This is a genomic window from Streptococcus sp. 27098_8_73, assembly GCF_041432495.1.
Taxonomy (GTDB): Bacteria; Bacillota; Bacilli; order Lactobacillales; family Streptococcaceae; genus Streptococcus.
Genome location: NZ_JAPVZT010000005.1, coordinates 57672 through 115342, shown reverse-complemented (window position 1 = coordinate 115342; position 57671 = coordinate 57672). Strand labels below are relative to the sequence as shown.

The 57671-nt window shown below is 43.6% G+C and carries 53 protein-coding genes, 2 tRNA genes and 1 pseudogene (1 of these 56 only partly in view); 51 read left to right on the top strand and 5 right to left on the bottom strand.

Annotated elements, in window-relative coordinates; genetic code table 11:
- The 7 genes from O3651_RS05035 to O3651_RS05005 form a co-directional block, all read left to right on the top strand.
- Window positions 1–509, top strand: partial view of a GNAT family N-acetyltransferase gene (locus O3651_RS05035; RefSeq protein ID WP_371609764.1) — the 3' portion only. It extends 4 nt beyond the left edge of the window; only the last 509 of its 513 coding nucleotides appear in the window; its start codon lies beyond the left edge, outside the window; it ends in the stop codon at window positions 507–509.
- A 34-nt stretch (window positions 510–543) separates the two neighbouring features.
- Entirely contained in the window at window positions 544–3057 is a 2514-nt protein-coding gene (gene pheT, locus O3651_RS05030; protein WP_371609763.1) for a phenylalanine--tRNA ligase subunit beta, read from the top strand.
- 113 nt (window positions 3058–3170) lie between these two features.
- Window positions 3171–3893, top strand: a complete 723-nt coding sequence (locus O3651_RS05025; RefSeq protein WP_125446443.1) for a hypothetical protein — start codon at window positions 3171–3173, stop codon at window positions 3891–3893.
- Window positions 3894–3919: 26 nt separating this feature from the next.
- Window positions 3920–4336 (top strand): YbgA family protein, encoded by a 417-nt coding sequence (locus O3651_RS05020; protein WP_371609762.1) that lies wholly within the window; start codon window positions 3920–3922, stop codon window positions 4334–4336.
- A gap of 161 nt (window positions 4337–4497) precedes the next feature.
- Entirely contained in the window at window positions 4498–4929 is a 432-nt protein-coding gene (locus O3651_RS05015; protein WP_371609761.1) for an SP_0198 family lipoprotein, read from the top strand.
- A 271-nt stretch (window positions 4930–5200) separates the two neighbouring features.
- Window positions 5201–6262: an ABC transporter permease gene (locus O3651_RS05010; protein ID WP_371609760.1), complete on the top strand. Its 1062-nt coding sequence runs from the start codon at window positions 5201–5203 to the stop codon at window positions 6260–6262.
- Window positions 6263–6928 (top strand): ABC transporter ATP-binding protein, encoded by a 666-nt coding sequence (locus O3651_RS05005; protein ID WP_371609759.1) that lies wholly within the window; start codon window positions 6263–6265, stop codon window positions 6926–6928.
- A gap of 107 nt (window positions 6929–7035) precedes the next feature.
- On the opposite strand, the gene O3651_RS05000 is transcribed toward O3651_RS05005, so the two are convergent.
- The 3 genes from O3651_RS05000 to O3651_RS04990 all read right to left on the bottom strand — a co-directional run bounded on the left by O3651_RS05000 (window position 7036) and on the right by O3651_RS04990 (window position 9416).
- The gene (locus tag O3651_RS05000; RefSeq protein ID WP_371609758.1) at window positions 7036–7221 is read right to left on the bottom strand and encodes a hypothetical protein; all 186 of its coding nucleotides are present in this window, start codon (window positions 7219–7221) and stop codon (window positions 7036–7038) included.
- A 1-nt stretch (window position 7222) separates the two neighbouring features.
- On the bottom strand, window positions 7223–8596 hold the full coding sequence (gene mnmE, locus O3651_RS04995) for a tRNA uridine-5-carboxymethylaminomethyl(34) synthesis GTPase MnmE (protein ID WP_371609757.1): 1374 nt from the start codon (window positions 8594–8596) through the stop codon (window positions 7223–7225).
- A 205-nt stretch (window positions 8597–8801) separates the two neighbouring features.
- The gene (locus O3651_RS04990; RefSeq protein WP_371609756.1) at window positions 8802–9416 is read right to left on the bottom strand and encodes a CD20-like domain-containing protein; all 615 of its coding nucleotides are present in this window, start codon (window positions 9414–9416) and stop codon (window positions 8802–8804) included.
- A 229-nt stretch (window positions 9417–9645) separates the two neighbouring features.
- On the opposite strand from O3651_RS04990, the gene rpiA reads away from it, so the two are divergent.
- The 7 genes from rpiA (at window position 9646) to O3651_RS04955 (ending at window position 16365) form a co-directional block, all read left to right on the top strand.
- On the top strand, window positions 9646–10323 hold the full coding sequence (gene rpiA, locus O3651_RS04985) for a ribose-5-phosphate isomerase RpiA (protein WP_371609755.1): 678 nt from the start codon (window positions 9646–9648) through the stop codon (window positions 10321–10323).
- 13 nt (window positions 10324–10336) lie between these two features.
- On the top strand, window positions 10337–11548 hold the full coding sequence (locus O3651_RS04980) for a phosphopentomutase (RefSeq protein ID WP_371609754.1): 1212 nt from the start codon (window positions 10337–10339) through the stop codon (window positions 11546–11548).
- 25 nt (window positions 11549–11573) lie between these two features.
- Window positions 11574–12386 (top strand): purine-nucleoside phosphorylase, encoded by an 813-nt coding sequence (locus O3651_RS04975; protein WP_371609753.1) that lies wholly within the window; start codon window positions 11574–11576, stop codon window positions 12384–12386.
- Between the two features lie 2 nt (window positions 12387–12388).
- Window positions 12389–13672 carry a chloride channel protein gene (locus O3651_RS04970; protein ID WP_371609752.1) on the top strand — a complete coding sequence of 428 codons (1284 nt, stop codon included), beginning with the start codon at window positions 12389–12391 and terminating at the stop codon, window positions 13670–13672.
- Window positions 13673–14154: 482 nt separating this feature from the next.
- Complete coding sequence (gene deoD, locus O3651_RS04965; protein ID WP_015604594.1) at window positions 14155–14862, top strand: purine-nucleoside phosphorylase; 708 nt, start codon at window positions 14155–14157, stop codon at window positions 14860–14862.
- A gap of 2 nt (window positions 14863–14864) precedes the next feature.
- Window positions 14865–15641 carry a hypothetical protein gene (locus O3651_RS04960; RefSeq protein ID WP_371609751.1) on the top strand — a complete coding sequence of 259 codons (777 nt, stop codon included), beginning with the start codon at window positions 14865–14867 and terminating at the stop codon, window positions 15639–15641.
- Window positions 15634–16365, top strand: a complete 732-nt coding sequence (locus tag O3651_RS04955; protein ID WP_371609750.1) for an NAD-dependent protein deacylase — start codon at window positions 15634–15636, stop codon at window positions 16363–16365. The genes O3651_RS04960 and O3651_RS04955 overlap by 8 nt, the downstream gene beginning before the upstream one ends.
- A gap of 48 nt (window positions 16366–16413) precedes the next feature.
- Here O3651_RS04955 and O3651_RS04950 read toward each other — a convergent pair whose 3' ends face one another.
- Window positions 16414–17322, bottom strand: a complete 909-nt coding sequence (locus O3651_RS04950; RefSeq protein ID WP_005589634.1) for a LysR family transcriptional regulator — start codon at window positions 17320–17322, stop codon at window positions 16414–16416.
- Window positions 17323–17432: 110 nt separating this feature from the next.
- Here O3651_RS04950 and O3651_RS04945 point away from each other — a divergent pair, with 110 nt between their 5' ends.
- The 13 genes from O3651_RS04945 (at window position 17433) to nt5e (ending at window position 31152) form a co-directional block, all read left to right on the top strand.
- On the top strand, window positions 17433–18248 hold the full coding sequence (locus O3651_RS04945; RefSeq protein ID WP_371609749.1) for a hypothetical protein: 816 nt from the start codon (window positions 17433–17435) through the stop codon (window positions 18246–18248).
- A 145-nt stretch (window positions 18249–18393) separates the two neighbouring features.
- Entirely contained in the window at window positions 18394–19239 is an 846-nt protein-coding gene (locus tag O3651_RS04940; RefSeq protein ID WP_371609748.1) for a hypothetical protein, read from the top strand.
- Between the two features lie 27 nt (window positions 19240–19266).
- On the top strand, window positions 19267–20232 hold the full coding sequence (locus tag O3651_RS04935) for a hypothetical protein (protein ID WP_371609747.1): 966 nt from the start codon (window positions 19267–19269) through the stop codon (window positions 20230–20232).
- A 214-nt stretch (window positions 20233–20446) separates the two neighbouring features.
- Entirely contained in the window at window positions 20447–21253 is an 807-nt protein-coding gene (locus O3651_RS04930) for a dihydroorotate dehydrogenase electron transfer subunit (RefSeq protein WP_371609746.1), read from the top strand.
- Between the two features lie 12 nt (window positions 21254–21265).
- Complete coding sequence (locus tag O3651_RS04925; protein ID WP_371609745.1) at window positions 21266–22204, top strand: dihydroorotate dehydrogenase; 939 nt, start codon at window positions 21266–21268, stop codon at window positions 22202–22204.
- A gap of 203 nt (window positions 22205–22407) precedes the next feature.
- Complete coding sequence (gene pyrF, locus O3651_RS04920) at window positions 22408–23100, top strand: orotidine-5'-phosphate decarboxylase (protein ID WP_371609744.1); 693 nt, start codon at window positions 22408–22410, stop codon at window positions 23098–23100.
- A 47-nt stretch (window positions 23101–23147) separates the two neighbouring features.
- Complete coding sequence (gene pyrE / locus O3651_RS04915) at window positions 23148–23777, top strand: orotate phosphoribosyltransferase (RefSeq protein WP_371609743.1); 630 nt, start codon at window positions 23148–23150, stop codon at window positions 23775–23777.
- A 112-nt stretch (window positions 23778–23889) separates the two neighbouring features.
- Window positions 23890–25428 (top strand): glycosyltransferase family 39 protein, encoded by a 1539-nt coding sequence (locus O3651_RS04910; RefSeq protein WP_371609742.1) that lies wholly within the window; start codon window positions 23890–23892, stop codon window positions 25426–25428.
- Entirely contained in the window at window positions 25425–26177 is a 753-nt protein-coding gene (locus O3651_RS04905) for a DUF4336 domain-containing protein (RefSeq protein WP_371609741.1), read from the top strand. The genes O3651_RS04910 and O3651_RS04905 overlap by 4 nt, the downstream gene beginning before the upstream one ends.
- A 35-nt stretch (window positions 26178–26212) precedes the next feature.
- Window positions 26213–26866 (top strand): uracil-DNA glycosylase, encoded by a 654-nt coding sequence (locus O3651_RS04900; protein ID WP_371609740.1) that lies wholly within the window; start codon window positions 26213–26215, stop codon window positions 26864–26866.
- Between the two features lie 8 nt (window positions 26867–26874).
- Window positions 26875–27339: an 8-oxo-dGTP diphosphatase gene (locus O3651_RS04895; RefSeq protein WP_002904550.1), complete on the top strand. Its 465-nt coding sequence runs from the start codon at window positions 26875–26877 to the stop codon at window positions 27337–27339.
- Window positions 27340–27351: 12 nt separating this feature from the next.
- Entirely contained in the window at window positions 27352–28620 is a 1269-nt protein-coding gene (locus O3651_RS04890) for a dihydroorotase (RefSeq protein WP_371609739.1), read from the top strand.
- A gap of 291 nt (window positions 28621–28911) precedes the next feature.
- Window positions 28912–31152 (top strand): cell surface ecto-5'-nucleotidase Nt5e, encoded by a 2241-nt coding sequence (nt5e, locus tag O3651_RS04885; RefSeq protein ID WP_371609738.1) that lies wholly within the window; start codon window positions 28912–28914, stop codon window positions 31150–31152.
- Window positions 31153–31333: 181 nt separating this feature from the next.
- On the opposite strand, the gene plsY is transcribed toward nt5e, so the two are convergent.
- The gene (plsY, locus tag O3651_RS04880) at window positions 31334–31978 is read right to left on the bottom strand and encodes a glycerol-3-phosphate 1-O-acyltransferase PlsY (protein WP_371609737.1); all 645 of its coding nucleotides are present in this window, start codon (window positions 31976–31978) and stop codon (window positions 31334–31336) included.
- Between the two features lie 222 nt (window positions 31979–32200).
- Between plsY and parE the strand changes: the two genes are divergently transcribed.
- From parE to tpiA, 24 genes and pseudogenes are all read left to right on the top strand, one after another.
- Window positions 32201–34144 (top strand): DNA topoisomerase IV subunit B, encoded by a 1944-nt coding sequence (gene parE / locus O3651_RS04875; RefSeq protein WP_371609736.1) that lies wholly within the window; start codon window positions 32201–32203, stop codon window positions 34142–34144.
- 137 nt (window positions 34145–34281) lie between these two features.
- Window positions 34282–35448: a hypothetical protein gene (locus O3651_RS04870; protein ID WP_125388094.1), complete on the top strand. Its 1167-nt coding sequence runs from the start codon at window positions 34282–34284 to the stop codon at window positions 35446–35448.
- A gap of 247 nt (window positions 35449–35695) precedes the next feature.
- Window positions 35696–36436 (top strand): annotated as a pseudogene (locus O3651_RS04865) (DUF6261 family protein).
- A gap of 234 nt (window positions 36437–36670) precedes the next feature.
- Entirely contained in the window at window positions 36671–37207 is a 537-nt protein-coding gene (locus O3651_RS04860; protein ID WP_125388096.1) for a GNAT family N-acetyltransferase, read from the top strand.
- A 16-nt stretch (window positions 37208–37223) separates the two neighbouring features.
- The gene (locus O3651_RS04855) at window positions 37224–38057 is read left to right on the top strand and encodes an aminoglycoside 6-adenylyltransferase (RefSeq protein ID WP_125388097.1); all 834 of its coding nucleotides are present in this window, start codon (window positions 37224–37226) and stop codon (window positions 38055–38057) included.
- Window positions 38038–38772, top strand: a complete 735-nt coding sequence (locus O3651_RS04850) for a CPBP family intramembrane glutamic endopeptidase (protein ID WP_125388098.1) — start codon at window positions 38038–38040, stop codon at window positions 38770–38772. Before O3651_RS04855 ends, O3651_RS04850 begins: the two co-directional genes overlap by 20 nt.
- Window positions 38773–38824: 52 nt before the next feature.
- Window positions 38825–41275 carry a DNA topoisomerase IV subunit A gene (gene parC, locus O3651_RS04845; protein WP_371609735.1) on the top strand — a complete coding sequence of 817 codons (2451 nt, stop codon included), beginning with the start codon at window positions 38825–38827 and terminating at the stop codon, window positions 41273–41275.
- A 63-nt stretch (window positions 41276–41338) separates the two neighbouring features.
- Window positions 41339–42442, top strand: coding sequence for a branched-chain amino acid aminotransferase (locus O3651_RS04840; RefSeq protein ID WP_371609734.1), 1104 nt, complete (start codon window positions 41339–41341; stop codon window positions 42440–42442).
- Between the two features lie 92 nt (window positions 42443–42534).
- The gene (locus tag O3651_RS04835; RefSeq protein WP_015604623.1) at window positions 42535–42765 is read left to right on the top strand and encodes a DUF2969 domain-containing protein; all 231 of its coding nucleotides are present in this window, start codon (window positions 42535–42537) and stop codon (window positions 42763–42765) included.
- 50 nt (window positions 42766–42815) lie between these two features.
- Window positions 42816–42896 (top strand) — tRNA-Tyr (locus O3651_RS04830).
- 9 nt (window positions 42897–42905) lie between these two features.
- Window positions 42906–42977, top strand: a tRNA-Gln gene (locus tag O3651_RS04825).
- A gap of 162 nt (window positions 42978–43139) precedes the next feature.
- Entirely contained in the window at window positions 43140–44342 is a 1203-nt protein-coding gene (rpsA, locus tag O3651_RS04820) for a 30S ribosomal protein S1 (protein WP_015604624.1), read from the top strand.
- Window positions 44343–44493: 151 nt separating this feature from the next.
- Window positions 44494–45231 carry a matrixin family metalloprotease gene (locus tag O3651_RS04815; protein ID WP_371609733.1) on the top strand — a complete coding sequence of 246 codons (738 nt, stop codon included), beginning with the start codon at window positions 44494–44496 and terminating at the stop codon, window positions 45229–45231.
- Window positions 45232–45235: 4 nt separating this feature from the next.
- On the top strand, window positions 45236–45601 hold the full coding sequence (locus tag O3651_RS04810; RefSeq protein ID WP_187421655.1) for a hypothetical protein: 366 nt from the start codon (window positions 45236–45238) through the stop codon (window positions 45599–45601).
- A 426-nt stretch (window positions 45602–46027) separates the two neighbouring features.
- Window positions 46028–46861, top strand: coding sequence for a PRD domain-containing protein (locus tag O3651_RS04805; protein WP_371609732.1), 834 nt, complete (start codon window positions 46028–46030; stop codon window positions 46859–46861).
- A 24-nt stretch (window positions 46862–46885) separates the two neighbouring features.
- The gene (gene lacF, locus O3651_RS04800; protein WP_125371058.1) at window positions 46886–47203 is read left to right on the top strand and encodes a PTS lactose transporter subunit IIA; all 318 of its coding nucleotides are present in this window, start codon (window positions 46886–46888) and stop codon (window positions 47201–47203) included.
- Entirely contained in the window at window positions 47203–48909 is a 1707-nt protein-coding gene (locus O3651_RS04795; RefSeq protein WP_371609731.1) for a lactose-specific PTS transporter subunit EIIC, read from the top strand. Before lacF ends, O3651_RS04795 begins: the two co-directional genes overlap by 1 nt.
- 231 nt (window positions 48910–49140) lie before the next feature.
- Window positions 49141–50547, top strand: a complete 1407-nt coding sequence (gene lacG, locus O3651_RS04790) for a 6-phospho-beta-galactosidase (protein ID WP_371609730.1) — start codon at window positions 49141–49143, stop codon at window positions 50545–50547.
- A gap of 223 nt (window positions 50548–50770) precedes the next feature.
- Window positions 50771–52666 (top strand): ABC-F family ATP-binding cassette domain-containing protein, encoded by a 1896-nt coding sequence (locus tag O3651_RS04785; protein WP_371609729.1) that lies wholly within the window; start codon window positions 50771–50773, stop codon window positions 52664–52666.
- Between the two features lie 516 nt (window positions 52667–53182).
- Window positions 53183–54046 carry a MutR family transcriptional regulator gene (locus O3651_RS04780; RefSeq protein ID WP_371609728.1) on the top strand — a complete coding sequence of 288 codons (864 nt, stop codon included), beginning with the start codon at window positions 53183–53185 and terminating at the stop codon, window positions 54044–54046.
- A gap of 78 nt (window positions 54047–54124) precedes the next feature.
- A complete protein-coding gene (locus O3651_RS04775) occupies window positions 54125–55306 on the top strand; it encodes an MFS transporter (protein WP_371609727.1) in 1182 nt (393 codons plus the stop codon).
- A 255-nt stretch (window positions 55307–55561) separates the two neighbouring features.
- The gene (locus O3651_RS04770) at window positions 55562–55966 is read left to right on the top strand and encodes a PaaI family thioesterase (RefSeq protein ID WP_005589681.1); all 405 of its coding nucleotides are present in this window, start codon (window positions 55562–55564) and stop codon (window positions 55964–55966) included.
- The gene (locus O3651_RS04765) at window positions 55947–56708 is read left to right on the top strand and encodes an HAD family hydrolase (RefSeq protein ID WP_371609726.1); all 762 of its coding nucleotides are present in this window, start codon (window positions 55947–55949) and stop codon (window positions 56706–56708) included. The genes O3651_RS04770 and O3651_RS04765 overlap by 20 nt, the downstream gene beginning before the upstream one ends.
- A gap of 159 nt (window positions 56709–56867) precedes the next feature.
- A complete protein-coding gene (gene tpiA, locus O3651_RS04760; protein WP_005589685.1) occupies window positions 56868–57626 on the top strand; it encodes a triose-phosphate isomerase in 759 nt (252 codons plus the stop codon).
- The last annotated feature ends 45 nt before the right edge of the window (window positions 57627–57671 follow it).

Genomic DNA, 57671 nt, shown 5'->3' with positions numbered 1-57671 from the left:
TAGTTAGAGTTCAGCCAGAAGATCTGGATATTTTGCGGGACTTGGAAGTGCAGACCTACCAAGAAACTTTTGGTCCTTTCATCAAACAGGCAGATTTAGAGCATTATTTTGCCCACGAGCTGGCGCATGAAAGGCTGGAGCAGGAGCTGGCCAATCCTGAGTCTGAGCATTATTTTGTGCTGGACAAGGAGCAAAAGATCGCTGGTTTTCTCAAGTGTAACTGGGGTCAGGCTCAGACAGAGCAGGAATTGGAAGATTCCTTTGAAATTCAACGGATTTATGTACTTGCCTCCCATCAGGGCTTCGGCTTGGGCAAGGAAATGTTTGAATTTGCCTTAGAAGAAGCCCAAAAACGTGGCTTTAGCTGGGCTTGGCTAGGTGTTTGGGAAAGAAATTTTAAGGCGCAGAATTTTTACTTTAAATATGGCTTTGAAAGATTTAGCCAGCATGAATATATTACTGGTGACACAGTCGATATTGACTGGCTTTTAAGGAAGAAATTAAACTAAAAAGACGATAACAGCGCTGTTTATTGGGCTTTTAGTGAAAACAGAAATTTATAGAGAGGAATCAAATACGACCGAAAAGACGAATGGACTGGCTTTGTCTATGAAGTCAGAGTTAGGTCTGGTCGGTCGTAAAATCATACATATGTTAGTTAGTTATAAATGGTTAAAAGAACTGGTTGATTTGGATGTGACGAGTGCCGAGCTGGCTGAGAAAATGTCCACAACTGGTATTGAAGTAGAAGGAGTCAGCTCACCAGCTGAAGGTCTTTCGAAAATTGTTGTCGGAGAGGTTCTGAGCTGTGAGGATGTACCTGAAACTCACCTGCACCTCTGTCAGGTCAATGTCGGAGAAGAGGAGCCTCGTCAGATTGTCTGTGGTGCACCGAATGTTCGTGCGGGTATCAAGGTTATGGTGGCTTTGCCAGGTGCTCGTATTGCGGATAATTATAAGATTAAAAAAGGGAAAATCCGTGGCTTGGAGTCACTGGGCATGATCTGCTCTCTCGGTGAGCTGGGCATTTCGGATTCGGTCGTGCCAAAGGAATTTGCGGATGGTATCCAAATTTTGCCAGATAGTGCTGTACCAGGAGATGAGGTTTTCCCTTATCTAGACTTGGATGATGAAATTATCGAGCTTTCCATCACGCCAAACCGGGCTGATGCTCTGTCTATGCGTGGGGTGGCGCACGAAGTGGCTGCCATCTATGACAAGTCAGTACAGTTCAAAGAATTTCCTTTGACTGAAGGGGATAAAGAGGCTGCGGCTAGCTTGTCTGTTGCCATTGAAAGCGAAAAAGCACCGTTTTATGCAGCTCGTATTTTGGACAATGTGACCATTGCTCCGAGTCCTCAGTGGCTGCAAAATCTCCTCATGAACGAAGGAATTCGTCCGATTAACAATGTAGTGGACGTGACTAACTACATCTTGCTCTACTTTGGTCAGCCAATGCATGCCTTTGATTTGGACACATTTGAGGGTGACCAGATTGTCGTCCGGGAAGCGCGTGCTGGTGAAAAACTGGTGACGCTGGACGGCGAAGAGCGTGAGCTGGAAGTCGGCGATTTAGTTATCACTGTGGCAGATGAGCCAGTAGCCCTTGCTGGTGTCATGGGTGGAGCAGCGACGGAAATCTCAGGCAAGTCGACTCGTGTCGTTCTGGAAGCTGCTGTCTTTGATGGCAAGTCAATCCGTAAGACAAGCAGTCGTCTGGGCTTGCGTTCGGAGTCTTCTTCACGCTTTGAAAAAGGGATTAACCTTGCAACAGTAACTGAAGCTCTAGATGCTGCTGCTAGCATGATTGCTGACTTGGCAGGTGCAACTGTTCATGCTGGTATTGTCCAAGCAGGACAGTTAGATACGACTGACAAGCAGGTTTCGACTAGCCTTTCAGATGTCAACCGAGTTCTGGGAACAGATTTGACTTATGCGGATATTGAAGATATTTTCCGTCGTCTAGGCTTTGGTCTCAGCGGTTCTGCGGACTTCTTCACAGTCAGCGTACCTGCTCGTCGTTGGGATATTCGTATTCCGGCAGATCTTTACGAGGAAATTGCTCGTATTTATGGCTATGACCGCTTGCCAGTTTCCCTGCCTCAAGATGCTGGAACAGCTGGTGAATTGACGGCCACTCAGAAGCTACGTCGCAAGGTTCGGACGGTGGCTGAAGGAGCAGGACTGACCGAGATTATTTCCTATGCCTTGACCACGCCAGAAAAAGCTGTCGAATTTACGCTCAATCCTACAAATCTGACGGAGCTTATGTGGCCTATGACAAGGGAGCGCAGTGTTCTTCGTCAAAATATGCTCTCAGGAATGCTGGATACTGTCAGCTACAATGTTGCTCGTAAAAATAAGGATTTAGCCCTGTATGAAATTGGGAAAATCTTTGAACAAACAGGCAATCCGAAGGAAGAATTGCCTAATGAAATCAATAGTTTTGCCTTTGCCCTAACTGGCTTGGTAAGTGAAAAGGATTTCCAAACGCTAGCGACTCCTGTGGACTTCTTCTACGCTAAGGGAGTGGTTGAAGCGCTCTTTGACCGCCTAGGATTAGCAGCTGATTATCAAGCAACTGACCAGCTCAAGAGTCTGCATCCGGGTCGGACAGCGCTGATTTCGATCAAGGGTCAGCCAGTGGGCTATGTTGGGCAGGTTCATCCAGTGACGGCCAAGGCTTATGACATCCCAGAAACCTATGTGGCTGAGCTCAATCTGACGGCTATTGAGGCGAGTCTTGAGCCAGAACAACCTTTTGAAGAAATCACCAAATTCCCAGCTGTCACTCGTGATGTGGCCTTGTTGCTCAAAGCAGAAATCAGCCACAGACAGGTGGTGGAAGCGATTCAAGCTGCCGGAGTGAAACGTTTGACGGATATCAAGCTCTTCGATATCTTCTCTGGTGAAAAATTAGGTGTTGGCCTCAAGTCTATGGCCTACACACTGACCTTCCAAAATCCAGAAGACAGCCTAACCGATGATGAAGTGGCTAAATACATGGAAAAAATCCAAAAATCCTTGGAAGAAAATGTTGGAGCAGAAGTGCGCTAGTATATACAAAGAGAAGCAGTCCTTTGGGCTGCTTTTGGCTATAAAAGAGCTTTATAAAAGTCTTGATTTATGGTATTCTAGTCCCATAAAGATTTTACAGAAAGAATATTTTAATGGAATATAAAAGAAGTTATGCATCTGAAATTGTAGCTATTATTATTGTTATTATTGGAGCATTTATATTAATTGGAATAATGCAATCACCAAATAGTAGTAGTGGTAACCACAGTGATAGCTTAAAACAGCTAGAATATGAACGAAAAGAAGCAAGGTTGAATGAAAGCTCGATGACGATTGAAAAGGCTAGAACTATGGTTAAATCAACTTATGCACCTGAGAATGAAACACCAGAAGAAGAGCAAAAAAGACTGCAAGCTTTTGTAGAGACCTATAATAAACAATTAGAGTCCGAACAAGCTTCTATCCGAAGAGAAAAGGAATCTGAGCAAGAAATTCTCAATCAAAATAATGAATATGTGGGCCCAATTCTAATTGGTGCAGGTGTTATAGTTACTATTTTAGGTGTTTCGGCTTATAAGAAAGCTCATGAGCCTGCAGCTTTTACCATTTCTGATGATAAGATTGATGTTAAACCCTCTGTTTTCCAAGATATAAATCACATTGATTTAACAAATATTAAGCAAATCGAGTATGAAATTAGACGTGCTTATTCTAAAAATTCGAGATCAACTTATCGCATACTTTATTTTAAAGACGAAGAAGGAAAAATACTGGAAGAGATTGACTTGAATGATCTTGTTGATGCTGATTTCAATACGATTTATAAAGAAATCAGTAAACGAGCTCCGCATATCGAATGGATTTTTCCGGAATAAAAGGAAAGATTGTAGGAAAAGTAATTATGGAAAATTTGAACCAAATCTCCCAATGTCAGACTCTTTGGGCTAGAAATAAATATCTAGTGCTCAGTCATTCCAGTAATATTTATCTGGAAATCCGTCAGTATCTGAAAAGTGACTTGGTGGAAGCAACACATGTCCAAGACTTGATTGATCAGGCGGTAGCCCTGCCTGAAAACCGAGGTCAGGTCTGCAATGCCTTTCAGCATGTTTGGGGCTATTTTAAGAAAAAAGCCAGCCCAGCTGAAAAAGAAAATTTTATGCTTCTTTTAGAGCCATACCAAGTAGGTCAGGTGGAGCAGGAGGTTTTGGTAGAAGCTGTGAAAGATTTGCTTAGAAAGTACCCCAATCCCTATCTGCAACAGTCGACCTTGATATTTGGGGATGATGCAGAAGGCTCGTCCATCAAGGATGACTAGCTTTGATCCTCTAGAAGAAGCAATAGATTTTACATCTCCAGTCAAGTAAGGCTGGGGAATTTTTTATTTTTAGATAAAAAAATGCTATATGATTGACAAATAAAACAGACAATTGTAGAATATAATTATAAACTACAAATGTAGAAAAAGGAGGAAACACTATGACTATTTCGAAAAAAGCCTTTACTGGAATCTTATCATTAACAGTCGCAGTTTTATTGGCTGCTTGCTCAAGCAATGCTAATCAGGGAGGAAATGCTAACTCATCACAAAATACCCAAAGCCAAACATCACAGCCTGCGCAAGAACAGACTTCTTCATCCAATGCAGGCCAGACCAGCAATCTAAACGGACGCTACCAAGCAACTGACCATGATGGAGACCAGCATGTCCTAGAAATCAATGGTTCGACTGGTACTTGGACTGAGACCGAGGTCGATGGCAGTAAGGAAATCAAACAGGTACAAGTAGATACAGCGAAGCAGAGACTATTTGTCGGTGACGATGTCAAAAGCTATCGTCAAAATGGCAATCAGCTGATTGTGGACAAACTGGATGATGATCCAGATACTCTGACCTTTAGCAAGCAATAAGGCGATTTTCAATCTGCTCTGGGAAAGAGAAAGTGCAGGTCAGATAGCGGTCGAAACCTAGAGAAAAGAAACAAGGCAAGCTTCGGTATATGAACTGAAGCCCTTGTTTCTTTTTATTTTATGAATTTCTTTCAAGGCATGTTTCTTACTTAGGGAATCGCTATACGACTTAGTGATTTTCGTGTGAATCTAGTTACCATTAGTCTCATATGTTTTTCTAGCTTGCTTCTTTATGATATAATGATCTTTAATATCTCAAAGGAGGACAGCTTTGTTTTTAGCTTTTAAAGAGATAATCTACAGCCGTGGACGCTATCGTTTAGTGGTTGCTGTGGTCTTTCTCATTACTTATATGGTTTTCTTTTTGTCTAGTCTTTCTGTCGGTTTGGCTAGGCTCAATCGCTTGGCTCTGGACCAATGGCAGGCTGAATCAATCGTCCTGTCAGAGTATGCCAATAAGAATCTGGTTGCTTCGACTCTCAAGGAAGAGGAGTATAGTAGCCTGCTTCAAGGGGACTCAATTGCGGCTTTAGGACAAATGGCAGCAGTGGCCAATTATGAAGATGGGACGGATAAACTCAATGCTCAAGTTTTTGGTCTTTCTTGGGATAGTTTTCTGGCACCAGAGGTTATTGAGGGACGCTCTGTTGAGAATGCTCATGAAGTCATTGCAGATAAGCGTCTGCAACAAAAAGGTGTGAAACTGGGCGACCAGCTCCAGCTCAATGGTAGTGAGCGCGTTTATCAAGTTGTTGGCTTCACGGTGGATAATAGCTTCTTAACTCAGCCAGTTGTCTTTATGGCGCTAGAGGATTTCAGAGAATTAAAGTACGGCTCTAGTCAGGTTAAGAATATCAGCGCACTTGTGGTCAAAGATAGTCAAAAAATTGAAGAAACTGGGCTTAGTCAGCTCTCTATGAGTGATTTTATAGAAAATATCCCTGGTTATCAGCCTCAGGTACTGACTTTTTCCTTTATGATTGGGGCCATGGTTCTGATTACCTTTTTAGTATTGGGGATTTTCATGTATATCATCACCATTCAGAAGACTCAACTTTACGGTATTATGCGTGCCCAAGGGATTGCCAGTGGGAAGATTATTGCTTCTATTTTCTGGCAGATTTTCATCCTGTCTACGCTGGGACTCAGCTTAGCTGTCTTGGCTCTTTTGGGAACCCAGCTAGTCTTGCCGGCTTCTATGCCTTTTTATAGTGACTGGCGAGCTTATGCTGGATTGATTGTCTTGATTGTTTTCATGTCACTGGCTGGCGGACTCTTGTCCATTCATCGGGTTCTGAAAATTGACCCTATCACAGCGATCGGAGGTGAGTAAATGCCAATCATAGAACTAAAAGGTGTTACAAAAGAATATGGTCAAGGGCATACGCTGGTCCAAGCTTTGAAACCAACGGATTTCCGCTTGGAAGCTGGGCAGTTTGTAGCTATTATTGGGCCGTCAGGATCAGGGAAAACAACCTTTCTGACCCTGCTGGGCCATTTGCAAACTCCCTCAAAAGGTCAGATTCTCCTGCATGGGAAAGATACCTCCCAGCTCAAGGAAAAGGAACGAGCAGCCCTGCGTTTCAATGATTTCGGCTTCATTTTGCAGGCTTCCAATCTCATTCCGTTTCTGAAAATCGAAGACCAGTTTCAGCTGATTGACCGCTTATCTAAAAAGGAAAGAACAAATCTGGACAGTCTGATTGAGCTGCTAGATCTAAAAGACACGCTTAAGCAGTATCCCAAAGAATTGTCCGGTGGGGAACGGCAGCGGGCTGCTATCGCCAGAGCGCTTTACAATAGCCCTGATATTATCTTGGCTGATGAGCCGACAGCTAGTCTAGATACGGAGCGGGCTAAGCGCGTGGTTCATCTGCTCAAAGAAGTGACCCAGAAATTCAACAAGAGCGTGGTCATGATTACCCATGATACCCGCCTGCTGGACGAGGTTGACAAGGTTTATGAGATGCAAGACGGAGTGCTGACTCAAGTCCGATAAAGATGTAGCCAAACAGAAAAATAGTTTGGGACAAGGAGAGTGCCACGATTCATGATCAGGCAAATTCTCAGCTAGATTGAATAGACAAATAAACACGGTTCTATTTTTCAAGAACCGTGTTTCGTTTTCTTCGCTTTTTGGTGATTTTCAGGATTTATTTTGGTAGTGCGGGCTTTGTGGAGGAGAACCTCCAACCAGCTACGTTGCTGGATGCGTTCTCTGATATGTCCGTGCTTTCGACTTTCTAGGTATTCGCCTAGATTTTTTGCTTTTAAAAACTCTGTGATTCCCATATTATTTTCCTAGGCAGAATTGGCTGAAGAGTTGGGTGATGAGCTCGTCTGGTGCAGCGTCACCAGTGATTTCACCAAGGATTTCCCAAGTACGAGTCAAATCGACCTGGAGGAGATCCACTGGCATGCCTAATTCCAGTCCCTGATTGACGGCTTGCAGGCTTTCGACAGCCTTTTCGATGAGAGAGATGTGGCGAGCATTGGACAGATAGGTGGCGTCTTGCTCGACAATGCCAGCATTTTCAAAGAAGAGCTGATTGATACGATCCTCGATTTTATCAATATTTTGGTTGTGGAGGACGGAAATCTTGATAGCATCTGCTGGTAGCTGGTTTAGTTCAATCTTCTCTTCAAGGTCAGTCTTATTCAGCAGGACGATGCGATTGCTGTCTTGGCTGATTTCAAGCAATTGTTTGTCTTGGTCAGTTAGTTGCTCGCTGGCATTGAGAACCAAGAGAACCAAGTCAGCTTCCTGCAAGGCTTTTTTAGAGCGCTCAACGCCAATCTGCTCTACAAGATCATCCGTTTCCCGAATCCCTGCGGTATCAATAAGCTTGAGCGGTACGCCGTTAATATTGACATACTCCTCGATCACATCACGAGTTGTCCCCTCGATATCGGTCACAATAGCCTTGTCCTCGCGCAGAAGGTTGTTGAGTAGGCTGGATTTGCCGACATTAGGCCGTCCGATGATAGCAGTCGAAATTCCTTCGCGCAGAATCTTGCCTCGTCGCGCAGTTTTGAGGAGATGGGTCAGAAGTTGCTCAAATTCTAGCGTTTTTTCACGAATGATTTCCGTCGTTGCTTCCTCAACATCGTCGTACTCAGGATAGTCGATGTTGACCTCGACCTGAGCCAGTGTGTTGAGAATTTCCTGACGGGTGCTATTGATAAGGTCGGAAAGAGAGCCGTCCAGCTGCTTGACAGCATTGTTCATGGCTTTATCTGTCTTGGCGCGGATGATGTCCATAACGGCCTCAGCCTGAGTCAAATCTACGCGCCCATTGAGAAAGGCCCGCTTGGTAAACTCGCCAGGCTCTGCCATTCTAGCCCCTTCTCGGATAGCCAGCTGTAGGATTTCATTAGTCACCGCAATCCCGCCGTGGGTGTTGATCTCGATGATATCCTCGCGGGTGAAAGTCTTGGGAGAGCGCATAGCGCCGACCATGACCTCATCCAGAATCTCCAGATTTTGAGGGTCGATGATATGACCGTAGTTGAGTGTGTGGCTGGCAACTTTGTCTAGGTCCTTGCCTTTAAAGATTTTTTTGGCAATAGCAAAGCTGTCAGTCCCGCTTAGTCTGACGATACCGATGGCTCCTTCCCCAAGAGGGGTCGAAATGGCAGCGATGGTATCAAATTCTCGTGTTATCATGTATATCCTTTCTGGAAATCTATTTTGCAAGTATCCGCCCAAAATTATTCAAGACTTTCTGAGACTTTTACATCATTTTGTCCTTGCTTTGCATTAATTGGTATAGTGGTATTTAAATCCTTGTGTCTTAGTAAAATGCGACTGACGGCTAGAGTTCTTTCAAATATTGGTAGAATATAAACAGCTGTCGGGTAGGAAATTTATTTTATTCTAAACCTGTTCCTATCTTGCTAGTCAGTAGGAAAGAACCGTCTTCATTTTTTGAAAAAGTTAGGATGACGGCTTGATATTTGCTTCCTTCTGGTAAGTAGGTGATGGTTTTTAATTCAGAGCCGCTGACAGTGGAAGTGGTTTCGTCAGTTGGTTTGCCGTGGTCGCGAATGACGTCGTCGTATTTTGTTCCACCTGCACCTCTTTTCAAAATATCGCCCTCTTTGAGTGCATCAAATTCTGCTTTTGTCCATGTAAACTTCGTACTTTCTTCTTCTTCTTTTTCTATTTTTCTTTCTGACGAATCAAAATAGGAACTATAAGAGTTTGTCAGAGCATCAAGTCCTTTTCCCACTTCATTGAACATACGGGAATAGAATGATAGAGTGACCAGTGCGATAATTAAGGAGAAAAAGGAAATAACAGAGCCAATAATGGCCAAAGTTTTCGGTTTCTTTTGGTTAATAATGAGACCGATAATAGCCAGGATAAGAGCAATGGTACCGATAAAAAAAGATAGATAATTGATGATTGGTATCCAGGAGCCAAGTAAAGCGATTGCTCCAAAGACAATGGCTAAAATACCTAGAACTTTATTTTCTTGCTGCATAATAACAACCTCCTCAGATTTTCTATAGCTTACTACTTGAAATATGTATTTCTTTTAGTAATTTGCCTATCTTCATTGTAGCGTAAAATAGAACTAGGAGCAAGATTTTAAGGAGATTTTCGTGAAATGGAGCACCATTAAAATGTGAAGAACCGTTTAAAGAACTGAAAACACTTTCAAATTTCAAAGAATTGTGATATACTAAACATAGTTGATTTGAGGAGGTGCTATGGAAACTCTAAAGAAACTAGCAGGCATCAAGGCTGCTGAATTTGTCGAAGACGGGATGGTGGTCGGTCTGGGAACAGGTTCGACTGCTTACTATTTTGTCGAGGAAATTGGTCGACGTATCAAAGAGGAAGGCTTGCAGATTACTGCAGTCACAACCTCTAGCGTGACCAGCAAGCAAGCAGAAGGCTTGGGCATTCCGCTGAAATCCATTGATGAAGTGGATCAGGTCGATGTGACCGTTGATGGAGCTGATGAAGTGGATCCTCAGTTCAACGGCATCAAAGGCGGAGGCGGGGCCCTGTTGATGGAGAAAGTTGTCGCGACACCTTCCAAGGACTACATCTGGGTGGTCGATGAGAGCAAATTGGTTCAAAAGCTAGGTGCTTTCAAGCTGCCAGTCGAAGTAGTGCAGTATGGTGCGGAGCAAGTTTTCCGTCGTTTTGTAGAGGCAGGCTACAAGCCAAGTTTCCGTGAAAAAAATGGCCAACGTTTTATCACGGATATGCAGAACTTCATTATTGATCTAGATCTAGGTATAATCGAAAATCCAGTCGAATTTGGCCGAGAATTAGATCATATCGTGGGCGTTGTTGAGCACGGCCTTTTCACCAAAATGGTCAACAAGGTGATCGTCGCTGGTCAAGGTGGCGTGAACATTTTAGAAACAGACAACTAGAAAAGAGGTTTTCATGTCAAAATTTAATCGTATTCACTTAGTCGTTATGGACTCAGTCGGTATTGGGGCAGCACCAGATGCTAACAATTTTGTTAATGCAGGGGTGCCAGATGGAGCTTCCGATACTCTGGGACATATTTCCAAAGCAGTCGGCCTAGAAGTGCCAAATATGGCTAAGCTGGGCTTGGGCAATATCGAGCGTGAGCAAGCCTTGAAAACTGTACCAGCTGAGGACAATCCAAGTGGTTACTATACTAAATTAGAAGAAGTTTCTTTAGGTAAAGATACGATGACAGGTCACTGGGAAATCATGGGTCTGAACATTACTGAGCCTTTTGATACTTTCTGGAATGGCTTCCCAGAGGAAATCTTGACTAAAATTGAAGAATTTTCTGGTCGCAAAGTTATTCGTGAGGCTAACAAACCTTATTCTGGCACGGCAGTTATTGACGACTTCGGGCCTCGTCAGATGGAAACTGGCGAATTGATTATCTATACTTCTGCAGATCCAGTACTTCAAATCGCAGCTCATGAGGAGATAATTCCTTTAGATGAGCTCTATCGTATCTGCGAATACGCTCGCTCTATTACCTTGGAACGCCCTGCGCTTTTGGGCCGTATCATCGCTCGCCCTTATGTAGGTACGCCAGGCAACTTCACTCGTACAGCCAATCGCCATGACTATGCAGTTTCTCCATTTGAGCCAACTGTTTTGGACAAGCTCAATGAAGCTGGCATTGATACTTATTCAGTTGGTAAGATTAACGACATATTCAATGGTGCAGGTATCAACCACGACATGGGACACAACCAGTCCAATAATCATGGTGTAGACAATCTGATCAAGGCTATCCAGTCTGAGGATTTCAAGCATGGCTTCTCATTTACCAACTTGGTAGACTTCGATGCTCTTTATGGTCACCGTCGTGATCCGCATGGCTATCGTGATTGTCTGCAGGAGTTTGACGCTCGCTTGCTAGAAATCATTGAAAACATGCGTGAAGACGACTTGCTCATGATTACCGCTGACCATGGTAATGACCCGACCTATGCCGGAACCGACCACACTCGTGAGTACATTCCGCTCTTGGTCTTTGGTAAATCCCTCAAGGGGAATGGTCACTTGCCTGTCGGACATTTTGCGGACATTTCAGCAACCATCGCTGACAACTTCTGTGTGGATAAGGCCATGATTGGTGAAAGCTTCTTGGACAAATTGGTATAAGCATAAAGAGTGAGGGAAATATTTTATGACAACATTATCTGAGAAAACCAAAGCAACGGCAGCCTTTCTGAAAGAAAAAGGCATGACGGAACCTGAGTTTGGTCTGATTTTGGGATCTGGTTTGGGAGAGTTGGCGTCTGAAATTGAAAATGCCGTTAGTCTTGACTATGCGGACATTCCAAACTGGGGCCGCTCAACTGTCGTTGGGCACGCTGGTAAATTAGTCTATGGAGATTTGGCAGGGCGCAAAGTCTTGGCACTGCAAGGTCGTTTCCATTTCTACGAAGGAAATCCTCTCGAAGTTGTTACTTTCCCGGTGCGCGTGATGAAGGCTCTTGGTGCGACAGGTGTTATTGTGACAAATGCTGCCGGTGGTATTGGATATGGTCCTGGTACTTTGATGGCTATTTCAGACCATATCAACATGACGGGTCAAAATCCTTTGATCGGTGAAAACTTGGATGAATTTGGTCCACGTTTCCCTGATATGTCTAAATCTTACACTCCAGAATACCGTGCAACTGCTCATCAAGTCGCTGATAAGCTTGGTATTAAGCTGGATGATGGTGTCTATATCGGTGTTACCGGTCCAACTTACGAAACGCCAGCAGAAATCCGTGCTTATAAGACACTCGGAGCAGATGCAGTTGGCATGTCTACTGTTCCAGAAGTCATCGTGGCTGCCCACTCAGGCTTGAAAGTCCTCGGAATTTCATGCATTACAAACTTTGCTGCTGGTTTCCAAGAAGAGCTTAATCACGAGGAAGTGGTTGAAGTAACAGAACGTGTCAAAGGTGATTTCAAACGACTACTTAAAGCGATTCTTGCTGAATTGTAATTATGCTAAAAGAATTGAAGAGTATTTTTCAGAGGATCCCTTATAATCTTAAGTTACTCCTAGCAGTGATTCTGCAAGGAATAGTTTCGGGTTTATCTGGTATATTTCTCCATTATCTTTTAGAGATGGTAGAGGAGCTAGCTTTTGGTCAGTCAGAACATAAAACTGGATTCTTGACAGATGGAGTTTCCTCGTCACGGATAGGACTAAATTTAATAATTGTGGGCGTCAGCTCGTCCTTTGTCTGGTATTTATTGCAAAAGAAAACAAAGATTTTTTCCATCAAAGCGCAGTTGAAGGATGAGACTGCACAATACAAGCTTCATTTTTTAAAACAGCTATTTCACTCAACTTGGCAGATTATTGCAGTTGGAGGAGGAGCACCTATTGGTAAAGAAGCTGCACCGCGGGAGATTGGTGCTCTATTTGCAGGACCAATAGGAAAAATATGCTTTCTCTCTACGAAGGATCGGATCTTTCTCATTGCTTGTGGTTCAGGAGCTGGCTTAGCGGCTGTCTATCAGGTTCCATTAACAAGTGTTTTTTTCGTTTTTGAAACCCTCGGGATTGCTTTATCCCTCAAACGATTTTTCTTGGTCGGTTTGACTACCTACGTGTCTACCTATACAGCAGGCCTAGTTATTTCAAATCATGCTCTCTACCAGATTCCATCCATCACATGGTCACTAAGGGAAATGTGGATTATCCCCTTATTACTTCTTTTTCTAACGCCTCTGGCTTGGCTTTTTGGTTGCCTAAACAAAGAAGCATCTTCAAATAGAATAAAAGATAAACGGATACTCCTCACTCTACCCTTAGCTTTTCTTTTCCTTGTTGGTCTGGTAAGTCATTTGCCACATCTACTTGGAAATGGGCGCATGATGGCTCAGGAAATTTTAAATGGTAGCAGTGGTGAGACAGTGCTTCTCATGTTTTTCCTAAAAGCAGTGGTCGTTCTTATTATCCTTTGGGCAGGGGCCTATGGTGGTACTCTTACGCCATCTTTTGCCTTGGGGATGGCTGGAGCTGCTCTCTTGGGCATGATTCTAGGTGATGGCAACCAGCCATTCATCTTACTTTTAGGTTCGGTTTGCTTTTTGTCTGTGACCTTGAGGGCTCCCTTGTCTGCAACCGGATTAGTAATAGGATTTACTGGTCTGGGTTTAGATTCTCTTCCTTATCTATTAGTAACGGCTTTCTTAGCTCATGAATTTGCAAAAGCGTTAGACCGTTTTCCTTGGGCTAACCTATTACGGCGAAAGTTAAAGAATAGAGCAATAAGGTAGGGAACGACAGTTTCTTCTGGTCAGGGCTTTAACTTAGAAGATAGAAAATACTATCAATTTATCAATAACTGTTTGAAACAAAGAAAAGAAGACTCATCGGGGTCTTGATTGAGTCTGATTTTGCCTAACTATATAAAATTTAAAAAAGAAAAGTAGAGTGAGGTGTTCAGATGTGAACACGAGCGGGAAACTTTTCTAAAAACACAGAAAGGAAGGGCGTCTGAGTTTAAATTGAACTCGGGCTAGAGGCTTTGTAAAAAAGATAAATCCTCCTAGATGCCTTGCATCTTTGTCGGATTTCCTATTTTTGATTGGTTCTCTATCGCTATCCTGAATCTTAAAAAAAGAAAGGTAGAGCGTGTGTTCAAATTTGAACACGAGCGGAAAACTCGGAAAATAGATAATCTGACTGAGAAATCAGGATTTCTCGTCAGATTCCTAATTTTCAGTCGTTTTCTTGTCGCTCTTTGTATCATAAAATTATGTCTATCCATATTGCTGCTAAACAAGGTGAGATTGCTGATAAAATTCTCTTGCCGGGTGATCCGCTTCGTGCTAAGTTTATTGCGGAAAATTTCCTAGAAGATGCCGTTTGCTTTAACGAAGTGCGGAACATGTTCGGCTACACTGGTACCTATAAGGGTCAGCGGGTTTCTGTCATGGGAACGGGCATGGGAATGCCGTCAATCTCTATCTATGCGCGTGAGTTGATTGTGGACTACGGTGTGAAAAAGCTAATTCGTGTGGGAACGGCTGGTTCCCTCAATGCAGATGTTCACGTTCGTGAATTGGTTCTAGCTCAAGCGGCTGCGACTAACTCAAACATTATCCGCAATGACTGGCCTCAGTACGATTTTCCGCAGATTGCCAGCTTTGACTTGCTGGACAAGGCTTATCATATCGCTAAAGATCTGGGCATGACGACCCATGTCGGAAATGTTTTGTCGTCAGATGTTTTCTATTCGAACTATTTTGAGAAAAATATCGAGCTAGGCAAATGGGGTGTGAAAGCTGTTGAAATGGAAGCTGCAGCCCTTTACTATCTGGCTGCCCAGCACCAAGTAGATGCGCTTGCCATCATGACTATTTCTGATAGCTTGGTCAATCCTGACGAAGATACGACAGCAGAGGAACGGCAAAATACCTTCACTGATATGATGAAGGTTGGTTTGGAAACCTTGATTGATTAAGCATGAATCTAGATTTAAAAGAGGAAATTCTCTTTGCGATTTCCCGTTATGACTATGCTTATGCCTATAAACTGGCGCAGAAATTGATGGGAAGTTCCTCGATTGTAACCAGCCTATTGGCTATTCTGGCAGAGCGAAGAGAGCTCAATATTCTGCCAGCCATGGATGAAGAGTTGAAGACTGCCTTGCAGACGCAAAGCGGTTTTCAGCTTTTTTGTCATACCGATTTGGCTGACGAGCAGCTAGCCAATTATCTCTACGATTTGGAAGCCAAGCTGCGCAACGAGCAGATTATTGACTTCGTTCGAGCGGTCAGCCCAGCGATTTATCGGATTTTCATGCGCTTGATCAAGCTGGAAATTCCTGATATTGACCACTTTATCCATAATTCTCGTGAAGCCAGCTATGACCGCTGGAAGTTTGAACGGATGCGGGAGTCGGATTATGCTGCCTTACAGGTCTTTCATGCGGAAAGCACGGTCAATTCATCCAGTCTGACAGAGCTGATTTTGCATTTGGATCTGCCGGAGTCTGTCAAGGAAGAGGTCAGACAGCTGAGGGAATTGGAGAAGTCAGTCCGAAATCCGCTGGCTCATCTGATTAAGCCCTTTGATGAGGCAGAATTATATCGGACAACCGGTTTTTCATCCCAGCATTTTATGGATATTTTGGTGGACTTGGCACGATTTACAGGGATTGTCTACGATCGGGAACATTTTTATTTTGATGAGGCAAACCGCTTGGTTAGAGCTTTATTGACAGGAGAGGAAAATGGATAAAATACAGCAGTTGCAAGACATGATTGACCAAAGTCAGAATATCGTCTTTTTCGGTGGGGCGGGCGTCTCGACCGAGTCCAATATCCCTGACTTTCGCAGTTCGGATGGGATTTATAGTGTCAAGTTGGGTCGGCATTTTACAGCAGAGCAGCTAGTTTCGCATACCATGTTTGAGCGCTATCCACAGGAGTTTTTTGACTTTTACAAGAAATACCTTCTCTATCCAGATGCCAAGCCCAATGCGGCTCATGCCTATCTGGCTCATCTGGAGAAGACCGGCAAGCTCAAGGCTGTGGTGACGCAAAATATTGATAGCCTGCACGAAATGGCTGGCTCAAAAAATGTCCTCAAGCTGCACGGCAGTGCGGATAGAAATTTTTGTTTAGGCTGTCAGCGCTTTTATGATTTGGAGGCTTTTCTTGCTCTGCCTGGAACAGTGCCCTACTGCCCTGACTGCGGCGGCATGATCAAGCCAGATGTGACTCTCTATGAAGAGTCCTTGGATATGGAGACTTTCCAGCAAGCTGCCCAGGCCATTTATCAAGCCGACCTGCTGATCATCGGAGGTACCTCCTTGGTCGTCTATCCCGCAGCCAGTCTCATCCAGTACTTTGCTGGCAAGTATCTGGTCGTTATCAACAAGACCAGCATTCCACAGGACAAGCAAGCTGACCTCGTCATCGAAGGCAAGATTGGGGAAGTTTTGGGCAAATTACGACAATAAAAAGAACACCTGGTGTGAGCATTCGATGCTTGTTTCAGGTGTTTTACTTTATTTATCAAACTGTACTTCCTCAATCAGATACTCGATAAAGCGCTCGCCCATCTTGGACAGGCTGGCTTTTTCGTGCTGGATATAGACCAGCTCGATTGGGTCATCGATATCCAGAGGGATGGAGACGATATTGTCTCCGTTGAGGTTGCTGTTGAGAATACCGGTCGCAATCGTGTAGCCGTCCAGACCGATCAAAAGATTAAAGAGGGTTGCACGGTCGCTGACTACGATAGATTTTTTATGGTGCTCCTGAGAGAGAATTTCCTCAGAAAAGTAGAAGGAATTGTGAGTCCCTTGGTCATAGCTGAGATAAGGGAAATCTTCCAAGTCCGACAGTTGTACCAGCTTTTTCTTGGCCAGCGGATTGGACTTGCTGACAAAGATATGGGGCTGTGCTGTGAAGAGATGAGTCGCAATCAGATGGCTATCATCCAGCATTTTAGAGAGGACATCACGGTTGTAGCTGTTGAGAAAGAGGACACCGATCTCGCTGCGGAAGTTTTTCACGTCGTCAATAATTTCCCAAGTCCGAGTTTCCCGCAGAAAGAGCTCGTATTTCTCCATGTCGCTTTTTTTAAGCAGGGAGACAAAGGCATTGACTACAAAGGCATAGTGCTGGGCAGAGACGCTAAAAAGCTCGCGGTGAGCGACAGGATTTTTGTATCGCTCTTCTAAAAGCTGAGTCTGCTCCACCACTTGGCGAGCATAGGAAAGAAACTCCATGCCGTCCTTAGTCAAGGTGATTCCTTTGGGATTACGAATGAAAATCTCGATGCCCATTTCATTTTCCAAATCTCGCACAGCGTTGGACAAGCTAGGCTGGGTGATAAAAAGTTGCTTGGCAGCCTCATTCATGCTGCCTGTCTCGACGATTTTAATAATGTAGTGTAATTGTTGAATTCTCATAGGTCTATTTTATCACAAACTGGGGATTTTTTCCTGATAAATCAGAAGTTTAGAAAATGTTTGCTTGCTAAAGTTTCCTATGCTAAAATGAAGGAAATAAGGAGGGCGATATGGCCAAAGAGGATGACTATAAAAATCGTTCGGTAGGACTACCCATCACTATTTTTATAGTATTTTTGACAATTTGCTTAATGATTCCACTTGGGAAGGTGATGATCATGTGGGGAGGTCAAGCTGTTTATAAGGATTTGGAGCGAAAGAGTATGTCCTCGTCTGTCTATCAAAAGTCATCAGAGGAGCTTCTGTTAGAGGAGAAAGTTGTTGATAGAGAAAACTCTCGTTTTACATGGACAACTGATGACATCGTCAATCTGCAAATAAAGGATACTGCAGCTGGTCAAAACGGAGCTTCTCTGAATCAAATCCTTGAAAAGCATGGCAAGGCTTCAAGCTTTTTTTATACTGAGAGCAATGGAAATATTGAATTAAACTATACAAGTGAGATTATTCAAGGCCATCATAGTAGTTTAAGGTTAACATTTGAAAAAGATGGAGCAGGCTATCATCTAATTAGAAAGAGCGCGAATATTCTTGATGAGGCCTATCCAACTTTGCCTCAGGGAGATAGTCCCCATCTCTGGACAAAGGATGAAATTGCAGGTTTACAAGTTCGTGACGAGAGTACAGGCAATCCTGGCATGTCCTATGAAGAAATCATTCAATTATTTGGTCTACCTAGAGAATCAGAAGTTGTTATTTCTCACTTGGATGCGGCTGATAGGCAGCATATTGGCTTGGAACTCCAATACTTAACTTCAGATGAAAGATATAATAATGAATGGGTTCATTTAATCTTTCATCGTCAAGAAGATGGCGTCTTTCGGTTGACGACAGTTACTAGTCATATCGATAGAATAGAAAGATAGGGAGACTGATGGTCTCCTTAGGTAACCAAAGCAAGCAGAAAAGACGGGGAATTTGGGCTTTCTTCTGTATAAACAGACTGAAGTACATTTTGCAATCTTAACCTATTCATGATATGATAAGTTTTTAGACTGATAAGGAGCAGTGATGAAGAGACAAGAAGATTCGTTTGAAGATATTGCTTTTGAGCTAGAAAAGGAAACCCATAAGTCTAAGTTTTTGCCGTTCATGGTAGTAGCTATTGTTGTATTTTCTATCATTGGAACAGTTTTTTTGACACTTTCTCTATCAGGAAAAAGCAAAGCCAAGCAGATGCCAACTCCGTCTAGCCAGATTAGTTCGTCATCAAATAGTTTGGAAGATGAGAAAGCTGAAGCAGAACAATTCGCTAAAAGTCTTATCGTTTCTCCAGAAAAAAGCGGTCCCTTTCTTTGGACAGTTGAAAAGGCAGTCGCGCTTCCCATGAACAAATACAAGGGCGGAGCCGTCTTGAAAGATGTTTTAAAGGAATTTGGGAAACCAGTTCAAGGTGGGGCCTGGATTGATTTTTTGCCAAATCATAAAGTTCAAAAACATATTCGCCTTATCTGGAAATCGAAAAATGGTAGTATGGGCTATGTATCTTTAACCTTTGCTCAATTTGATGGTGTCTATAAGCTCATTTCAAAATACCATTTTAGCCTTTCAAGTGATAAAATTCAGGTGGATAACAATCCTAAAAGATCCTTTTTATGGACGCAAGCATACATCGATAGTCTTGTTATTGGTGCTAGAGAAGGAACGGACAAGGGTACACCATATGATGAGATTGTTTTAAAAGTTGGCTTACCTCTACATCAGACGATTTCTGGAGACGACAATCAGCTGAAGATGCGGGTTGATTATGTTAATCCGCATTCTTGGCAAAATCCAGAACAATTGAAAAGAGTTCATTTAGAATTCTACAAGCAAGAAGATGGAAGATGGCGTTTGGTGTCTAAAGAAAGTGAGTAAACTAAATCGATAAGAAAGAGGAGGAAAATGAGGAGAAGTAGCAAGAAAAAACGTAATCTTCATTCGTTTAGAGAGATCAAAAGAGACCTTTATCGTCAACAAAAGCTAAAACGAGAAGAGCTCAGAATGATGACGATGAAGGAGGAGAAAAAAAGAATTAGCTTGGCTTTTACCCTTCTTTGTTTGGCAATCTCTTTTGCTTTGTTCTTTGGCTTCTATTATTTATCGCAACAGGTTCCTAATAAAGCTGAATTGAAGTACAAATATGACGATAGAGCCTCGTCAGTTAGTGGAGATAGCTCGGCTAGTCAGCAAAATGATGATGAATCAAAATTGACCCAAGAACAAAAGGAACTGAAAAAGAAAATTGTTGAGGAAGATGAAGAGAAGTTTGCTTTTAATTGGACATTGGATAATTTTGTAGAGCTCAAGGTGGAAAATGGGGGGACTAATAGTCCAACTTTAGAAGAGGTCATTGCGAAATACGGTAAGGGTTCAGCTGTGAGTTTTGCTACAAAAGGATTGACACTAACTTATAAGACAAGAATTATATATGTTCCGAGATATGGCTCATCGGGACATCCTCAGGAAATCAATTTGGTTTTTTATGACCCTGATTCGAATGGCAAGAACTATTATTTGATAAGTAAAAGTGCAGTATATTTAGATGACAGTAACTATCCTTCAGCGACGAAAGACGAATTTGTCTTTAAGTGGAAGCCAGAAGATATGGATACATTAATAGTAGGTGATAGCCAGCATGGCAAAGGCGGGATGACCTATCAAGAGGTTATTGAGCGTTTTGGCCTTCCTTCAGAACTTAATATTTATGGAAGTGGCATGAGCGATAGCCCCTTATCACTACGGGCCAATTATAGAAACTTTAGAAATATAGAACGAAAATATGATTCAGTAACCTTGATTTTCAAGCGGCAGGAAGATGGCAGTTTTTATCTGGCAAATGCAAATAGTGAATTTGACAAGAGCTGGTAAGACTGTGATTTCTTAGAGAACATTTGAAAATTCTAATATTTTTTATGCCTTGACATTCCTCATCTCTAACGATATAATGTTTACAATTTAACCTTTAAACAAGTCCAGTGAGGCTGCAAGGTAGGGAAAACGGTATAAGGGGCAATTTGACTGCCTCGTTTTTTGCAAAACCTTGCTGTGGCGAGGTTTTTTTCTTGTAGAAAGTGAGGTTGTCATGGTTAGTGACAGTTGTAAAAAGAGATTTGGCAAGATTATGCTGGAGCAGATGGAGCTGCTGGAGCAAGTAGAAATTGCGCCTCAGATTTTTTCGATGCGCCTGAGAGGCCAGATGGTGAGTCAGATGCAGGTTGGGCAATTCCTGCATATCCGAGTGCCAGATGATAGCAAGCTGCTGCGGCGGCCGATTTCCATATCGGAGATTGATCGGGAGCAGCAAATCTGCCGACTTATTTATCGGGTCGAAGGTGGCGGGACGGCCATTTTCTCTCAGCTTCCTGTTGGTAGCTATCTTGATGTCATGGGGCCTCAGGGAAATGGCTTTGATTTGTCTCCGGTAGAAAAGGGCGACAAGGTCTTGATCATTGGTGGTGGTATCGGTGTGCCTCCTCTCTTACAAACGGCCAAAGAACTGCATGCTAAGGGTGCCCACGTTACAGCAGTATTAGGCTTTGCCAATCAATCTGCGGTTATTTTGGAAGAAGAATTTCGTGAGTGCAGTCAGTTGTTTATCACTACAGATGATGGCAGTTATGGTCAAAAGGGCTATGTATCAACGATTGTCGATGAGTTGACAGATGAGTTTGCTGCGGTCTATTCTTGTGGTGCGCCCGGTATGCTCCAGTATGTGGATCGGAAATTTCACGATCATCCCCATGCCTATCTATCGATGGAGTCTCGGATGGCTTGTGGAATGGGCGCCTGCTATGCCTGCGTCGTTCATGTAGCAGGTCAGGATGAAGCGGTCAATAAGCGGGTTTGTGAAGACGGTCCAGTTTTTGAGACTGGGACTATCGTGCTTTAGGAGGATAAGGAAATGACTGAAAATCGTTTGAAACTTTCTCTGCCAGGCTTAGAGCTGAAAAATCCAATCATTCCAGCATCAGGCTGTTTTGGCTTCGGTCAGGAGTATGCCAAATACTATGACTTGGATCTACTGGGCTCTATCATGATCAAGGCGACGACGCAAGATTCCCGCTTTGGCAATCCAACGCCCCGTGTGGCTGAAACGCCAGCTGGCATGCTCAATGCTATCGGCCTCCAAAATCCAGGTGTCGATGCCGTTTTGGCTGAAAAACTTCCTTGGTTGGCTCAGCACTATCCAGATTTGCCGATTATTGCCAATGTGGCTGGTTTTTCCAATGAAGAATATGCTTATGTATCTGGGAAAATTTCCCAAGCTCCCAATGTCAAAGCGATTGAGCTCAATATTTCCTGCCCCAATGTGGATCATGGCAATGCGGGTCTTTTAATCGGGCAAGTCCCTGAGCTCGCCTATGAAGCGGTAAAAGCAGCAGTTGCTGCCTCCCAAGTCCCAGTCTATGTCAAATTGACCCCTAGTGTAGCAGATATTACCCAAGTAGCCAAGGCGGCAGAAGATGCGGGCGCGAGCGGACTGACCATGATCAATACCCTGGTGGGAATGCGTTTCGATCTGAAAACGAAGCGGCCGATCATTGCTAATGGAACGGGTGGCATGTCTGGTCCAGCTGTCTTTCCTGTAGCACTCAAGCTGATTCGTCAGGTCGCTCAATTCACCAAACTACCAATCATTGGCATGGGGGGAGTTGACTCGGCAGAGGCAGCGCTGGAGATGTTTATCGCTGGCGCATCAGCTATCGGCGTCGGAACAGCGAATTTTACCGACCCTTATGCCTGTCCTAACATTATAGAAAAGCTTCCGCAAGTCATGGATAAATACGGCATTGAAAGCTTAGAAAGCTTGAGAAAAGAAGTCAGAGAAAATTTACTTTAAGCTTGATTTTCTCTTGACAAACTTCCCAGTAAATTATAGAATGTTTAAGATAAAACCTTTAAAGAAGTCCAGAGAGGCTCTAAGGCACATACGTTTAAAATGGCAGATTTTGCCACATTTTCGTGTAACCTTGCTCTCGGGCAAGGTTTTTTCTATGATTGTAATCATCTTTACAGTAAGTAAAAAGCAAGGAGAAAAACTGCATGCGTGAAGAACGTCCTATTATTGCCCTAGACTTTCCATCTTTTGATGATGTCAAAAACTTTCTGGAGCATTTTCCTGAAGATGAAAAGCTGTACGTCAAAATCGGCATGGAATTCTTTTATGCCATTGGTCCAGAAATTGTGCATTATCTGAAAGGCTTGGGACATAGTATTTTCCTTGATTTGAAATTGCACGACATCCCTAATACCGTGCGTTCAGCTATGTCTGTTTTGGGAACATTTGGCATTGATATGGTGACGGTTCACGCAGCTGGCGGCGTTGAGATGATGCGGGAGGCCAAAAAAGTTCTCGGTGACAATGCGAAGCTAGTAGCGGTGACCCAGTTGACTTCGACCAGTGAAAAAGACATGCGCGACTGCCAAAATATCCAAACAACCGTGCAAGAATCCGTTGTAAATTATGCCCGCAAGGCTAAGGAAGCTGGGCTGGATGGGGTTGTTTGTTCAGCCTTGGAAGTTGAGCTGATCAAGGAAGCTACGGCGGACGATTTTCTTTGCGTGACGCCGGGTATTCGGCCAGCAGGTGCTGAAATTGGTGACCAAAAGCGGGTCATGACACCGCAGGAAGCCCACCAAATTGGCAGCAATTATATTGTAGTTGGTCGCCCGATTATTCAGGCTGAGAATCCTTGGGATGCTTATCACGAAATTAAGAAACAGTGGAATAGCTAAATAAGAATTTTAAATGAAACGAATAACAGATGTATAAGGAGTGAAAAATGACTTTAGCCAACGATATTGCATGCGACTTGTTAAAAATCAAAGCGGTTTACTTGAAACCGGAGGAGCCTTTTACTTGGGCTTCTGGGATTAAATCACCGATTTACACAGATAACCGAGTGACTTTGGCCTACCCAGAGACTCGGACTTTGATCGAAAATGGCTTTGTCGAAAAAATTCGTGCTGAATTTCCTGATGTGGAAGTGATTGCGGGGACAGCAACGGCGGGTATTCCTCACGGTGCTATCATTGCCGACAAGATGAATCTGCCTTTTGCTTATATCCGCAGTAAACCAAAAGATCACGGGGCGGGCAATCAGATTGAAGGCCGGGTAGCTCCTGGTCAAAAGATGGTTGTGATTGAAGATTTGATTTCCACTGGCGGCTCTGTCTTGGATGCTATTGCGGCAGCCAAGCGTGAAGGAGCAGATGTAATCGGTGCTGCAGCTATCTTCACCTACGAATTGCCAAAGGCGGATAAGAACTTTGCGGATGCAGGCGTGAAGTTGGTGACTTTATCAAACTACACAGAACTTATCCACTTGGCTGAGCAAGAAGGCTACATCAATGCAGAAGGATTGACTTTGCTGAAGAAGTTTAAAGACGATCAAGAAAACTGGCAAAATTAAGAAGGTACGAGGAGGCGGGACTAGCATGTTCCTGTCTCCTTTTTAGGATTTACTTGGCCTATGCTCACTTTTTAAAATAGCAAAAAGTGCCTGATTTTGTTATAATAAAGCCATGTCTAAGATTTATCATATCACTTTTTTGATTCTACAAAAAATCATGCTGGTATTGAGTCTTCATTGGCTGTTTACAGCTATTTTTCATGTGTCGCAGTTGAGTAGCTTGGCTCTGATTTTGTTTGGAGTCTTGGCGATCTTAGCGAATCGCTATCGGTTTCAGCTTAAAAAGTCTTATCATTTTTTGATGAGGCACAAGCTGGCCATTGCTTTAGCAGCTCTCCTTTTTCAGCTCATCATGCTCCTATCGGCTGAGCTTTTGATTCGACGGGATGCAGCGGTGGTTTTCACAGGGGCTTTTAAGTACCTGAAGGAGTCCTCTATTTCCAGCTACCTGACGCGCAATCCTAATAATCTGCCCCTCTTTCTCTATGAGCGTTTCTTCTTTAATCTCTTTGGCGAAGCAGCTCTTTGGATCATGCAGGGACTCAATCTTTTTTACGTCAATATTGCGACTTGGATCCTCTACAAAGGCTGTCAGCGATACTTTTCGCAGGCTACAGCAGATGCGGTTTTTATCCTTTATGTGGCTTTGGTCGGATTTTCGCCTTACTACATGTCCATGTACACAGACATTCCCCCCTTGCCTTTGATTAGTTTGCAGATTTTTCTGGCTCTGAGTCTGTTGGAAAATAAGGGGAATAGTCGCCAAATCATTTCTAGAAGCTTTTTATTAGGAATTCTGACCAGTCTTGCCTTTTTGATTCGTCCGACAGTGATGATTCTGCTGATTGCTGTTTTTGGAGTTTTGTTTTTGAGACAGAACTGGAAAAAGTTTTTCTTGACTGCTGCAGTCTTTACTTTAAGCTTTTCAGCAGGCTACCTTCCCCTTCATTATGGCCTAGCTCATCAGACCGAAGTGCCGATCATCCAAGGTGAAGGACTGGCCAAAGGGCCATTGCTTTTCATCAATCTGGGCCTAACCAATATCGGTCACGATCAGGAAGACATGAAGGAAGGGCTCTTGCAATACGTGGAACCCGACAAGCGGGCTGACTACAATAACGGCATGTTTGCAAGGGAAAATGTCATCAAAGAAATCAAGCGCCGTCTGAAAGAATACACCCCATTGACCTTTCTACAACACCTGTATTATAAACACTCTTTGACGGTTGCTGAAGGGAACTTGGGTTGGCTCTATCGCAGTGTTGAAAATGAAAAAACACCCTATATTTCACCGCTTTATGAGTTCACAAAAGACAATGCATTCGCCCAGTTTATCCGTGACTTTTTCCTCAATTCTGATAAGGATAGTTTTCGATTTTATTCGCTGCTCAAGCAGGCAGTTTGGATTGTCATGGCTTTGGGGCTGGTCTTTGCCCTCTGGAAATACCGACCAAACGATTCCTTGAATTTCTTGATCTTGTCAGTCTTTGGTGGTCTTCTCTTTTTGCAAATTTTCGAAGGAGGCAAGACCCGTTATCTGATTCAGTTTTTGCCACAGATTCTGATTCTATCCGCCCTAGGATTAGCCCAGTATCCTCAAGCTCTAGGGAAGTTTCGCTTTTGGACTAGAAAGAAGGAGTCTTTGAAATGATAAGACCTGTTCCTATCTATGAACCGCTTTATAGCTTGAAGCCTATTGCTGAAAATATCTGGATTGTCGACGGCGATTTGATTGAGATGGACGCGGTGCTGACAAAGTTGCCCTTTTCAACCCGTATGACTGTCATCAAGTTAGCAAATGGCCAGCTCTGGTGTCATTCACCAATCCAGCCAAATCAAGCCTTGTTTGACCAGTTGGACACTTTGGGACCAGTCGCACACCTCGTTTCACCTAATAAGATTCACTATGCCTATATAGCTGACTGGAAGAAGCGTTATCCTGAGGCAATTGCTTGGTCTAGCCCAGGAGTTGAGGAGAGAGCAGCCAAGCAGAAAATACCAGTTTCTTTTGATGAAAAGCTGGCGGATGAGGCTCCTGAAGCTTGGGCAGACCAGATAGATCAGTTAGTTTTCAAGGGAAGTTCTTATATTGAGGAAGTTGTCTTTTTTCATAGGGACAGTCAAACCCTGATTTTGACAGATTTGATAGAGAATTTTGAAACAGACCGTTTTCCAAGTCCACTTCGCAGTAAGTTTTATAAACTAGTTCGAGTTGCAGCTCCGGATGGGCAGACGCCTATTGACTACCGTATGACCTTTATCGGTCATCAAAAAGAAGCCAAGGGGTGCTTGGAGCGGATGTTAGCTTGGCAAGCAAAAAAAATTATCCTAGCCCATGGTTCTTGTTTTCTGGAAAATGGCACCACAGAACTAAGAAGAGCGCTTAGGTGGATTAGGTAAGAGAATTTTAGCGTAGGAAATGAGAGGAGACATATATGCAGCATTCAGCTTGGCATGCTTTGATTAAGGAGCAACTGCCAGAAGGTTATTTTGCAAAAATCAATCATTTTTTAGACGAAGTGTATGCTTCGGGAACCATTTACCCACCTCGAGAAAAGGTGTTTAATGCAATTCAGACGACGGATTTAGCGGATGTTAAGGTGGTTATTTTGGGGCAGGATCCCTACCACGGACCGAGACAGGCGCAAGGCTTGAGTTTTTCGGTTCCTGATGACATTCCAGCTCCGCCTTCTTTGCAGAATATTCTCAAAGAACTGGCTGACAATATCGGAGTGAAAGAGTCACATGATTTGACTTCCTGGGCTCAGCAAGGTGTTCTCTTACTCAATGCTGGACTGACAGTGCCTGCTGGTCAGGCCAATGCGCATGCCGGTTTAATCTGGGAGCCTTTTACGGATGCGATTATCAAGGTCGTCAATGAGAAGACTGATCCAGTTGTCTTTATCCTCTGGGGGTCATACGCCCGCAAGAAAAAAGTCTTGATAAGCAATTCGAAACATTTGATAATCGAGTCAGCGCACCCAAGTCCGCTGTCTGCCTACCGAGGCTTCTTTGGCAGCAAACCCTTTTCACGAACCAATGATTTCTTAGTGGCTAAGGGCTTGGAGCCAATTGATTGGTTAGCATAGGAGGTAGTATGGTTCAGTTAGCAACAATTTGTTATATCGATAATGGGCGTGAGTTTCTCATGCTGCACCGCAACAAAAAGCCCAATGATGTCCATGCAGGAAAGTGGATTGGAGTCGGTGGCAAGCTAGAGCGAGGAGAAACCCCGCAGGAATGCGCGGCACGTGAAATTCTAGAGGAAACAGGTCTAAAGGCTAAACCTGTCTTAAAAGGTGTTATTACTTTTCCAGAATTCACTCCTGACCTGGACTGGTACACCTATGTTTTCAAGGTGACTGAGTTTGAGGGGGAACTGATTGACTGCAATGAAGGGACGCTGGAATGGGTGCCTTACGATCAAGTTCTTTCAAAGCCGACTTGGGAAGGGGATCATACCTTTGTTGAATGGCTGCTGGAGGATAAGCCCTTCTTTTCAGCCAAATTTGTTTATGATGGTGATAAACTGCTCGACACGCAGGTCGATTTTTACGAATAAAGGAGATACAAAATGCTACTAATCAAGAATGGCCGTGTGATGGATCCTAAAACTGGTCTGGATCAAGTGTGTGATGTGCTGGTGGAGGGCAAGAAAATTGTTAAAATTGGCCAAAATCTGGAAGCGGCTGATGCCCAAGTCCTAGATGCTAGTGGTTTGGTCGTTGCCCCCGGTCTGGTCGATATTCACGTTCATTTCCGGGAGCCAGGTCAGACCCATAAAGAAGACATTCACACAGGAGCTTTGGCAGCGGCAGCGGGCGGCTTCACAACGGTTGTTATGATGGCCAATACCAATCCGACTATTTCTACAGTTGAAACCCTGAAAGAAGTGCTAGAGTCGGCTAGTCGTGAAAATATCCATATCAAGTCGGTCGCGACCATTACTGAGAATTTTGATGGCCAGCATTTGACAGATTTTAAAGCGCTCTTGGCAGCTGGTGCCGTTGGCTTCTCAGATGACGGAATTCCGCTGACTAACGCTGGGATTGTCCGCCAAGCCCTCGTAGAAGCACGCAAAAACGATACTTTTATCAGCTTGCATGAGGAAGATCCTAATCTCAACGGCATCCTTGGTTTCAATGAGCATATCGCCAAAGAGCATTTTCATATCTGTGGCGCGACAGGTGTGGCCGAATACAGTATGATTGCCCGCGATGTCATGATTGCTTATGATGCCAAGGCTCATGTTCATATCCAGCATTTGTCCAAGGCTGAGAGTGTAAAGGTAGTGGAATTCGCTCAGAAGCTAGGTGCTCAAGTCACCGCTGAAGCAGCACCTCAGCACTTCTCTAAGACAGAAGCATTGCTATTGACCAAGGGCAGCAATGCTAAGATGAATCCGCCTCTGCGCTTAGAATCGGACCGTCTGGCCGTTATCGAAGGGCTCAAGTCTGGTGTTATTTCTGTCATTGCAACGGACCATGCTCCACATCACGCTGATGAGAAAAATGTTGAAGACATCACTAAAGCACCTTCTGGTATGACTGGTCTTGAGACCTCGCTTTCTCTGGGGCTGACCTACTTGGTTGAGGCTGGTCATCTAAGCTTGATGGAACTTTTGGAGAAAATGACAGTCAATCCAGCTAGTCTCTACGATTTTAATGCTGGTTTTCTAGCCGAAGAAGGCCCAGCGGATATCACTATTTTTGATCCTAAAGCTGACCGTCTGGTTTCCGACCATTTTGCCTCCAAGGCAGCCAATTCACCTTTTGTTGGCGAAGAGCTGAAAGGCCAAGTCAAATATACCATCTGCAATGGAGAAATCGTCTTCCAAGCCTAGTAGGTATTCATATAAAGTCAGAGAGTGGGACAGAAATCGGTAATTCGTTAGAATTCGATTTCGTCGTCCCACCTCCGCACAGTTGAGTAGGGCTGTAAAAGCTGATAAAATCAGCGTAGTAGAGCCCACTCAACCACTGCGTCTTGCTCGACAATCCAAAGACAATTGAGAGACTAGGACTTTTGTCCCAGCCTCTTTTTTATCAGAAAAAAGATTAGCCTGAAATAGCATTTCCTTTTTACAAAAAAAACAGTATAATAATAGAAAAAACATAGACTGGAGCTTTTATTTATGAAAAAGAAGCATCTTATTTTACCTGTTTTGTCAACGGTTCTGTTGGCACCTGCCTTTTTGGACCATCAAGTTGCTGCGGATGAGGTTCAGCCAGCAACTGCTGTTGCAAATGTGGACGAACCAGCTCAAAAACCGGCTGAAACGGATTTGGCGCAAGAAGGTGGAGTTTCTGCCGATGAAGCTAGTGTTAATGCGGCCATCGCAGCTAATGCTCAAGATGTATCAGGAGCGTCCGACGCAAGCTTGCCTGAAGCTACCATTCTTCATACAAACGATGTGCACGGTCGTATCGTCGAAGAAAAAGGTGTTATCGGAGATGCCAAACTTGCAACAGTTATCAAGGAAGAACGTGCGAAAAATCCTCAAACACTGGTTGTAGATGCAGGAGATGCTTTCCAAGGTCTGCCAATTTCTAACAGCTCCAAAGGGGAAGAGCGCGCGAAGATCCTCAATGAAATCGGCTATGATGCTATGGCGGTCGGTAACCATGAATTTGACTTTGGTTTGGATGAGGCTAAAAAATACAAAGAAATCCTCAATTTCCCACTTCTCAGTGCTAATACTTATGCCAACAATGCCCGTGTGTTCCAAGCATCAACTATTGTGGACAAGGATAAGAATGTAGAAGGTGATGAGTTTGTCGTGATTGGGGTGACCACTCCTGAGACAGCTACAAAAACGCACCCGAAAAATATTCAAGGTGTGACTTTCGCGGATCCAATCACAGAGGTTAATCGAGTGATTGACGAAGTTGAAGCGCGTGCAGCAGCTGAAGGCAAGACTTATAAAAACTATGTCGTTCTGGCTCACTTGGGTGTGGATACTACGACACCAGTTGAATGGCGCGGTTCTACCTTGGCTGAAGCCCTTTCTAAAAATGCTAAGCTGAAGGGCAAGCGCGTTACAGTGATTGACGGCCATTCTCACACAGTAGAGTCCACTACTTACGGTGAAAATGTGACCTACAACCAGACTGGTAGCTATTTGCACAATATCGGTAAAGTTACTTTCAAGGCCAACCAACTTCTGGGTGATCCTCAGCAAATCCCAGCTGCAACAGCTAAAAAAGCTAGTCCAGATCCAGTTGTAGCAGAGATGGTTAAGAAAATTAAGGAAAAATACGATGCAGAAAATGCCAAGGTAATTGTAGCCAAGAGTCCTGTGGAGCTTAACGGGGACCGTGAAAATGTCCGCGTTCGAGAAACCAATCTGGGGAATGTGGTAGCCGATGCCCTTTACAAATACGGCCAAACAGGCTTTGCCAACAAAACAGACTTGGCTGTGACCAACGGCGGTGGCCTACGGGAAACCATTGCCAAAGACAAGCCAATTACAAAGGGAAGTGTCATCGCTGTATTGCCTTTTGGAAATACCATTTCTCAAATCAAGGTAACAGGTCAGAATATCGCAGATATGTTTGCCAAATCTTTAGGCTCAATCCTGCAAGAAAAAGATGGAAAACCTGTCTTGGATGAAAACGGCCAACCATTGCTAGAGCCAAGCGGCGGTTTCTTGCAAGTCTCTGGTGCTAAAGTTTACTATGACACAACTCTGCCAGCAGAGAAACGAATTCTTCGCATTGAAATCAAAAATAAAGAAACAGGTGCTTATGAAGCCCTTGACTTGGCTAAGACCTATTACCTGACAACCAATGACTTCCTAGCAGCTGGTGGTGATGGTTATACCATGCTAGGTGGTGCGCGTGAGGAAGGTCCATCTATGGACGTGGCCTTTGCAGAATATCTGGAAAGTGCAGATTTGACAGCTTATGCAGCAATCAATCCAAATTCTCGCACGATTTCTATGTCTGCTAGCAAGGATACAGATGGAGATGGTTACACAGATATCGAGGAAATCCAGCAGGGTACTGATCCAAAAGATGCCGCTTCTAAGCCTGGACAAAGCAACCCAGCAAATCCAACCAATCCTACCAACCCAACTAATCCAACAGTTCCAACAAGACCAAGCAATCCAGTGGTTCCAAGCCAACCTAATCATCCGGTTGTGCCCGAGACAAAACCACAAGAACAACCTGCTGTTGAAAAGCCAAATACAGCTCAGCCAGCAGCTAATAAGGCAACCTATCAAGCTCCAGCACAGGTTCGTCCGACAGAAGTAGCAAGCAAACAAGGAACTCTTCCGAAAACAGGAAGCAAGAATCCTTTCCTTCTTTCTATGTTTGGCTTGGTATTCGGAATGCTGGGTGCAGCAGGCCTGAAAAAAACTCAAAAAGATTAAAAAAAATGAGGCTGGGACAAAAGTCCTAGCCTCTCAATTGTTTTTTGGATTGTCGAGTAAGACGAAGTGGTTGAGTGGGCTCTACTACGCTGATTTCATCAGCATTTACAGCCCTACTCAACTGTGCGGAGGTGGGAAGACGAAATCGAATTCTAACGAATTACCGATTTCTGTCCCACTCTCATTTTTTTGGATTTTGCTTGGTCAGGTTGATGCCCCAAGGGATTAGGTTTTCAGTTTTATTTCGAATTCGCTGGATATTGTCCCGATGACGAAGGATGATAATGGCTGCTAAGAGAATGATAATCAGGGTAAAGAGGAAATCATAGCTAGGTAGGATAAAACCTAAAGCAGGAAAAATCAAGACAGACAGGATAGCCACGCTTGCAGAAATCACACTGGCAAGGGAAATCATACTTCCCAGATAGAGGGTTGTCACAAAGATCAATATCAGATAGACAAAGAAAGCGGGTGAGAAGCCCAGAACAGCTCCTGCACTGGTCGCCACGGCTTTGCCGCCCTTAAAGCCAGTAAAGATTGGAAAGGTATGTCCAATCACAGCCAAGAGGCCAAAAATCAGTGGTGAAATCCCTTCAATATGCAGGAAAAGCGGCAGTAGCGTTGCCAGTGTACCCTTGAAAAAGTCAATGGCAAAGGTGGCAGTGCCGGCCGTCTTTCCCAAAATCCGAAAAGTATTGGTCGTGCCAGTATTGCCACTGCCGTATTCGCGGAGGTTCTTTTTAAAGAAAATCTGTCCAATCCACAAACCTGTCGGAATAGAGCCCAATAAATATGCTAGTAATAATCCAAGTATCGTGTTCATCATGATTTTATTATACCATGATTTGGAACGTGGACAAAGGACTATGATAAGAATATTTTAAGTGAATTGTCTAGTCTGACGCCTGCAGCTAAGCTGCCTTTCTCCAAAATCACTTAAAATCCAGATTCTATCAGCCTTTAAAGGGTATTTTGTAGAAAAAAACTTTGCAAAATTTACTAAAAACTTGTAAGATAATAAGGATGACTATCATGCAGGAGGTTCCTTGTGGCAAAAAAGGAAATCAATATTAACAATTACAATGACGATGCCATTCAGGTATTAGAAGGGTTGGATGCGGTCCGCAAACGTCCAGGGATGTATATCGGATCGACCGACGGAGCGGGACTTCACCATCTGGTCTGGGAGATTGTGGACAATGCAGTCGATGAAGCCTTGTCAGGCTTCGGTGACCGGATTGATGTGACCATCAACAAAGACGGCAGTCTGACTGTCGCAGACCACGGACGCGGTATGCCAGTCGGCATGCACGCGATGGGCATTCCCACGGTTGAGGTTATTTTCACCGTTCTCCATGCTGGAGGGAAGTTTGGTCAAGGTGGTTATAAGACCTCGGGTGGACTCCACGGTGTAGGATCCTCTGTTGTCAATGCCCTGTCCAGCTGGCTGGAAGTGGAAATTACGCGCGACGGAGCTGTTTACAAGCAGCGCTTTGAAAATGGTGGAAAACCAGTCACTACGCTCAAGAAAATCGGCACCGCGCCTAAGTCCAAGTCTGGAACCAAGGTGACCTTCATGCCGGACGATACGATTTTTTCAACGACAGACTTCAAGTACAACACTATTGCGGAGCGGCTTAAGGAATCAGCCTTCCTGCTCAAGAATGTCCGTCTGTCGCTGACTGATGAGCGGACTGGCGAAGAAGTAGAGTTTCACTATGAAAACGGGGTTGAAGACTTTGTCAGCTATCTCAATGAAGACAAGGAAACCCTGACGCCTGTCCTCTATTTCGAGGGCGAGGAGAGCGGCTTCCAAGTTCAGGTGGCTCTCCAGTACAACGATGGCTACTCGGACAATATCCTGTCCTTTGTCAATAACGTCCGCACCAAAGACGGTGGTACCCATGAGACGGGACTCAAGACAGCCATTACCAAGGCCATGAATGACTATGCCAGAAAGACAGGTCTGCTCAAGGAAAAGGACAAGAATCTGGAAGGCTCGGACTACCGTGAGGGTCTGGCTGCTGTCCTGTCCATCCTCGTACCAGAAGAACACCTCCAGTTTGAAGGACAGACCAAGGACAAGCTGGGCAGCCCTCTAGCTCGTCCGGCCGTGGACTCCATCGTCTCTGACAAGCTGACTTTCTTCCTCTTGGAAAATGGTGAGCTGGCATCTAACCTTATCCGCAAGGCCATCAAGGCCAGAGATGCTAGAGAAGCGGCCCGCAAGGCGCGTGACGAAAGTCGGAATGGCAAGAAGAATAAAAAAGACAAGGGCTTGCTGTCTGGTAAGCTGACTCCGGCCCAGTCCAAGAATCCAGCCAAGAACGAACTCTATCTGGTCGAGGGTGACTCTGCCGGTGGCTCTGCCAAGCAAGGCCGTGACCGTAAGTTCCAAGCTATCCTGCCCCTACGTGGTAAGGTTATCAATACCGCCAAGGCTAAGATGGCTGACATTCTCAAGAACGAAGAAATCAACACCATGATTTACACGATTGGAGCTGGTGTTGGGTCAGACTTTACCCTTGAGGATGCCAACTATGACAAGATCATCATCATGACCGATGCGGACACCGACGGTGCCCATATCCAGACCTTGCTGCTGACCTTTTTCTATCGCTATATGCGCCCGCTGGTCGAGGCTGGCCGCGTCTATATCGCCCTGCCGCCTCTCTACAAGATGTCCAAGGGTAAGGGCAAGAGCGAAGTCGTCGAGTATGCCTGGACCGATGGCGAACTGGACGACCTGCGCCGCAAGTTTGGCAAAGGAGCTACTCTTCAACGCTACAAGGGGCTCGGTGAAATGAATGCCGACCAGCTCTGGGAGACGACCATGAATCCCGAAACCCGCACCCTCATCCGTGTCACTATCGAGGACCTGGCCCGCGCCGAACGCCGCGTCAATGTCCTCATGGGCGACAAGGTCGAACCACGCCGCAAGTGGATTGAGGACAATGTCAAGTTTACTTTGGAGGAGCAGACAGTTTTTTAACGGAGTACTTTTCATTGGAGCAAAAGCTCCTAATGAAAAGACGCTTGCCGCTATCAGGCGGACAAGCTAACTCCCTTACTAGCTCGAAAAGCAAAAAATAACGTTTTGCTTTTCTCACGTCGTAGGAGGAGAAGTGTATGGCAAATAAAAAGAAAAAACAAAAGAGTATTCCAGAAAAAGATATTAAAAAAGAATTTGTTGCGAAGGTTAATCTATCTAGTAAAACTAATCAGAAAAAGGGAAATACAAATGATATTGAAAACAAAACTGATAACGCAAGTTTCACCATTCCTCAACCTTTACTTATAAAAAATCAGAATAATGATAAAACTGTTTTTGATAAAATTATTCAGTTTTTGCCTTTAGTGATTTCTATAATATCGTTAGGCTTTACGATGTTTCTAGGATTTAGGACAATTGAAAATAATGAAAAGAACCAAGAGAATAATATCAAAAATCAGGAAAATAATAAAATTAACCAGGATAGAAGCAAATATCTTGATACAACAAATTTTAATATTGTTCAAAATTTCTGGCAAGAGAATCCAAGCTATACATTGTATAACGAATCTACAAAACCATTAACTATACCGCCCAAACCGTCTTACTATATGTATATCCCTGCTAAACTATTTTGGATTTTTAAAGACGGTAGGCGTTTCTCGAATTTAATTTTATTACCTGTATCTTATGATAATGTTATCAGTCAATCAAGTACAGGTAAAACTATTGACGAAATTACTACCTCAGTTCTTCCGAAAAATTTTTATGGAAAACTAGGAGCCAGGGATTTAAGGTCTAGATTTTATGGTCGTCCCGGTATTGATAATATCGCTTATGAGTTACGAGTATATCCGTTTTTGGCTATAGCTACAAAATTAAATTATTCTTACAAAGATAAACCGGAAAAACCTTTATCAGAGAATTTTGTGACTACTCCGTGGAGTAAGGAGCCTCTTTCAGATACTAGATATAATGATTTAGAAAATTATACAAGAAATATTGCTCATTTTCCTGAGAACGAAATAAAAATTGTTGGAGATGATAATATTTATGATACTGCTTTTGCATATTTAGATTCACAAATTTCTAAATTCATTCCAATGTTAAAGGAGGGGTTTAAGAACAATGAAGAACAGCAAAGGTTTTATACTCTTATGGGAAATCGCTGGGATATGAAATATGATCCCCAAAAGGATATTCTTGATTATGCGAAGCCGAGTGAGGATAACTTTTATTCTCTCGGTAGGGAACTTTCTGATAAGGTTATCCCTGCTAAAGATCCTCTTTACCCTGACTATTAGAGGAAAGAATTCACTAAAAAAGCCCCCCCACCCCCTCATCGGGAAATCCGCTGATCTATTTTAAGTGGTAGGGAGCTTGTCGGAATTTCCGACGACCTCCCTATCATTTGAGAAGTCTCTTCGGAAATTCCGATGAGCTGCCTGGCTGACAGGGAGAAGATCGGAAAATCCGACATCAACACTGCCAAGTGGACGACCTTCCACCAAAATTATGAGAAACAATTTAATAAAATTTTAGGAGAAAAAAATGAAATATAAGATTACAAATTTAGATATGACCAGATTGGAAGGAAAGAGTTTCTTCCAACTGCTGAGCGATAGTCTTGAGGCTGTCAATGCTTTTACAAAAGCAAATAAGTCTGAGTAGGTTTATGCAACGAAGCTTGGGGATATGGAGAAACTCCTTGAGAACTTGCAAGCTGGTTTGCACCGTTCCAAGGCCAGTCAAACGGTGGCTAGTCTGGAAGCGTCTGATCGTGAGCGTGATGATGCGCTTTCTACCTTGTCTGGTTTGGTCAAGGCCTTCTCTCGTGTGAAAGAGGCAAGTAGCAAGGAAGCTTACGACAAACTCAGCAAACTTTTCAAAAATTATGCTGGGCTAACGAGTATGAGCTACGAAAAAGAGACAGAAGCTATTAACCATTTGCTCAAGGAGCTAAAAGATAGTGACTACCAAACTGCCCTTTCAACTCTGCATTTGACAACTCATGTAGAAACCTTGACAAAGGCGCACTCTCAGTTTGAAAAAGTCTATAAGGAGCGCTTGGCTGAGCAAAAAGGCAAGGCACCTAGTCAAAACAAGGAAGTCCGTGTGAAACTGCAAGAAATCTATGACTTCCTTGTGGACTTTACTGCAATCAACGCCTATGCTTATCCAGATAAAAAGCAGTATGCCGATCTCCGTGACCATCTCAACGCTATCCGTAGTCGCTATAAAAAATTAACACCAAAGAAAAGCAAGCAAGAAGCAGTAGGTGAGGAAAAGTAGCTTTCTTCTGAAGAAGTCCCTCACAGATAGACGAGTTTTTGCAACATAAGGCGAAGTTTTGAAGTTCTAAAAAGAATAGAAATGGGAACAAACATGGTATTGGAAAATAAACTAGACATTACAAACTCAGGCCCGTTTCTTTAAGGGTGTGGATGCTTCATATTATTACGAAGGGTACAGCTTATATAAAGCTGAGGAGTTGTTAGGTAAGAAAGTTTGTAGAGGAGTGTTTAGATGACTATTCTTGAAACAGACCGTCTCATTATACGGGACTTGCAGGAATCTGATTTGCCGGCTTTGATCGCTATGAATCAGGATCCGGAGGTCATGCAGTATTTCCCAAAGCCATATAGTCAAGCGGAGTCCTTGCGGCTTTATCAGGGCATTCAAGATGAAGTTAAGGCTTATGGATACAGTCTTTGGGCTGTTGAAGAAAAGGACAGTCAGGAGTTTGTCGGCTTGGTAGGTCTGCACCATTCGGATTTACGGATTTTTGCTGGAAAAGAAGCTGTAGAAATCGGCTGGCGTCTGCGAAAAGAGTTTTGGAATCGTGGTTATGCGACGGAGGCTGCCCAAGCCTGTCTAGACTTCGCTTTCCAGCAAGCTGGCTTGTCAGAAGTTTACTCTTTTACATCCTTGCTCAATCTCCCTTCGCAAAAAGTCATGCAAAAGCTAGGCATGGAATTTGTCAAAGAATTTGATAATGAAAAAGTTCCAGCAAACAGTCCCCTTTATAGACATACCCTCTACAGAATCGAGAGTTTCCACTAAAAAGGTAGGTGTTTCCATGAGAACTGAACCCAAAATGCTTGATTTAATTTTACAAACCGCAAAAACTCTAAAAGTCGAGGCTGTCGCTATGTCTGGTTCGCGGACAAATCCAAAGGTTCCCAAGGACGAGTTCCAAGACTATGATGTGGTCTACATTGTGGAGAATTTGGACACTCTGGCGGCTGACCTTGCTTGGTTGGAAAAGTTTGGAAAGCGCATGATTGAGCAGCATATCCTACTAGACCATCGCCGCCTCTATCTCATGCTCTTTGAAGATGGCAATCGGATAGATTTGACTCTTTGCCCAAAGGAGCACATCAAAGAGTGGGTGAATAGCGAAGCGGATTTCACGGTGCTGGATGACCCGCAGGGGCTGTTTGCTTCTTATGCACCGACACCTGAGCGCTATTGGACGGCACAAGCCAGTGAGACTGACTTTGATAAATCCTGCAATGAATTTTGGTGGGTATCAGCCTACGTGGTTAAGGGGATTCATCGCAAGCAACTCATCTATGCGACTGACCATCTCTACGGTATTTGCCAACAAGAACTCTTGAAGGTCTTGGCTTGGCAGGTCGCAGGTGATCGGGGGACTGTCGACGTCGGCAAGAACTACAAGTATCTCTTTCAGTATTTGCCTGCTGAGAAAGAGAAAGAATTTTCAAATTTGCTTGAATTTTCAAATATAGAGAAAATCACTCAGTCTTTGTTTGCTACGATGCAACTTTTCCACCAAGAAGCTCAAATCCTTGCTCAAAAGATGGGATTTGATTACGATAAGGAAGTAGCTGAGAAGATGATTGAGTATGCTGAGGAAAGACTAGAAACAAATGAAACATTTACAAAATAATAAGATAACAAAATTTTTACTGATTAGTTTTCTCATTTCTTGGGGGCTTGGTTGGGGATTGCTCGCTTTTCTGACGCAAATGAGCCTCTTAAGTCTAACAAGTCCACTAGGAGTTTTTCTCCATTTACTAGGAGGTTTCGGTCCAACCATTGCAGCCATTTCTTGTTTGCCTCAAAAATCCATTAAAAGCATAGTCTCTTTTATCTTAGGGGACTCAAAGAAATATATTTTGTTATTTCTTTTACTAATTTTCGTGCAGACAGGTGTCATTGCTTTCTCATCTAAGGAGCTTAATCCGGCTTTTCCACTAGGAAATTTGTTTGTTGTTTTTTTGAGTGCAGTCTGTGTTTATGGTGGCGAAGAAGAATTGGGATGGCGAGGCATCTTGCAACCAACTTTGGAAACTAGATTCTCCTTTTGGATTTCCGGTTTGATAACAGGTTGTATTTGGGCAGTATGGCATGTACCTTTATGGTTTGTGATTGGAAGCTCTCAAAGTAGGATGCCTTTTATATTATTCAGTCTATTTGCAATTTATCTCAGTATTCTTCTAGCAGCTGTTTTCAAAAAGACTAAGTCGATCCTTTATTGCGCCATTTTTCACGGCTTAATTAATACCCTACTTAGCTTATTTGTTATTAAAATTAATCTTTTATTTATTATAGGATTAGTAGGATTGCTCTTCTTTTCTCACTACCTACAAAGAAACAGTTAAATTTATAAAATATAGATTTACTTTACAATAAAACACTAAAAAGAGAATTATTATGTCCAATATTCAAAACATGTCCCTTGAGGACATCATGGGAGAGCGCTTTGGTCGCTACTCCAAATACATCATTCAGGAGCGGGCCTTGCCGGACATTCGAGATGGCTTGAAGCCTGTGCAGCGCCGTATTCTTTATTCCATGAACAAGGACGGCAACACCTTTGACAAGGGCTACCGCAAGTCTGCCAAGTCAGTCGGGAACATCATGGGGAATTTCCACCCTCACGGTGACAGCTCCATCTACGATGCCATGGTCCGCATGTCTCAGGACTGGAAGAACCGTGAGATTCTCGTTGAGATGCACGGGAACAATGGTTCCATGGACGGTGATCCACCAGCGGCTATGCGTTATACCGAGGCGCGCTTGTCTGAGATGGCTGGTTATCTTTTGCAGGATATCGAGAAAGATACCGTTCCTTTTGCTTGGAACTTCGATGATACTGAGAAGGAGCCGACTGTTCTACCGGCAGCCTTTCCTAATCTTTTGGTCAATGGAGCAACTGGGATTTCCGCTGGTTATGCGACCGACATTCCACCCCATAATCTAGCTGAAGTCATTGACGCGGTCATCTATATGATTGACCATCCGTCTGCCAAGGTGGACAAACTTATGGAGTTTCTGCCTGGTCCAGACTTCCCGACAGGAGCCATTGTCCAAGGTCGTGATGAGATCAAGAAAGCCTACGAGACTGGAAAAGGTCGCGTCGTGGTGCGCTCCAGAACTGAGATTGAAAAGCTGAAGGGCGGAAAAGAGCAAATCGTTATTACCGAGATTCCTTACGAGATTAATAAAGCGGTCTTGGTCAAGAAGATTGACGATGTGCGGGTCAATAACAAGGTGGCCGGCATTGCTGAGGTGCGGGACGAATCGGACCGGGACGGGCTTCGCATTGCCATCGAGCTCAAGAAAGACGCCAATACCGAGCTGATTCTCAACTACCTCTTTAAGTACACTGATTTACAAGTCAATTACAATTTCAACATGGTAGCTATTGACAATTTCACGCCTCGTTTGGTGGGGATTGTACCAATCTTGACCAGTTATATTGCCCACCGCAAGGAGATTATTCTGGCTCGCAGCCGGTTTGACAAGGCCAAGGCTGAAAAACGACTTCATATCGTGGAAGGTTTGATTCGGGTGCTTTCCATCTTGGACGAGGTGATTGCCTTGATTCGTGCTTCTGAAAACAAAGCAGATGCCAAGGAAAATCTTAAGGTTAGCTATGATTTCACTGAGGAGCAGGCTGAGGCTATCGTCACTCTCCAACTCTACCGTTTGACCAATACAGACGTAGTGGTTCTGGAAGAGGAAGAAGCAGAGCTGCGCGAGAAGATTGCCATGCTGGCAGCCATTATCGGTGATGAGCGCACCATGTATAATCTTATGAAGCGTGAGCTCCGTGACGTCAAGAAGAAGTTTGGCAATCCGCGTCTCAGCGAGCTGCAGGATACAGCAAACGCTATTGAGATTGATACTGCAAGTCTTATTGTTGAGGAAGAAACCTATGTCAGCGTGACACGTTCTGGCTATATCAAGCGGACCAGTCCGCGTTCCTTCTCAGCTTCGACCCTAGAAGAGATGGGCAAGCGTGATGATGACCGACTGATTTTTGTCAGTCCAGCCAAGACGACCCAGCACTTGCTTATCTTTACGAGTCTTGGAAATGTTATTTACCGGCCTGTTCATGAGCTGGCAGACATCCGCTGGAAAGAAATCGGAGAACACCTCAGCCAGACCATCAGTAACTTTGATACCAAAGAAGAGGTTATCTATACAGAATTGCTGGACAGCTTTGAGGAGGGCACTTACTTTGCAGCGACCAAGTTAGGTCAAATCAAGCGTGTAGAGCGCAAGGAATTCAGTCCTTGGCGGACCTACAAGTCTAAGTCACTCAAGTTTGCCAAGTTGAAAAATGAAGACGATCAGGTCATTGCTCTGGCGCCGATTAAGCTGGATGATGTTATGCTCGTGACCAAGAACGGCTATGCCCTTCGCTTCAATATTGAGGAAGTACCTGTCATCGGAGCTAAGGCAGCTGGGGTTAAAGCCATTAACCTCAAGAAAGACGACGTCCTAGCAGCGGCCTTTATCGCCAACACAGACTCGCTTTACATCCTGACTCAGCGCGGTTCACTCAAGCGTATGGCAGTCGCAGATATTCCTGTTACTAGTCGGGCAAATCGGGGTCTTCAAGTTCTGAGAGAGCTTAAGACCAAGCCCCATCGTGTCTTTGTAGCTGGACCAGTCTTTGGCGAAGCAGTGGACTTTGATCTCTTTACTACTGAAGCAGAAGCCAGTGAGGAGCAGATTTTGCAGGTGCTTTCTAATAAAGGAACGGCCTATGAGATTAATCTAGCTGACCTCAGCCTGTCTGAGCGCACTAGCAACGGCAGCTTCATTTCTGATACCATTTCAGATGAAGAAGTCTTCTCAGCTTATATCAAGTAATCACCAAGCCAGTTCACACGAACTGGTTTGTTTTAAAAATAAATTTTCAGAAAATTGAAAATAATGATTGAATTTTTCAGAAAAAGGTGTACAATAGGGAGTATCTATAAATTGAAAGATAAGGAAAAGAGGAAAAAGACTATGACAGTAAATCTTGATTGGGAAAATCTTGGCTTTTCATATATGAAATTGCCCTATCGCTATATCGCTTATTATCGGAATGGTCAGTGGGAGGAAGGACAGCTGACAGAAGATGCGACCCTGCATATTTCTGAGTCTTCACCAAGTCTTCACTATGGCCAGCAGGCTTTCGAAGGTCTAAAGGCTTATCGTACCAAGGATGGTAGTGTTCAGCTTTTCCGTCCAGATGAGAATGCTAAGCGCCTGCAACGCACATGCGATCGTCTCTTGATGCCACAAGTTTCAACTGAAATGTTTGTGGAAGCGTGTAAGGCTGTTGTCCGCGCCAATGAAGAATATGTACCGCCATATGGAACAGGGGGAACTCTCTACCTTCGTCCCCTTTTGATTGGTATCGGAGATATCATCGGGGTAAAACCAGCAGAGGAGTACATTTTTACGATTTTTGCTATGCCAGTCGGAAACTACTTCAAGGGTGGTTTGGTTCCAACCAACTTTTTGATCCAAGACGAATTTGACCGCGCAGCTCCACATGGTACAGGTGCTGCTAAGGTGGGTGGTAACTACGCAGCTAGTCTTTTACCAGGTAAGATGGCTAAGTCTCGTAACTTTTCAGATGTTATCTACCTAGATCCGTCAACTCATACCAAAATTGAAGAAGTTGGATCAGCCAATTTCTTTGGAATCACCAAGGACAATGAATTTGTGACACCGTTGAGTCCCTCCATTCTACCGTCCATTACCAAATATTCTTTGCTTTACTTGGCAGAGCACCGCTTGGGCTTGACGCCGATTGAAGGCGACGTTCCGATTGATAACTTGAATCGCTTTGTTGAAGCAGGAGCTTGTGGTACGGCAGCAGTTATCTCACCAATTGGAGGAATCCAGCACGGCGATGACTTCCATGTATTCTATAGCGAGACAGAAGTCGGGCCAGTGACCCGCAGACTCTACGATGAGCTGACTGGTATCCAATTTGGTGATGTGGAAGCCCCAGAAGGTTGGATTGTTAAAGTAGACGAATAACCCAAGAGCCTTTCGAGGCTCTTTTTATTGAGGAAATCACTTGCCAGCTTTGCTATTTTTGTGTAAAATAGAAACTTGAAAGAGGTAGAAGAATGAGTAAAAAAGACAAAAAAATTGAGATTCAGATTGCAGATAGTAAGGTGAAGCTTGGCGCGGATCAATTTGATGGCTACACCCTTTCTATTGGGAAAAAAGTCATTGGCGAGATTGCTGAGTTTGACGGCCAATTTGCTATTGTCAAGAATGGAAATGTTGAAAGTTTATATAAAAAGCTTGAAAAAGCGGTAGAAACTTTGATTGAAACCTACAATTTAGGAAAATAAGGGCTTGCGCTTTTATTAGATTAATGATATAATTGGTATCGTTGATTGTCGGAGAGATAGCGAAGAGGCTAAACGCGGCGGACTGTAAATCCGCTCCTTCGGGTTCGGGGGTTCGAATCCCTCTCTCTCCATTTCATCATTGGGGTATAGCCAAGCGGTAAGGCAAGGGACTTTGACTCCCTCATGCGTTGGTTCGAATCCAGCTACCCCAGTTCTTAGGTAATATATCAGATAAAGGATAAAATATCGTCGGATATTTTATTTCTTTATAGGGTGGAAAACGGTAAAGATAAATCAATGTCGTTTGCGGGTGCTTAGGAAAATAATTATAAGTATGTCAAGTAGTACACTTGATTGTTGGAGGATTTTTTTAGATGAATGAATTTGAAGATTTGCTAAACAGTGTTAGCCAAGTCGAGCCAGGTGATGTCGTTACTGCTGAAGTATTAACAGTGGATGCTAACCAAGCTAATGTTGCCATTGCTGGTACTGGTGTTGAAGGGGTTTTGACTCTGCGTGAGTTGACAAATGATCGTGATGCTGACATCAATGACTTTGTAAAACCAGGTGACACACTTGAATTGCTTGTTCTTCGTCAAGTAGTAGGTAAAGATACAGATACAGTTACTTACCTAGTATCTAAAAAACGTTTAGAAGCTCGCAAAGCATGGGACAAATTGGTTGGTCGTGAAGAAGAAGTCGTTACTGTTAAGGGCACTCGTGCTGTTAAAGGTGGACTTTCTGTTGAGTTTGAAGGACTTCGTGGATTTATTCCAGCTTCAATGCTCGATACTCGTTTCGTTCGCAACACTGAACGTTTTGTAGGTCAAGAATTTGACGCTAAGATTAAAGAAGTAGATCCAAAAGAAAACCGCTTCATCCTTTCACGTCGTGAAGTTGTAGAAGCAGAAGCTGCTGCAGCGCGTGCAGAAGTATTTGGTAAATTGAATGTTGGTGATGTTGTAACTGGTAAAGTTGCTCGTATCACAAGCTTCGGTGCTTTCATTGACCTTGGTGGTGTTGATGGTTTGGTTCACTTGACTGAACTTTCTCACGAGCGTAACGTTTCACCAAAATCTGTTGTTTCAGTTGGTGACGAAATCGAAGTGAAGGTTCTTGATTTGAACGAAGAAGAAGGCCGCGTGTCTCTTTCACTTAAAGCTACAACCCCTGGACCATGGGATGGTGTTGAACAAAAACTTGCTGCTGGCGATGTAGTTGAAGGTACAGTAAAACGTTTGACTGACTTCGGTGCTTTCGTTGAAGTATTGCCAGGTATCGACGGACTTGTTCACATCTCACAAATTTCACACAAACGTGTTGAAAATCCAAAAGATGCTCTTAAAGTTGGTCAAGAAGTAACTGTTAAAGTTCTTGAAGTGAATGCTGCTGCTGAGCGTGTATCGCTTTCTATCAAGGCTCTTGAAGAGCGTCCAGCTCAAGAAGAAGGCCAAAAAGAAGAAAAACGTCAATCTCGTCCACGTCGTCCACGTCGTCAAGAAAAACGTGACTTCGAGCTTCCAGAAACTCAAACTGGTTTCTCAATGGCTGATCTTTTCGGTGATATCGAATTGTAATTTACTTAAGAAGAGGCTGAGTTTCTCAGCTTCTTTTTTCGTCTTTTCAAGTGGGAGTTTGCATTCGAGTTATTTATTGCGATACTTGCTCTTTATGCATATTCAGTTTTATTTAAGCGAAAGATGCTAGACTAAATCTCTCGTGCATTCTATGAGAAAGGAGCTTGCCGTGAAGTTTATTTTCAATTCTATTAGATTTATAGTTCGCTTGCTTTGGCAGCTCATCTGGGGGCTTATTTGGTCTGTGGCACTCAGTTTTCTTGTTCTTGTAGGTGTTTTTTATTTTACTACTTCGACAGAGACGGGGGCTGAGGGATTATCGCAGGCTCTTCGAACTACTGTTACTCAAGTGGATCAATTCTTAACGCATCAAGGACTTTCCACTGGTCTTCAGACTAGTGAGGGAATTCAGCCCCATCAGCTGACAGATGAGCATAAAGGGATGGGAGCTCGCTGGGAGAAGGCTGGTGCTACGGTATATATCGATACCACGAATGAAACTTTACGTTCAGCCTATCAGGAGGCCATTAGTTCCTGGAACCAGACAGGAGCTTTCACCTTTCAAATCATCAATGACAAAGAAGAAGCGGATATCGTTGCGACGGAAATGAATGACGGCAGTGTCAGTGCAGCTGGTGAGGCAGAGTCCAAGACCAACCTGCTGACCAATCGTTTCACCCATGTGACTGTTCGCCTCAATAGTTACTACTTGTTGGACAGACGCTATGGTTATTCTCATGAGCGGATTGTCAATACAGCAGCGCACGAATTGGGCCATGCTATCGGATTAGACCATAATGAGGAGGAATCAGTGATGCAGTCGGCAGGCTCATTTTATAGTATTCAGCCAGCAGATATCCAGGCTGTAAAAGACTTGTATCAATCATAAAGGTATGCTAAAAACGATTTTTAATTTTATTAGACGCTTCCCAGAGCAAGTTTTCCTCTTTCTTTTTAACTCGGGAATTTTTGCTTGGCTGTGGAAAAGCGGCAGCGATATTGCTAACCAGCTAGGCGTGACAGCAGCTTGGGAAACTCATGTTCCAGCGCCCATTCAGGCCTTCTTTGGAGAGAATGTTGAGACCGTTCAAGGATTTTTCCAGCATTCGGCCATTATGTGGCTGATTGGTTCCATGATTATTCTTTGGATTGTTCGTTTTGTCAAAGGGATGATAAAGCTAAGTCTCTTTGTTTTGATTATTTTGCTGGGCATTTACTTGGTCATGCAAAATCAAGAAGTTTTAGCTAGTTTTCTGTAAACTACAAGCAATTTATAGAAGAAAAAGACTTATGATATGAAGAGCCTTAATCGAGTGAGAGCAAGTCTTTCATGGCAAGTTCAGTGCAAGCTTTCGAGAAGTTTTTAGGAAGTCTTGCACTGTCTGCTCTTGGCTCCTGCTTTTATCTAAAGTCGAGGATTCAAGCTTGAAAAAGCTTGAAGAGCGTTGGTCATGCTTAGAAAAAAGTGGGCTTCTAAAAAATATTTTTTAAAAAAGCAAAAGAAAGGGTTTACATTCACGTTTTGATGTGCTATAATGAAATCATAATTGAATAGGGTGAGCGTTACTAAGTTGGATTAGGCGTGACCGCAAATGAATTGGAAGAGGCAAGTGCTCTTGTATTTTCCGTTTATTTGCGGTCATTTTTATTTCATGAAAACCCAAGAAAATGATAAGGAGGGAACTATGTATCGAATCATACTTCCTATGAATAACAATGTTGCTCTAGCCAAACATGAAAATGGTGAAGAGGTTGTTCTGATTGGTAGTGGGATAGCATTCAATAAGAAAAAGGGTGATCCTGTTCTGGAAAGTAAGATTGAGAAAGTCTTTCGTATGAGAACGGAAGAGTCCAAGGAAAACTTTGTGGCCTTGCTCAAAGATGTTCCGCTGGACTTTATCACAGTGACCTATGATGTGATTGACACGCTTTCCAAGAAATACCATTACCCAGTTCAGGAGTATATCTATGTCACGCTGACAGACCATATCTACTGTTCTTATCAAGCGGTTCAGCAGGGGCGGTACAAGAGCAGTGACCTTCCAGATGCTTCAGGTAAATATCCCATTCCTTATCAAATCGCACAAGAAGCAGTGGCTATTTATCGGGAACGACTCTTAGAAGCTTTTCCAGACGATGAAATAAATAGAATTGCCTATCACTTTATCAATGCAGAAGGGGTCTCCAGTCCATCAGGTCAGGGTCATTTGGATCAGCGAAAGGAAATTCTATCTGCTGTAGAAGAAGAGCTAAGAAAACAGGGAATAAAAAGAACATCGGATAATAGCAACTTCTATGATCGGTTTATGATTCATCTTAATTACTTCTTAGATTACTTAAACAGAAGCCGAGATGATAATGTTTCACTGTTAGAAATGGAAAGTCAGATTAAACTGACCTATCCCAAAGCTTATCAAATCGGAAGTAGTCTATATGAGATTATTGCCCAGAAAACTGGAATATATTTGTATCATAGTGAGCGAGTTTATCTGGTTTTACATATTCAACGATTACTATAAGGAACATTAAAAGGAGGATCTATCATGAATAGAGAAGAAGTAACATTACTTGGTTTTGAAATCGTAGCCTACGCAGGTGACGCTCGTTCCAAGTTGCTGGAAGCACTAAATGCAGCTCAGGCTGGAGAATTTGACCGCGCAGAAAGTTTGGTGGAAGAAGCCAATGCTTGTATTGTCGAAGCGCACCATGCTCAGACCAGCCTTTTGACCAAAGAAGCTGCTGGTGAGGACTTGGCTTATAGCGTGACGATGATGCACGGCCAAGACCACCTGATGACAACCTTGTTGCTTAAGGATTTGATGAAACACATGATTGAACTATACAAAAGAGGAGTAAAATAATGAATAAACTCATCGGACTTATTGAGAAAGGGAAGCCTTTCTTTGAGAAGATTTCTCGGAACATCTACCTCCGTGCTATTCGGGATGGTTTTATCGCTGGTATGCCAGTCATCCTCTTCTCATCTATCTTTATCTTGATTGCCTATGTGCCAAATGCTTGGGGTTTCCACTGGTCTAAGGATATTGAAACTTTCTTAATGACTCCTTATAGCTATTCAATGGGGATTCTGGCTTTCTTTGTGGGCGGGACCACTGCAAAGGCTTTGACGGACTCTGTCAATCGCAGCCTGCCTGCGACCAACCAGATTAACTTCTTGTCTACTATGCTGGCTTCCATGGTTGGCTTCCTCCTCATGGCGGCTGAGCCTGCTAAGGATGGTGGCTTCCTGACAGCCTTTATGGGAACAAAAGGACTTTTGACAGCTTTCATCGCTGCCTTTGTGACCGTTAATGTCTACAAGGTTTGTGTGAAAAATAATGTCACCATTCGCATGCCAGAAGAAGTTCCACCAAATATTTCTCAAGTATTTAAAGACTTGATTCCATTTACTGTTTCAGTCGTTCTGCTCTATGGTTTGGAACTGCTTGTTAAAGCAAGTCTGGGAGTAACCGTTGCTGAATCCATCGGAACGCTTCTTGCTCCTCTCTTCTCAGCAGCAGATGGCTATCTGGGAATCACTCTTATCTTTGGTGCTTATGCCTTCTTTTGGTTCGTGGGAATTCACGGTCCGTCTATTGTTGAGCCTGCCATTGCTGCCATTACTTATGCCAATATCGATGCCAACTTGGCCTTGCTTCAAGCTGGTCAACATGCGGATAAGGTCATCACTTCTGGTACTCAAATGTTCATCGTTACTATGGGTGGTACTGGTGCGACCTTGATTGTTCCATTCCTCTTCATGTGGATCTGTAAGTCTGAGCGTAACCGTGCGATTGGACGAGCATCTGTTGTCCCAACTTTCTTTGGTGTTAATGAACCTATTCTCTTTGGTGCACCAATCGTACTCAATCCGACTTTCTTTATTCCATTTATCTTTGCACCTATCGCAAACGTATGGATTTTCAAATTCTTTGTTGATACGTTAAACATGAACTCCTTCTCAGCCAACCTTCCTTGGGTGACACCTGGCCCTCTGGGAATTGTGCTGGGTACCAACTTCCAGCTTCTGTCCTTTGTTCTTGCAGCCCTTCTTGTCGTAGTGGATGTGATTATTTACTATCCATTTGTCAAGGTTTATGACGAACAAATCTTAGAAGAAGAACGTTCTGGCAAAGCCAACGATGCTCTTAAAGAAAAAGTAGCAGCTAACTTTAATACTGCTAAAGCAGACGCTATCCTTGAAAAAGCAGGAGTGGATGAAGAAGCTCCAACTCAAAACAATATTAGCGAAGAAACCAATGTTCTGGTGCTCTGTGCAGGCGGTGGTACTAGCGGATTGCTGGCCAACGCTTTGAATAAAGCAGCAGCTGAATACAATGTTCCTGTCAAAGCAGCAGCGGGTGGATACGGTGCTCACCGTGAAATGCTGCCTGAGTTTGACCTGGTTATTCTGGCTCCTCAAGTTGCTTCCAACTTTGAAGACATGAAGGCAGAAACTGATAAATTGGGTATCAAGCTGGCTAAGACTGAAGGTGGCCAATACATCAAACTAACGCGTGATGGCAAAGGAGCACTGGCCTTCGTTCAGGAGCAATTCAAGAACTAAATCTATTTATTTGAGATGAAGCAACTTGATAGAGAGTGGGACAGAAATCGGTAATTCGTTAGAATTCGATTTCGTCGTCCCATCTCCGTACAGTTGAGTAGGGCTGTAAAAGCTGATGAAATCAGCGTAGTAGAGTCCACTCAACCACTGCGTCTTGCTCGATAATCCAAAGACAATTGAGAGGCTAGGACTTTTGTACCACTCTCCAAATGTTATTGAAAGGAAAATAAGATGACAAAAAGCTTACCTAAAGATTTTATTTTCGGTGGTGCAACAGCAGCCTATCAAGCTGAGGGAGCAACCCACACAGATGGAAAAGGACCTGTTGCCTGGGATAAGTATCTAGAGGATAACTACTGGTACACGGCAGAACCTGCCAGCGACTTTTACCACAAATACCCTGTGGATCTGAAATTGGCTGAAGAATATGGTGTCAATGGTATTCGGATTTCTATTGCTTGGTCACGGATTTTCCCGACGGGCTATGGCGAGGTCAATTCAAAAGGTGTAGAGTTTTACCATAATCTTTTCGCAGAATGCCACAAACATCATGTAGAACCCTTTGTGACCCTTCACCACTTTGATACACCAGAGGCTCTTCATTCAAATGGCGATTTCCTCAATCGGGAAAATATTGAGCACTTTGTGGACTATGCGGCTTTCTGTTTTGAAGAATTTCCAGAAGTTCGCTATTGGACGACTTTCAATGAAATTGGTCCCATTGGTGACGGGCAGTACTTGGTCGGAAAATTCCCCCCAGGTATTCAGTATGACTTGGCCAAGGTTTTCCAATCTCATCACAATATGATGGTCTCACATGCCCGTGCTGTTAAGCTCTATAAGGACAAGGGTTACAAGGGTGAAATCGGTGTCGTTCATGCACTTCCGACAAAATATCCTTATGATCCAGAAAATCCAGCAGATGTCAGAGCGGCAGAGTTGGAAGATATTATTCATAATAAATTTATCCTTGATGCGACTTATCTGGGGCACTATTCAGATGTAACTCTGGCAGGAGTAAACCATATCCTTAAGGTCAATGGTGGTCAGCTGGATCTACGAGATGAAGACTTTGCGGCTTTAGAAGCAGCTAAAGACCTCAATGACTTCCTTGGCATCAACTACTATATGAGTGATTGGATGCGCGACTTTGACGGTGAAACAGAAATTATCCATAACGGAAAAGGCGAAAAGGGAAGCTCTAAGTACCAGATTAAGGGTGTAGGACGCAGAGAATCTCCGACCCATATACCGAAAACGGATTGGGATTGGATTATCTATCCGCAAGGTCTTTATGATCAAATCATGCGGATTAAGAAAGATTATCCAAACTACAAGAAGATTTATATCACAGAAAATGGTCTGGGTTATAAAGATGAATTTGTGGACAATACGGTTTACGACGATGCTCGCATTGATTACGTCAAGCAGCATCTGGAAGTTTTATCCGATGCGATTGCGGACGGGGCTAATGTCAAGGGCTACTTTATCTGGTCTCTGATGGATGTCTTTTCTTGGTCTAACGGTTATGAAAAACGCTACGGCTTATTCTACGTAGACTTCGAAACGCAGGAGCGCTATCCGAAGAAATCCGCTCACTGGTATAAGAAACTAGCTGAAACACAAATCATTGAATAAAAAATAAAGCCGTTAGAGTTGAGCTCTTTCGGTTTTTTTGGGCATGCTAATCCATAGAAGTCTGATTTGATGGTATTCAATCGCTAGACAGGATATTCTGGTCTGAGTGCTTGCGGAAAAATTTAAAATTCTCCTTTGAATTGGCTTGAGAGATAGACAGTTTGGATTTCATTTTTTATGACAGCCAATGGCTCTGTACTTGGAAATCTGCTATAATGGTTTTATGATTATTTTACAAGCAAACAAGATTGAACGCTCTTTTGCAGGGGAGCTACTTTTTGACAATATCAACCTGCAGGTAGATGAGAATGACCGGATTGCACTGGTCGGTAAAAACGGAGCTGGTAAGTCAACCCTGCTCAAGATTTTGGTGGGCGAGGAAGAGCCGACTTCTGGTCAAATCAATAAAAAACGAGACTTATCCTTGTCCTATCTGGCTCAGGACAGCCGCTTTGAGTCGGAGAATACCATCTATGACGAGATGCTGCTGGTCTTTGATAGTCTGCGTCAGCAGGAAAAACGCTTGCGGCAGATGGAGCTGCAAATGGGAGAATTGTCAGGGGAAGACCTGACTGCTCTCATGAACCAGTACGATCAGCTGTCAGAGGACTTTCGACAAAAGGGTGGTTTTACCTATGAGGCCGATATTCGAGCGATTTTAAATGGCTTCAAGTTTGACCAGTCCATGTGGCAGATGAAGATTTCTGAGCTTTCAGGCGGGCAGAATACCCGTCTAGCTCTGGCTAAGATGCTTTTGGAAAAGCCAGAACTTCTGGTCCTGGACGAGCCGACCAACCATTTGGATATTGAGACCATTGCCTGGCTAGAGACTTACTTAGTCAACTACAGCGGTGCCCTGATTATCGTCAGCCACGACCGCTATTTTCTGGACAAGGTAGCGACTATGACCCTAGACTTGACCCGGCACAGTCTGGGTCGCTATGTGGGCAATTACTCTAGCTTTGTGGTCCAAAAGGAGCAGAAGCTGGTCACTGAAGCCAAGAACTATGAAAAGCAACAGAAAGAAATCGCTGCGCTGGAGGACTTTGTCAACCGCAACCTGGTCCGGGCCTCTACGACCAAGCGGGCTCAGTCTCGCCGCAAGCAGTTGGAAAAGATGGAGCGTTTGGACAGGCCGGAGACCGGCAGTCGCTCGGCTAATATGACTTTCAAATCGGATAAGGTTTCAGGCAATGTTGTTCTGACCTTGGAAGATGCGGCTATTGGCTATGGCGAGGAAGTCCTGTCGGAGCCAATTAACCTTGACATTCGCAAGTTTAATGCGGTAGCTATTGTCGGGCCAAATGGGATTGGAAAGACGACCTTGATTAAGTCACTAATCGGTCAAGTGCCCTTCATCAGAGGCAAGGAGCAGCTGGGGGCTAATGTGGAAGTGGGCTACTATGACCAGACCCAGAGCAAACTGACTCCCAGCAATACGGTTCTCGACGAGCTATGGAATGACTTCAAGCTGACGCCAGAGGTCGAAATTCGCAATCGCTTAGGTGCTTTCCTCTTCTCGGGGGACGATGTCAAGAAATCTGTCGGCATGCTATCAGGTGGAGAGCGGGCGCGTTTGCTCCTCGCCAAGCTGTCTATGGAAAACAACAACTTCCTCATTCTCGACGAGCCGACCAATCACCTGGACATTGACAGCAAGGAAGTGCTGGAAAATGCCCTGATTGACTTTGACGGCACCCTGCTCTTTGTCAGCCACGACCGTTACTTTATCAACCGTGTGGCCACCCAGATAATCGAGCTCTCTGAGACAGGTTCCACCCTTTATCTGGGTGATTATGACTACTATCTGGAGAAAAAGGCAGAGCAGGAAGCCTTGCGTGAGGAGATAGAGCAGGTTGATTCTGATAAGTCTGCACCTGCCAATGACTATCAGCTTCAAAAGGAAAACCAGAAAGAACAGCGCCGACTGGCCCGCCGCCTAGAGCAATTGGAAGCGCAAATCGAGGATTTGGACAGTCAGATCAGTCAGCTTCAGGAAGCCATGAAGGCCACTAATGACGCCGCCGAACTCATGGAGAGCCAGCAGCAAATCGACCAGTTGACCGTCGCCCAAGAAGAAGCCATGCTAGAATGGGAAGAACTAGCGGAGAAGGTGTAGGAGTGTGTAGTTTCCGTTAGAAATGAGTTCACCAGAGCTCATAATGCTTAATTCACATGTGAAATCAGTCCTAAAAGAGCAAAAAACGAATTTTTACATGTGAAATCTCTGATTCTGTGACAAAAATATAAATCCTTCATGAAGAATTGTTTCCCTGAGAGCAAAAGACGAACTTTTACATGTGTTCTGAGATTTTTTCGAGGAAAAGAAAGCATTCTTCATGTAATCTAAGTTCTTTTAAAGAAAAGTCAGCCCGTCAGATTTTCTGAAAAGCTATTTTGGAGCAAAATGACTCTGTCAGATTTTCGGACGGTTAGTCTGAGAGCAAATCCCGAACTTTCTATTTTCGGACGAGTTCTTTTTGTAGAATTAGCCTTTTCCGATTTTCGGCCGAGAAGATTTTGACGAAATGAGGCTCGTCCGAAAGTAGAATCCGAACAAGGGGCGGTGAAGGTAATTTTGAAAGAGCGACTAGGGAAGTGAAACAGCAATTAAAGGAATTTAAGTGGTAAACAAATGGAAGATTTAGGCAAAGTTTTTCGCGATTTTCGTTTAAATGGGCATTATTCTTTGAAGGAAGCGGCTGGTCAGGTTTGCTCAACCTCTCAGCTATCTCGTTTTGAGCTGGGTGAGTCGGATATGACTCTCTCGAAATTTTTAGATCTTTTAGATAATATACATGTGACCCTTGAAAATTTTATGGACAAGGACCGGAATTTCCAGCAGCATGAGCATGTGGCCATGATGGGTAAGATTATCCCTCTTTACTACTCAAATGACATCAAGGGATTTCAAGACTTGCAAGCGGAGCAGTTGGAAAAGGCCGAGGCCAGCAGTGCGCCTCTTTACTATGAGCTGAATTGGATTTTGATGCAGGGCTTGATTTGTCAGCGAGACAGTCAGTTTCACATGAGGCAAGAAGATTTAGATAAGGTGGCTGATTATCTCTTCCAAGTGGAAGATTGGACCATGTACGAGCTGATCCTCTTTGGCAATCTCTACAGCTTCTATGATGTGGACTACGTCTACCGTCTGGGCAAGGAAGTTATGGAGCGGGAGGACTACTACAAAGAAATCGGTCGACATAAGAGACTAGTCTTGATTCTAGCTCTCAATTGCTACCAGCATTGTTTGGAAAGTCGTTCTTTTGATAAGGCTAGTTATTTTGGGGCTTACGTAGAGAAAATCATTGGCAAGGGCATTAAACTCTATGAACGCAATGTATTCCTCTATCTCAAGGGTTTTGCGGCTTATCAGAAGGGACAGAAGAAGCAGGGAATCAAGCAAATGCAGGAAGCCATGCACATCTTTGAAGTGCTGAATTTACCTGAGCAAGTCGCCTATTATCAAGAGCATTTCGATAAGTTTGTAAAAGCATAATTTCCCAAATATGGGAAAAATATAGAACCTCCCTCCATTCCTGATACAATAGTTTCAGAAATGGAAGGAGGTATTTTTATGAATCGACATGCAGCACAGCTGATTACACGGGCTGCTATTAATAAAATTGGGAATATGCTTTATGATTATGGGAATAGCATCTGGCTTGCTTCTTTGGGAGCTCTGGGACAGACGGTCTTGGGCATTTACCAGATATCAGAGCTAGTTACTTCTATCTTATTTAATCCTTTGGGTGGGGCCATTACAGATCGCTTTTCTAGACGTAAGGTACTGATGGTAACGGACTTGGTTTGTGCTGGGCTTTGTCTGCTGATTTCTTTTATTTCTAATGACCAGTTTATGATTGGAGCGCTGATTTTTGCCAATGTGGTTCAGGCTATAGCCTTTGCTTTTTCTAGGCCAGCTAATAAGTCTTATATTACCGAAATTGTGGATAAGGAAGACATCGTGGCCTACAATTCTCATCTGGAATTGGCCTTGCAGGTTATCAGTGTCTCAGCTCCAGTTTTGTCTTTTATCGTGATGCAGTATGCAAATCTGCGCGTGACCCTTCAGCTGGATGCCCTGAGCTTCTTTCTGGCTTTTGCCTTGGTTTACTTTCTGCCTAATCATGAGCCAAGCAAGCAGCAGTCTCCCATCAATTTTGGTAATATCCTGAGAGATATCAAAGAAGGGCTAGTTTATATCCGCCAGCAAAAGGAAATCTTCTTTCTGCTCTTGGTAGCTTCTGCCGTCAACTTTTTCTTTGCGGCCTTTAATTACCTGCTGCCTTTTACCAATCAGCTCTACGGTAAGACTGGCTCTTATGCAACTGTTTTGAGTTTGGGTGCTATAGGCTCAATCGTTGGAGCCATACTAGCCAGCAAGGTTAAGGCTAGTATGGGAAATTTACTTGTAGCCCTGCTATTGACCGGTGTTGGAGTCGCTGTCATGGGCATCTCTGCCTTGCTACCGGTTCATCCCTATTTTTCTTATTCTGGTAATCTTATCTGCGAGCTCTTTATGACTGTGTTCAACATTCATTTCTTCAGCCAGGTTCAGACCAAGGTGGACAAGCAGTATCTAGGCCGCGTTTTCTCAACAATCTACACGTTGGCTATTCTTTTCATGCCTCCTGCGACTTTTCTGATGACGATTCTACCGAGTGTCCACACTCTTTCCTTTCTCCTGATTGGTTTTGGAGTGATGGGATTGGCTTTGATTTCCTACCTTTATCAAAAGAGAATACAAAGAGACTAGGTTGGAGTGATTTCTAACCTAGTTTAATGTTTTGTCTTGCAAATCTTCAGCTGAGAATTTTTAAATTCATTACCAGCCTAATTTGGCTTAGAAGTTTCTTTCCAAGCTACTAGTCCAATTGGCTGATAGATTAGGAGTGCTAGAGATTTGAATAGCTGGTAGAAAAATTTTTTCCATCGGAATGTGCATATAATCATTGTTCCTTGCTAGTAAAAGTAGTATGATGAAGTATAAGCAAAATTAATGGAGTGAGGAATGAAAGATTTTCATTTTGATGCGATTTCAGCATTTGAAAACTATAAAATTGAGGAGGCCAAAGATGGCCATGTTTTAGTAACGACAGAGGTCGTCCCCTCTTCTCTAAACTATTATGGCAATGCACATGGAGGCTACTTGTTCACTTTATGCGATCAGATAAGTGGTTTGGTTGTCATTTCACAAGGAGCTGACGCTGTGACCTTGCAATCTTCCATCAATTATCTAAAAGCGGCCAAACTAGGCGATACTCTGAGCATTGAGGGGAACTGTATCCATGCCGGCCGGACAACTAGAGTGGTGGATGTGGATATTGTCAATCAAGATGGAAAGAATGTCTGCAAGGGAACCTTTACCATGTTTGTCACTGGCGAAAGGGGAGAAAATGCACAAGTTAGAATATAAACATTATCTTTTTGACTTTTACGGAACACTAGTAGATATCCGGACTGACGAAGATGATCCGACTTTATGGTTGTATCTTTCTCGCATCTATGCAGCATGTGGAGCAGATTATCAGCCAGAAGACTTGAAAAAGAAATATGGGCAATTGGTAGTAGAGCAAGAAAGTAAGATAGCCCAAGAGAAAGGCCTTGCCTATCCAGAGGTTGATTTGGTGGCGGTTTTCATTCAGCTTTTGCAGGAAGCTCCAACTAAGCATGAAACCCAGACTCCGCTTCTTGATTTGCAGGCTTGGGGAGAGCAGTTGGCCGTAACGTTTCGGAGTTTGTCCCGTCGTCAGCTCCATGCCTATCCCAATACCCTGAAAGTTTTAAAGGCTATTAAGGAGCAGGGAGGCGATGTTATTTTGCTCTCTAATGCTCAAAAGGCTTTTACAATGCCAGAAATTGAATTGACGGGTTGTGCCGATTATCTGGACAAAGTTTATATTTCTTCGGATTATCAGATCAAAAAACCACAAGCAGAATGGTTAGAACTCGTACTGGAGGAGAATCAGTTCAATCCAGAAGCTACGGTGATGGTTGGCAATGATTTTTCTACGGATATGGCTATTGCTCAAGCTGTTGGAATTGATAGCGTTTTGCTGAACACCTTTCCATACTCAGCTGCAGAGATAAATAAGCTTAATAAAATGCAGGCCAGAGTCATTACAGATATAGAAGAACTGCTGGAAAATAGGAAGTAAAAGACGACTTCGAGGTCTTTAAATGGTTTATTCACAGCCAAAACTGTGGATAACTCGTAGAAACATTACGATTTGATGAAAAATTGTGGATAACCTTTATTAATTTGCTTTCTTATGATATAATAGCCCATATAAATAAAAATAGAAGAGGTATGTGAAATGTCACGTAAACCATTTATCGCTGGTAACTGGAAAATGAACAAAAATCCAGAAGAAGCAAAAGCATTTGTTGAAGCAGTTGCGTCAAAACTTCCTTCATCAGACCTTGTTGAAGCAGGTATCGCAGCTCCTGCAGTTGATTTGACAACTGTTCTTGCTGCTGCAAAGGGTTCAAACCTTAAAGTTGCTGCTCAAAACTGCTACTTTGAAAATGCAGGTGCTTTCACTGGTGAAACAAGCCCACAAGTTTTGAAAGAAATCGGTACTGACTACGTTGTTATCGGTCACTCAGAACGCCGTGACTACTTCCATGAAACTGACGAAGATATCAACAAAAAAGCTAAAGCAATCTTTGCAAATGGTATGCTTCCAATCATCTGTTGTGGTGAAAGCCTTGAAACTTACGAAGCTGGTAAAGCTGCTGAATTCGTAGGTGCTCAAGTATCTGCTGCATTGGCTGGATTGACAGCTGAACAAGTTGCTGCATCAGTTATCGCTTACGAGCCAATCTGGGCTATCGGTACTGGTAAATCAGCTTCACAAGACGACGCACAAAAAATGTGTAAAGTTGTTCGTGACGTTGTAGCTGCTGACTTTGGTCAAGAAGTTGCTGATAAAGTTCGCGTTCAATACGGTGGTTCAGTTAAACCTGAAAATGTTGCTTCATACATGGCTTGCCCAGACGTTGACGGTGCCCTTGTTGGTGGTGCGTCACTTGAAGCTGAAAGCTTCCTAGCTCTTCTTGATTTTGTGAAATAAGAATAACATTAAATGGCTTGTCGCCTTAAAGGTGGCAAGCTTTTT

Coding starts and splice junctions, on each gene's coding strand:
- mnmE (WP_371609757.1), bottom strand. CDS start 8,596: ATGATAACACGAGAATTTGATACCATCGCTGCCATTTCGACCCCTCTT.
- O3651_RS04925 (WP_371609745.1), top strand. CDS start 21,266: ATGACTGAAAATCGTTTGAAACTTTCTCTGCCAGGCTTAGAGCTGAAA.
- pyrE (WP_371609743.1), top strand. CDS start 23,148: ATGACTTTAGCCAACGATATTGCATGCGACTTGTTAAAAATCAAAGCG.
- O3651_RS04930 (WP_371609746.1), top strand. CDS start 20,447: ATGGTTAGTGACAGTTGTAAAAAGAGATTTGGCAAGATTATGCTGGAG.
- O3651_RS04960 (WP_371609751.1), top strand. CDS start 14,865: ATGAATCTAGATTTAAAAGAGGAAATTCTCTTTGCGATTTCCCGTTAT.
- O3651_RS04955 (WP_371609750.1), top strand. CDS start 15,634: ATGGATAAAATACAGCAGTTGCAAGACATGATTGACCAAAGTCAGAAT.
- O3651_RS04895 (WP_002904550.1), top strand. CDS start 26,875: ATGGTTCAGTTAGCAACAATTTGTTATATCGATAATGGGCGTGAGTTT.
- O3651_RS04765 (WP_371609726.1), top strand. CDS start 55,947: ATGCACAAGTTAGAATATAAACATTATCTTTTTGACTTTTACGGAACA.
- O3651_RS04805 (WP_371609732.1), top strand. CDS start 46,028: ATGTATCGAATCATACTTCCTATGAATAACAATGTTGCTCTAGCCAAA.
- O3651_RS04785 (WP_371609729.1), top strand. CDS start 50,771: ATGATTATTTTACAAGCAAACAAGATTGAACGCTCTTTTGCAGGGGAG.
- O3651_RS04815 (WP_371609733.1), top strand. CDS start 44,494: ATGAGAAAGGAGCTTGCCGTGAAGTTTATTTTCAATTCTATTAGATTT.
- lacF (WP_125371058.1), top strand. CDS start 46,886: ATGAATAGAGAAGAAGTAACATTACTTGGTTTTGAAATCGTAGCCTAC.
- O3651_RS04900 (WP_371609740.1), top strand. CDS start 26,213: ATGCAGCATTCAGCTTGGCATGCTTTGATTAAGGAGCAACTGCCAGAA.
- O3651_RS05025 (WP_125446443.1), top strand. CDS start 3,171: ATGGAATATAAAAGAAGTTATGCATCTGAAATTGTAGCTATTATTATT.
- O3651_RS04935 (WP_371609747.1), top strand. CDS start 19,267: ATGAGGAGAAGTAGCAAGAAAAAACGTAATCTTCATTCGTTTAGAGAG.
- O3651_RS04980 (WP_371609754.1), top strand. CDS start 10,337: ATGTCAAAATTTAATCGTATTCACTTAGTCGTTATGGACTCAGTCGGT.
- O3651_RS04810 (WP_187421655.1), top strand. CDS start 45,236: ATGCTAAAAACGATTTTTAATTTTATTAGACGCTTCCCAGAGCAAGTT.
- O3651_RS04860 (WP_125388096.1), top strand. CDS start 36,671: ATGACTATTCTTGAAACAGACCGTCTCATTATACGGGACTTGCAGGAA.
- deoD (WP_015604594.1), top strand. CDS start 14,155: ATGTCTATCCATATTGCTGCTAAACAAGGTGAGATTGCTGATAAAATT.
- O3651_RS04770 (WP_005589681.1), top strand. CDS start 55,562: ATGAAAGATTTTCATTTTGATGCGATTTCAGCATTTGAAAACTATAAA.
- O3651_RS04775 (WP_371609727.1), top strand. CDS start 54,125: ATGAATCGACATGCAGCACAGCTGATTACACGGGCTGCTATTAATAAA.
- O3651_RS04780 (WP_371609728.1), top strand. CDS start 53,183: ATGGAAGATTTAGGCAAAGTTTTTCGCGATTTTCGTTTAAATGGGCAT.
- O3651_RS05000 (WP_371609758.1), bottom strand. CDS start 7,221: ATGGGAATCACAGAGTTTTTAAAAGCAAAAAATCTAGGCGAATACCTA.
- O3651_RS04795 (WP_371609731.1), top strand. CDS start 47,203: ATGAATAAACTCATCGGACTTATTGAGAAAGGGAAGCCTTTCTTTGAG.
- parC (WP_371609735.1), top strand. CDS start 38,825: ATGTCCAATATTCAAAACATGTCCCTTGAGGACATCATGGGAGAGCGC.
- nt5e (WP_371609738.1), top strand. CDS start 28,912: ATGAAAAAGAAGCATCTTATTTTACCTGTTTTGTCAACGGTTCTGTTG.
- O3651_RS04975 (WP_371609753.1), top strand. CDS start 11,574: ATGACAACATTATCTGAGAAAACCAAAGCAACGGCAGCCTTTCTGAAA.
- tpiA (WP_005589685.1), top strand. CDS start 56,868: ATGTCACGTAAACCATTTATCGCTGGTAACTGGAAAATGAACAAAAAT.
- O3651_RS04870 (WP_125388094.1), top strand. CDS start 34,282: ATGGCAAATAAAAAGAAAAAACAAAAGAGTATTCCAGAAAAAGATATT.
- lacG (WP_371609730.1), top strand. CDS start 49,141: ATGACAAAAAGCTTACCTAAAGATTTTATTTTCGGTGGTGCAACAGCA.
- O3651_RS04945 (WP_371609749.1), top strand. CDS start 17,433: ATGGCCAAAGAGGATGACTATAAAAATCGTTCGGTAGGACTACCCATC.
- O3651_RS05020 (WP_371609762.1), top strand. CDS start 3,920: ATGGAAAATTTGAACCAAATCTCCCAATGTCAGACTCTTTGGGCTAGA.
- O3651_RS04855 (WP_125388097.1), top strand. CDS start 37,224: ATGAGAACTGAACCCAAAATGCTTGATTTAATTTTACAAACCGCAAAA.
- rpsA (WP_015604624.1), top strand. CDS start 43,140: ATGAATGAATTTGAAGATTTGCTAAACAGTGTTAGCCAAGTCGAGCCA.
- O3651_RS04905 (WP_371609741.1), top strand. CDS start 25,425: ATGATAAGACCTGTTCCTATCTATGAACCGCTTTATAGCTTGAAGCCT.
- O3651_RS04990 (WP_371609756.1), bottom strand. CDS start 9,416: ATGCAGCAAGAAAATAAAGTTCTAGGTATTTTAGCCATTGTCTTTGGA.
- O3651_RS04940 (WP_371609748.1), top strand. CDS start 18,394: ATGAAGAGACAAGAAGATTCGTTTGAAGATATTGCTTTTGAGCTAGAA.
- pyrF (WP_371609744.1), top strand. CDS start 22,408: ATGCGTGAAGAACGTCCTATTATTGCCCTAGACTTTCCATCTTTTGAT.
- plsY (WP_371609737.1), bottom strand. CDS start 31,978: ATGATGAACACGATACTTGGATTATTACTAGCATATTTATTGGGCTCT.
- O3651_RS04835 (WP_015604623.1), top strand. CDS start 42,535: ATGAGTAAAAAAGACAAAAAAATTGAGATTCAGATTGCAGATAGTAAG.
- O3651_RS05005 (WP_371609759.1), top strand. CDS start 6,263: ATGCCAATCATAGAACTAAAAGGTGTTACAAAAGAATATGGTCAAGGG.
- rpiA (WP_371609755.1), top strand. CDS start 9,646: ATGGAAACTCTAAAGAAACTAGCAGGCATCAAGGCTGCTGAATTTGTC.
- O3651_RS04970 (WP_371609752.1), top strand. CDS start 12,389: ATGCTAAAAGAATTGAAGAGTATTTTTCAGAGGATCCCTTATAATCTT.
- O3651_RS04850 (WP_125388098.1), top strand. CDS start 38,038: ATGAAACATTTACAAAATAATAAGATAACAAAATTTTTACTGATTAGT.
- O3651_RS04950 (WP_005589634.1), bottom strand. CDS start 17,322: ATGAGAATTCAACAATTACACTACATTATTAAAATCGTCGAGACAGGC.
- O3651_RS05015 (WP_371609761.1), top strand. CDS start 4,498: ATGACTATTTCGAAAAAAGCCTTTACTGGAATCTTATCATTAACAGTC.
- O3651_RS04890 (WP_371609739.1), top strand. CDS start 27,352: ATGCTACTAATCAAGAATGGCCGTGTGATGGATCCTAAAACTGGTCTG.
- O3651_RS04910 (WP_371609742.1), top strand. CDS start 23,890: ATGTCTAAGATTTATCATATCACTTTTTTGATTCTACAAAAAATCATG.
- O3651_RS04840 (WP_371609734.1), top strand. CDS start 41,339: ATGATTGAATTTTTCAGAAAAAGGTGTACAATAGGGAGTATCTATAAA.